The organism is Aquibacillus kalidii (genome assembly GCF_014280935.1).
GTDB lineage: Bacteria > Bacillota > Bacilli > Bacillales > Amphibacillaceae > Aquibacillus_D > Aquibacillus_D kalidii.
This window is the reverse complement of sequence record NZ_JACLZI010000013.1, coordinates 1-57,671: the sequence shown is the minus strand read 5'-3', so window position 1 is coordinate 57,671 and position 57,671 is coordinate 1. Positions and strand designations below refer to the sequence as shown.

Sequence of the window (57,671 nt, the reverse complement as noted above, 5' to 3'; positions counted from 1 at the left end):
TTAGACCCTTTAAGACTAGGATTATTGTTAAGACCGAATTGGCTTCGATATTCTGAATCTAGTTTTACATACACCATATGGTTAGCTTCCGTTTCGTTTGGATCGTCGGCTAAAGCCAATGCATAGTTACTACTAAAATCACTTTGTTCTACATTGCTTACCGAAGTAGGTACTCCAACAACATACCCTTCAACAGTGACATCTGTTCCATCAGCCATACCTAATACTTCCTGAACAGTTACAAATGAAGTAGCTTGACTAATTGGAACAAACACAAAGAAAACTATACTAACTATGAACAGAATATTTCTTTTCAATTGTCAAAACACATCCTCTCTTTATTATCATATGTATTACAAACTAACTGAATTTAACACAGTTAGTTAATGGGACAAGGGACCTGTCCCTTTGTCCCTAAATTTGGTAAACTATAGGAATTATAGTTAGTTATATAGATAAGGGGAGTCTTACATTTATGAATGAGCATATTAAACAGGTTCAAGATGCAATGGACGAGATTAGTAAGGTTGTTATAGGGAAAGAAGATGTTATTGAAAAGTTATTTATTGCGTTATTATCAGATGGTCACGTTCTTCTTGAAAGTGTTCCCGGTTCCGGTAAAACGAAATTAGCGAATAGCTTTGCAAAAGTGATGAATGGTCAGTTTAGTAGAGTACAGTTTACACCAGACGTATTGCCAAGTGATGTAACTGGAATTCAATTTTTTAATCCACAAAAACAACAATTTGAGTTACGTACCGGTCCTGTCGTTACGAACATTCTATTAGCTGATGAAATCAACCGCGCCACACCTAAAACCCAATCAAGTTTACTAGAAGCAATGGGAGAACAACAAGCTACGGTTGACGGGGAAACGATTAAATTACCTAATCCATTTTTTGTTATAGCTACACAAAACCCTTTAGAGAATAACCATGGAACCTTTCCGTTACCAGAGGCACAATTAGATAGGTTTTTATTCAAGCTCGAAATGTCTTATCCTTCTTTTGAAGAAGAAAAGGATATTCTCCTATCCTATCGAACAAAAGAGCCAATTGATTTATTAAAAAGTAAATTGTCTATCGAATCTATTAGCGAATTAAAAAAGTCCGTAAAAGAAATTGAAACAGCGGATACGGTTGTGGACTACTGTTTACATATTGCTAGGGCTACTAGAGAGAACAGTGACATTGAAGTAGGAATTAGTACTCGGGCTGTATTAGGTTGGATACGTGCTTGCCAGGCACGTGCTTTATTGAAAGGAAGAAGTTATATCACACCAGATGATGCCAAAGATTTGATTGTACCTGTTTTTGAACACCGCCTTGTACTAAGTATGGAAGCAACTTTACGAAAATCTCCGGAACAAGTCATGAATGAAATAATAACAGCTATTGATGTTCCTGTTGAAATTGAGGCACCAGAATGATCCGTTGGAAAAAAGATCAAACAGATTCACAAAAACAGAATGGACTTTTAGTCAGCATAGGCATCCTATGTATCGCTATAGGTATCTTACTCAATCGTCCGTTATTATTTGTAGTTGCTGCTTTTATTTTTGCATTCGTTGTACTGAACATGACTTTTGCAAAAGTAGCAGGTCAAAAACTATTTCTTCAAAATAAAAAACAGACGCTCTCCATGTTTCCTGGTGACCAAGTAAAAGTACAATTAGTTATTTATAACCATTCCAAAATCCCAATTCAAAATGGAAAGCTAACCTTTTCCACAACAAGTGAATTGGAAGAAACAAGTTTCAAGATTGAATCAAAATTAGGTAACGAAACACGAAACGCCCTTCCCCTTTCTATTCCTAATACGAGCGAGGTAAAGGTGAATTTTTCTTTTCTAGCTAAACATCGTGGGATGACGAAACTAACGAAATTAAACTATACTTTCCCAAATATGTTTGGTTTTGATTTTATTTCATTGGTTCCTAGTCAAGTTTATGATACAGAGTTACTTGTTTTCCCTGAAGCTAAACAAGTAAGCGGTGTTGAAGAGTTGATCAGCAAAGCCTTTGGTAATAATCGTGCACTTGTTTCCCCATTTGAGGACGTCTTGGAAGCTATAGGAACAAGGGATTATGTATCTTCTGATTCTTTGCAGAGGGTTCACTGGAAGGCTAGTGCTAAAACACAAAAACTTCAAACAAAGGTATTTGAAAGAAAGTGGGATATGTCTTGGACAGTTGTCGTTAACGTGGCATCCTATAGTAGACTGGATAATGCCTACATGTCAAAAAAATTAGAAGACTATATCTCAGTTGCAACCTATCTTTGCTACAAAGCCACCGAAATTGGTTTTCCCATTGAATTACACATTAACATAAAGAGTCCAGGCAGCTATGGATATTTCCGAACAGAGCGTGGTGAAGGAGATAATCATTTAAAGATGCTGCTTAATCTTTTAGCACGCATAAAGAAACAGGAAATGCTTTTTACGATTACACACGTCATGTATCGAATCAATCAGCACTTGGCAGACCATCGCAACATTATTTTTGTCGGGGATAAACACGATTCCACTATTACTTATTTAAATGAATGGAAGAAAAAAGGTGTTCAAGTATTTCATATTCAACAGGAAGATGAAAACTATTGGATAGAAAAAATATAGAAGGGAGCGAACTTCATGGAAGCAAATTTATCCATCACTAGAGTATATCAATGGCTGAGTGAAGCAATTGCTTTTTATTTCCTGCTCCTCCCTTTCTTTTTTCTAGCGAACAGTGGATACCCATTTCTTAACTACTTTTTACTAATGATTGGTTCGATTATTTTACTTCCGATAGTCGGCTTGTTGACTAATAAATATCAATTCATCTTTATTGGAAGTATTTGTGTTATTACCGCTTGTGCATACTATTTGTTTCATTTCCCAATTTTCATCAGCATCCTTACTAGCTTTTTCTTTAGCTGGCGGTATATCTCACATCAAGAGATGGCTGATCAACAAAATCAATTGAAAATATTTGGGTTAACTATAGTAGCTGCCATTATGATTCTGATGTTCTCCAATAACCTAGAGGTTTTATTTATTGTTATCTTGCAATTCCTTGTAGTAGTCGGTGGGGGATTCTTAAGTAATATTTTTATTAAAAGTGAACAGCGTATTTCAAAAGGCAGATTAACTCTATTGCTCCTAGGAGTACCGATTATGATACTCGGCATTTTTTGGGTAATGTTCGATCTTTTTAGATGGTTGTATGTAAAAGTTGTTGATGCTGTTCTTTTCCTTACAGAAAAAATATTGACTATACTAGATAAGTGGATCGACATTAAATTACCTACACCTGATGCCGAAAAATCGGAACTTCAAGAGATGAAGCCTATGCAGGATAATCAAAACAAATTAGATCAGCTTGCTCAACAGAATGGGGAAGTAATTACACAATTGATTTATTGGACAATTAACGGATTAATAATACTTGGTATTGTGCTTGTTTCATTTGGCTTATACAAAAGATATGTCAATAAAGAAAAACAACGAAACCAAGAAGAATACGCTTCAATTAGCAACATAGATTCACCCAAGACGACATCACGTTTCCGAAAAAATTCCTTAGGTAAAAAGCCTGAACATCCAATACGTAGAGAGATTTTTGAATTAGAAAAATATAGTCGTAAATTAGGACTAGAAAGAAAACGAGGAGAAAGTCTAAATGATTGGTTCACGAGGTTAGAATTACCGATGGAACACACCTGCTTATACAAACAAGTCAGATACGGTAACCATATAGATCAACTAGCTAACGTACAAGAATTTAAAGAATCAATCAGAAAGATTAGAAAGCAAATGGAAGAAAAGTGAAAAAGTGGGACAAGAAGTTCATCCTCCTGTCCCACTTTAATTTGTTACACCTAGTTTTCTAGAGCCGTTAATAACACTTCTAAATTCTTATTCATCAATGTGAAATAGTCCTCATCTGCATCAATATCCTCTTCTGTTAGCACAGCTAAATTATGGATTTGAAGCGATTCAACCTTTGTTTCACTTTGAATAACTTTTGCTACTTTTGGTGTTACATTTTGTTCAAATAGTAAGTAATGAATTTCAAGTTCCTCGACTGTTTGAATGACTTCTTCTAACTGCTTTTGAGAAGGCTCATTTGTAGAAGATAATCCTGATATAGATATCTGCTCCAATCCATACGCTTCTTCCCAATAACCATATGCAGCATGAGTCACTAAGATTTCATTACGTTCCTTCGATTCTAGTTGATTATGAAAATCTTCATCTAATTTTTCAAGTTTGGTCTTCAAATCCGCAAAATTGGCTTCAAAATCTTGTTTTGCCTCTGGTTTCATCTCAATTAGGGTATTCTTTATATTTTCCGCTACTGAAATGGCACGGATTGGATCTAACCATACATGTGGATCAGCCTCGCCATGATTATGCTCTTCTTCTGTATGTGCCTCTTCACTGTGGCCCTCTTCTTCCATATGCGCTTCTTCGCTATGTTCTTCTTCCGTATGGGTCTCTTCACTGTGGCCTTCTTCACTATCGTGCTCATGCTCTGCTTCCTCTGTTGTACCATTGTGATCGTGTTCATGTTCACCCTGTAATAGGGATATTCCAGCCGAAGCTTCAACTGCAGTAACATCGTCTTTTAGTGCATCAATTATAGTTTCCGCATAAGCCTCCATGTCTACATTGTTATAAATAAATAAATCAGCTTCAGCAATTTCTAATACCGTTTTTGAAGTTGGTTCAAAAGTATGGGCATCCGTACCAGGTGGGAGAATAGAAGACACTTCTACATAATCTCCGCCAATTTGTTTTGTGAAATATTCCAATGGATACAATGTAGTATAAATATTTAAAGCACCCTTCTCTTCATTCCCTTCACTAGAAGTAGCTTTATTATCAGTTCCGCATGCACTTAATATAAAAATAGACATCAAAATTAAAACTAAGAATCTCGCATTCTTTTTCACATCTCATCCTCCTAAAAATTTAATTATTACATAACCATAACCATTACGATTTGTTTTTTCACATACTTTGATGCTTTGAATGACGCATTTGAGATAAAATCTGCAGTAACTTATAAAAACCTTTGGATGTGTGCTTGAACTCGTTCCGGCAGAATACTCCGCTTTCCGTGGGAAAGGAACAGTCTGAAGATCCCACAGCGAGTGTTCTTTGCGAGCGAGGAAGCTAAAGCGTTCCCCACGGAAAGCGAGCGTTTTTTAAGCAGCGCTGATTAAGCACTCATCTTCTAGAGTAGAGGAATGTTTCAAACTCTTACTAGTGATTCTATAGATATTACGACATAGGAGACAATCGGTCCGAAAAGAGCATTTCGGGTCGTAGTACTAAAGTAATTCTATAACTAACTATGTAACTATCCTAGAACAAAAACAAATCATAATAGTTACGATTTACAAATCAGATTATACCCCATAATCAAAACGATGTAAATAGTAATAATTACGTTTTATCTTGAATAATTGGCCTTTTATTAAGCAATCTGACTAGGTTACTACGTCAAACCTAAGTACTCATCCACCTTTTTCGAAAGATTTAACAATTGTATTATTTTTAACATCGGGACGGGGATCGTTCTTCTTGCACCTTCCCCCATCTTATCCCATCAACTATTTTCCTATATGCTTTTCTCCATTACAACGTAAGATCTCCCCCCTTTTATAAACGTTTCTTTTGTTTCTTCTAGACCAAATTTTTTATAAAAGCTTGTTTTATTTTCTCTTGCATTACACCAAATTTTCTCGACACCCCAGTTTCTTGCCTCATCAATGATGTAATTCAATAGCATTGTTCCATATCCTTTCCCTTGCATAGATTGCAGTGTTGCAAACTTTCTGAACTGACATGTCTTGTTATTAACAAAAACAGAGACAACCGAAACTAATATATCATCCTTAAATAAACCAAAGTGAATCCCTACATGATCATCTTTTAGTTTTATATAGTTAAATTCTTTATTTGGCCACATCACAGTATGTCTCGTTTCCCAGGCCTGTTCCTTTTCGATCTTATAAATCTCAATACCCATAATCGATCATCCTTTACAAAAGTTTATACTTTATCATAACCCTTTTACTCAAGTGCTTTTTAAAATAAACAACAGTTAAAAAAATACCCAATGTCTTAAGACATTGGGTCAATGGTTAGATTAGAATATTCTTGAATAGATTACTTCTTCGTATTTGAATGTTTTTCAGAAACAATACCTTGTTCTTTTGCTAGCTTTTTCGCAATTTGCGGCGCGTTCCATAATGATGGTAATAACAACAGGGAAACTGGAACTGCCGTTACAACAATCGAATTTTGGATAGCCGAGATACTATTTTCTCCAATTGATAACAGGACAACGGATAATATACCAAAGATTAATACCCAAAATACACGCGTCCATTTTTGAGGATTATCAGTACCAGATAATGTCACGGCAACAGTATAAGAAATGGAATCAACAGTTGTTGCCACAAAAACGATTGTGACAATTAAGAAGCCAATTGCTAATAGAAAACCTAGTGGTAGGTTATCCATAATTGCCATCACTACTGCCGGCATTCCACCTTCAGATAGTGGACCGGATATAGAACCTGGTTTATCAAGCTCTACTTTAATTCCAGTACCACCAATAACAGAAAACCAGAAGTTGGTAACGAGTGGTGCCACAATGGACACACCTAGAATTAAGTCTCGAATCGTACGTCCGCGAGAAATTTTTGCAATAAAGATCGCCATCATTGGTCCATACCCTAAAAACCAACCCCAAAAGAAGATGGTCCAAGCACCTAACCATGCTTTATCACCTTGGTATAATGCCATTGTCAACATGTTTTGCAAATGAAACCCCTCTGCAGATATAAACTTATTTAGAATAAACATAGTTGGACCTAAGATCAACATTGATACAGCTAAAATCACCGTTAAACCTATATTCATCCGACTTAAAAACTGAATACCTTTATCTACACCGGACGCCACCGAAATAGCTGCAATTACTACTAATGCACCAATTACTATAATGTTGGTAACGAGTGTATTAGGAATCCCAAATATGGAATGTAACCCATAACCGACTTGCAACCCTAAAAAGCCGATCGGGCCCATTGTCCCTGCAGCAACAGCAATTATAGATATGATGTCTGCTGTACTACCAATTACACTTTTATGGAAAATTTTCTCACCAAAGATCGGGTATAAAAACGATCTAGGTTTCATCGGATAACCTTTGTGATAATGAACGTACATTAATACAATGGTAGCTAATGTACCAAGGATTGCCCAAGCAAGAAAACCCCAATGAAGGAATGCTTGTGCTAATGCAGGTTCTATACCAACAGTCGTCGAGGAATTATCTATAAATAATGGGGGATTAGTGATAAAATGATACATCGGTTCAGAAGCCGCCCAGAAAACTCCACCACTCGCAAGTAGTGTACATAAGATCATTGCTATCCAACGATAATAACCATTCTCTGGCTTTTCCTTCTTACCTAGTCGGACTTTACCATACTTTGATAACGCTAAAATGATACCAATAATAAAATTAGCTAATAATAGTAGCTCCCAATAGGAACCGAAATATTTCGCACAGAAACTAAACGAAACATTAATCATGTTCTCCACCATTTCCAAATCATATATGGCGAATAACACAAATAAAATTAATAAACCTCCACTTACATAAAAAACGGTCTTATCTAATGTATTTTTTCTTTTGTTGTGATGCACTTTTTTCCTCCTAGTTTTTAGGAGCAAGTGCCTACAATAACGTCCCTCTTTTTCTGTCTTATTGTCATTGCAGACTGCTAGATGGGAAATTATTATTTAATAATTTACGAATCCAAAACCATCGGCTTGCTCAAATAATATAAAAGCCTATCTTACATATCTCCCTTTTAGGTCTAATCTAACTTTGTAATGTCTTTAATAACACGATTTTTAATTATATAGACATGTCCTAAACGTGTCAACTTGTGCATTCGATGCGCAGCCTTTTAACGATCATGTAACCGAATACCTATTTTCTCCATATGTATATATTGTATACATTAAGGAAAGGAGCAAGTATACTATGGATAATAGTAGTCTCCAAAATACGCCACAAACTAACAATAAGATTCACTTTGATAAAGAGCGGCTCTATTTTAATAAATGGGAAATGTATAAGCTGTTAGCACCGCATTCATTACCTTTTAAAATCCCATATACGGAATACTTTTCCGGTCCTGCTTTATATCAATTTGTATTCAGTCAGACACCTTTTTTTATAAAACCAGTAGACACTTGGGCCGGTAGGAATATTTCGCTTATAACACCTATGGATCAAGGTTTTCTATTGAAACACCCAAACGGATCTACAGAATTCCATCCTACTGTGGATGCTTTCATGCACAACATGCTTGGCCAATATTCCAAATACCAAACAATCATCCAACAACGAGCTCCTATCTTATCATATGATTCTAGAGCTTTTGATATACGTATCCACTTGCAACGGGATAAACATGGTAATTGGGTAAATGCTGGTGATTTGGTTAGAATAGGAGGAAAAGACGCTATCGTTTCAAATTTCCTGTCAAAAGGTGGAGGGATAGTCGAAACGGACTTTATTTTAGGTAACTTGTTTGATCATTATTATCTGCACACAATAATTGAAAATCTAAGTAATTCTGCATTTGCGATCGCAAACCTTCTAGATCAGTATTATCCTTTTATTGATATAGGTGCAGATTTTGGTATCGATCCATATGCAAACCTTTGGTTATTAGAAGTTAATACAAACGACCGAAATGGAAGGCCTGGTTACGATTTATTTAAGAAGCTACCAAATAAAACTACCTACAAACAAATGATTGCAAGAGACAAAGACAGAACGAAGGCATGGAAAAAACAAAAAAAAATGTTTTAGACCTGAAAGAAAAAGTATTTCAATCGATTAGGGTATTGAAAAAATCACCCTAATCGATTTATAATAGATAGTCATGGGTAAAAATGGTCGAGCTATGACAAAAGGTCACTCACTATTACATAATTTTGCTATTTCTAAGTGAAGCTATTATAGAGATACTAAGAAAGTAAATCAATTAGGGAGAGATGAGTAATGAGTTATCATAAAGAATTATTAAGTGTTATCACCAAAGCAAAGGATGAAAATATGGTAATAGCAGTTGATACGTCAACAAACGATTATCCAGTAGATACGATACGCAATATTTTATCTTTATTTGACGAGGTAAAGAAGAAAACTCCTTTAATTTTTGCGGATTATAAGATTAGAGAAATAACAGATACTGAAAAAGTTACCGAGATTCCATTAATGTCCCATGGTAAAGCTTCCTATACAGATGTATTGGAATGGGCAAAGGAAAATAAAGTAGACAAGCTATTCTACATTACTGATGTGACAGGGTACTTTTGGGAAGGTCAAGAAATTAACTTCGAGGTGTACTGGTTGATACCTGATCATTTCAAACCTAAGGTTCCATTCGGTAAATCGTTAAATCTAACAAAAGAACCATCTGCATAATAAGGGACAGGTCCCTTTTTTAGGGAATCGGGACACTGGACCTGTCCCTATGTCCCACGTTTTTGTATGATAGCATAAATACAGGTATCTCTCAGCTCCCTATCATCTGCCGATTTATCATCATTTTTTAAAATACCTTCTAAGTCATACCCCAATCTTTGTGGTATAGAACGACTCTTAGAGTTTTCTGGATCACATCTTATTTCTATTCTTTTAAAACCTAATTGCTTTAATCCAAATTGTGTCAATTTCTCAATAGCTTCCGTCATATAACCATTTCCACTAAACTTTGTAGCAATCCAATATCCTATTTCACTCTTAGGAATATCCCAATCTACTGTTTCATAACTAGTAATCCCTATAAAATCTTCTGTCTCTTTATGAAAAATTAAGTAACGAAAACTTTCTCTCTTTAAATAGTTAATATATGCTATTCTCGCACTACGTTCCGTTTCTTCAACAGACGGTAATGTTTGAGCAAATGGCAACCATAATTTTAATTCGTTAATTGAGTCTACTATTGCCTCATTAACTATTTTTCCATCCCCAGATGCGCTTGGTGCCCTTAGTATTAGTCTGTTTGTTTCTAATTGAGTCGGAATGTTTAATAATAATGGGTCCATCATCTTCTCTCCTATGTAACGTAGTGGTTTCTATATGTCTCTCCAATCCCACAACGTTAGATTTACTCTTACGTCACCAATTCAACAGCATCGCATGCATTTACACTCATATATTAAAAATTGAGATGTAATTACTAGAAATCCCCCATCAACTGTGACAGTTTTGGAAGGAAAAGTATGCGCAAAAGGCGTTTCTTTATCAAATTATCCCTATCATTTTAACATAAAAACCCAACTAGTTTTCTATGTTTTTATGTTAAACCACTGCTATTTATATCCCCTACCCTTCAAAAAAATATAAAACAATTATAGAACTACAACAACCATCAAATCGGTAAGAGAATTATGGATGCTTATTATGACTTAAAACAAAAGCGCCAATAAAACAGTGTTAATTATGCGAAACACTAGACTCCTAGTTCAGTACCCAATGCCCCTTTTCTTTATGGGCGTTGGGTTTTTTCAAATCGAAAAGATGACTATACTAAAATAGTGTAGATTTTTGTAATCTTATCTTCTATCATTTCACTAAAGATTATTACTCCTTTGTCCTCTTTACCACCACAGAATGGTCTTTAAGCTCATTAGCCATTTAATGCCTCCTCACCAATCCCATGACTTTAGTAATTTCTTATTATATAATTATCAATAGTTAGTCCGTTTCAATCCAATTCCCGTCAATTCTAGTAATAGTGTCATGAAAAAAATACATAGCTGGAAACATACATCCCGTATCCCTAATCCAAAGCTGTACTAGAATTTTTGGGTTGATTCTTTTGATTAACCAAAAATATATAGGGGGAGCGTAAAGTGGATTACACTTATCAAGATTCATTCCAATTGAGAGATTTTATCGTGAATAACAAACAAACATTTGAAAACTGCTTACTAGATGAAGCAGAAACGGTCAGAGACAAAATAGAAGAAATTCTCCAAATAGGAAATATAGACCTAGTTAACAACGCACATAAGTTAATAGTTTTTATAATCGATCAGGAGAAAAGAAAAATTGAGAAGTTTGCTGAACAAGAAGGTATTGCATGGGCGACACATTCCATTGCCTTGACCTTTAAACTAGAATGGATACAAGCAATTCGTAGGACTCTTTGGATTTTTATAAGAGAATACAGTAATCTAACTGACAAAATGAGCATCGACGATTTGTTCCATTTAGAAAATGATATAAATAGTGGTGTAGATGATTTCCTTAACCAATTTTTTATCAATTATTCAACCTTTAAAGACAGATTAATCAAGCAACAACGAAAGCTTGTAGAAAATTTATCGGTTCCTATTATCCCCATTAACCAATCTATTTCTATTTTGCCATTAATTGGTGAAATTGATGAACAAAGAGTTGAGATACTTAAAGAGAAAGCACTAAATGAAGTAGGCGAAAACCATATCCAAAAACTAATGATGGATGTATCAGGAGTAGCTGATATGGAAGATGATGTGATTAGTCAGTTATTAAAACTAATTGATAGTACCTCCATGATGGGATGCGAAACGATTATCACTGGTCTAAGGAAGGAGGTAGTACTTAAAATTACTGATCTCGGTATTAAATTAAATGAACAGACTAGAACATTCGTAACTCTACAACACGCACTAAGCGAATTCTTAATCCATTAGTTATGTGAGACAAAGGTATCGTCCCTTTGTCTCATTTTTAAAAGGTACATTTAAAACCTGAATCTATTCATTACCCACAGTGATCCTCTTCTCTGCCCTTCTATTTCTCCAATATCCCTTTTTTTAAACTAAAGGTTCTTAAAATTCAATTAAGAAATTGATGACCATACATTTTCTAGCTATTAACGTTCCTCGAATACTTAGGTGATTAATTGGAAATATAAAACAGACTAACCTTTTAAAAGGGGGAATTGGATTGGACTTACATTTCGTATGGAAATCAGTCTTAATCGTTCTGGGCGGAATTCTTATCCTTAGATTAGCAGGGAGAAAATCCGTCTCACAGTTGACCGTAGCACAAACCGTTATGATGGTAGCAGTTGGTTCCTTAATTATTCAGCCTGTAAGCGAACGGAACATTTGGATTACGTTGTTAATAACTTTTTTGATGGTTCTGACACTTATTTTCGTTGAAAACCTCGTTCTAAGATTTGATAAAGCAGAGACATTCATTTATGGAAAATCTAAGCTGGTCATTGAAGATGGTAAAATTATGGAAAAAAATCTTAGAAAACTGCGTCTTACTGTTGACATGTTGGAACTACGTCTAAGACAGCAAAACGTCCAGAGCATTGCTGACGTCAAATGGGCTACAGTTGAATCTAATGGACAACTGGGATTCATGTTAAAAACAAACAAGCAATATGCAACAAAGGAGGATATTCAAATGCTGATGGAGTTCATTCAAGGAATGAATGAACATTCAACAAGAGAACAACTTACCGAAAAGTCGAATTCCAAAAATAATATCTTCTCAGAAGTAAAAACTGGCAACCACAACCAAGACCCACCAACTAAATTGAATTGAGGAGGATTAGATGAGCAAAAAACAAAAAAGTAACCAGTTTATTTTCACACTTATGCAGTGGATTATTTTAGGAACCATAATTGGAATAGTTGTTGGATCGGCAACTGCTTTTTTATTAGAAATTAACGATTACTTAGGGGCAGTGCGTGAAAAGAAGGACTGGCTAATATACCTTCTCCCTATATCAGGTATAGTCATAGGCTATATATATATGAACTACGGAAAGGTTTATGTAGCCGATAACTTACATGATGCAGCAAAACTTAACAATTTAGTTATTGAAGCAGTTCATGGGAAGAAAAAAATATTAAAACGTATGGGGCCGATAGCCTATATATCCACCTTTCTTACAGTCTTTTTCGGCGGTTCAACAGGTAGAGAAGGCGCTGCTGTTCAAATGGGGACAAGTATTGCCGAATCCGTAAACAAACTATTAAAGGTAAATTTATTCGACAAACGACTTTATATTATGAGTGGGATTAGTGCAGGATTCGGGGCTGCTTTCGGTACGCCTTTGGCTGGTACATTTTTCGGCATGGAAATGGCCATTTTAGGAATGCTCAAATTTGAAGCAATTATCCCTTGCTTAGTTGCAAGTTATGTTGCACATTTCATTACTACTGGTGCATGGGGAGTTCATCACGAAGAGCTACTCATTCAAGCCGTACCTGATCTGTCTGTTCTTACCTTTATAAAAGTGATCGGTTTATCTATTATTTTTGGACTATTAAGTGTGGGTTACAGTCAACTGAGACATGGAATACAACATTATTCCGAGAAATTATTTAAGAAAAACCACATGAAGAGAGCATTTACTGGTGGGCTTATTATTGTCCTTCTCACCGTTATTGTGGGGTCACAAGACTACAATGGCCGCGGTCTAAATATGTTACAACAATCATTTTCTGGAGACGTAACACCCTTTGCTTTTTTGGCTAAACTTATATTTACAGCTATAACACTCGGATTTGGTTTTGTTGGTGGGGAAGCAATCCCTTTATTTTTCATGGGGGCAACTTTAGGTAATACCCTTCATAATTTTATCGATATGCCGCTAACTTTTCTTGCTGCCTTAGGATTAATCGCAACGTTTAGCGGGGGCACAAATACCCCTATAACCTCTTTCTTTTTAGCCTTAGAAATGTTTAAAGGTGAAGGAATTGAGTATTTCTTTGTTGCTTGTATTGTTAGTTACATTGTTTCAGGTAATCATGGATTGTGGCCTTCTCAACAAATTTATGAACCGAAAAGCAAATTGTTCTCTATCGCAAATGGGGAGACAATTGAAAAAGTTAAAAAAAAAAGAGAATAGAAATTCAAAATATAATTAATTATTTTAGAAACAAAGTAGGCATTACCTCTAACATAGTAGGCAAGTGTAGAAAGGTTATTTCCTAACTTAATGCTCCATTAACTTTTTAATCCATTTCATACCAATTTTTGCTTGGCAAATGTTATGATGGTTATTAGATTAACTAATATCTTTCATGCAAGGAGTTTTAATATGACACAAAAGGCTATAACTCGTAACAATGTTAAAGTGAGGGGTACAGGAAAACAGCCAATGATATTCGCTCCAGGCTTTAATTTTGATCAAAACGTTTGGTCAAAGGTATCTAAAGAATTTGAGAAAGACTACCAAGTTGTTTTATTTGATTATGTTGGATTTGGAGAATCTGATATACATGCTTATGATCCAAGTAAATACAGTACTATAACTGGTTATGTAGAAGACTTATTAGATATCTGTTCAGAATTGAATATGAGTGAAGCCGTCTTTATTGGCCATTCAATCGGAAGTATGATCGGAATGCTTGCATCCATTAAAGCTCCTAATCTCTTTTCAAAACTAATTATGATTGGCCCTTCTCCTTATTTACAAAATGAACCACCCCATTATATTGGAGGATTTGAAAAAGAAGATCTAACTGGACTGATGGACATGTTGGACAAAAATTATATGAGTTGGGCTACAAATGTTGCAGCAACAATTGTAAATGATCCAACCAGCTCTAACATCGCGACCGAAATCGAGGATCTTTTTAGTCAGAATGATCCATACATTACACGCAAATTTGCAGATGTTGTTTTCTTTTCAGATAACCGTAAATACATTCCACAAGTTACAGTTCCATCATTCATTATTCAGTGCTCTGACGACATATTTGTGCCAACTACCGTTGCGGAATACATGCACAAACATTTATCTAATTCAACTATTACGTATGCAAAAGCTATTGGGCACTGTCCGCATCTTAGCCACCCCAATGAAACGATTGATATAATCAATGAATACCTCAACATAGAAAAAGAAATTACTATAAATAATTAGGCGGGCTTAGCAAATGAATGATACACTCGATCAGTTACCTGGTGGTTTTCTAACAATGTCAAAAGAATATAATATATTAACGATCAATCAACCGTTATTAACGATGCTCGGATATACTTCAAACCATCAATTGATAGGACAAAGCATTCGAACCATCCTTTCTAAGTCGACCATCACATTCTTTCAATTTATTCTGTATCCTATCATTGCACAAAAACATCGTGCAGATGAAATACACATAGAACTGAAGTCGAATAGTGGTAATCTAATCCCCGCTTTAATTTATGCATCAGATAAAAAGGATGGGGAAATTTCGTGCGTTATCGTACCTAGTAGTAAACGGGTAGAATATGAAAAACAGCTGATTCAAGCTAACAAAGTTGCTGAACAACGATTAGAGGAAAAGAATTACATAAATGAACAATTAAAAATCGCCTTAAAAAACCTAGAAGAAAAACAAGAAGAACTTGTTAAAGTTAATCAACAAAATCACAAGTACAGAGTGGATACACAAAGGGAATTGGAGTTAGCAAAGAAAATACAAGAAACATCGCTTACAGATGATATCGCTAATGAGCAACTGCAAATTGAATCGTATTATAACGCATCCCATGAATTATCTGGGGATATATACGGCTTCTATCAAATTAATAAAAGTCAATACGGTGTTATTTTATTAGATGTGATGGGGCACGGGATATCTTCTGCACTAATTACTATGTCACTTGAAGCCTTATTCCAAAGGCTAATTTCTAAAGGGATGCCAACTGACTTAGTATTGAAAGAACTAGACGATCATTTGCATGCTCTATTTTATAATAATGAAGACGCCTGGCATTATTGTACCGCCATTTACCTTTTCATTGATACCGAAAGACAAACAATTGAATATATTAATGCAGGCCATCCACCAGCACTGTACCAGGATAGTCATGGTCAACAAAAAGAACTTAACACATCCACTCCCCCCATCGGGACATTCAAGGGAATTGATTTCAGATCAACAAGTTTTTCTTATCAAAAAGGTTCGAAGCTACTTCTCTACACAGACGGTATTTCTGAACCTCTCGGACAAGATAAATTGGCCAGTTTATTAAAGGAAAATACAACAACACCATTAACTCAAGTTAAACAAAATATCTTACACTCTCTCGAAAATGAAAGCAACCATTACTATAAAAACGATGATCAATGCTTCATCCTAATAGATTTAAAATAAATGTAACAAAGGGGCTAGGTCCCTTATCCCTTTTATCAATAATAAAAAACAGGACGTGGGAAACCGTCCCTCGTCCTGTTTTAAGGCAACAAATAAATTAATACGCAGAAAAAGTGGGTTATCGTACCTGCGACTACAAATAGGTGCCAGACCGCATGATGAAATTTAAATGCCCTCCACACATAAAATACTGCACCTAATGTATAACAGACGCCACCAATCACTAACAAGGTAACACCATTAGGATGTAAATTATTTGTAATATCATTCCACCCTAAAACAATTAACCAACCCATCACTACATATAGGACCGTTGAAGTGAAAAGATATTTCTTAACAAAAAAGGCTTTAAAAACAGTACCTGCAATAGCTAGTCCCCATACTATTCCGAATAATGTCCAACCTGTTGCACCGTCCATCACTAGAAATGTAAAGGGCGTATAACTCCCAGCAATAAATAAGTAGATCGATGAATGGTCAAAAATTTCAAAAAGGTCTTTTGCCTTCCCCTTTGGAAGGGCGTGTACCATTGTTGATGACATATATAAAATAAACATGCTTGAACCGAATATTGTAAAACTCACGACATGCCATGCTGTTCCGTGAAGTGCAGCAAAAACGATTAGAACAACTAATCCCGCCACACTCAAAACTGCTCCGATTCCATGTGTTATTGCATTTGCTATTTCCTCACCTTTTGAAAAGGTATGTGTTTCTGCCAATTAGATCATCCCTTAATTTTTTATTATTTACTTACCTTGTTACATTTTTCACATTAACAGTGTAATAACTCTATCTTGTCTAACTGACCAACTCCTAACTAGCTGTATCCCAATGTGCTTCTTTGCGTTTTCTGTGTGGACATGGTTTGCTATCAAATTTCCACTCCTCTTTTTAGAATTATAACAAATAAAACACAAAGAAAATATGAAATACTTCCTCAATTCCTTAAGTCATGACAGATGTCATATACTAATAATTCTACAAATCTTCCAAGGGGTTATTATCATTTTATGGCTCCACGCCTATTCTTACTATTAATCTCACAAAAAAAAGTGTGGTTACCATAATAGTAATCACACCTGGTCAGATTATTCATTTAAAATTTGTTCTTTAAACTTTACTATTTTTCAATAAATCTTCAACGAGCACTCCATTTATTTTTAAACCAGTTATATTACAATCAAGTATATCCAAACCTGATAAGTTACAATTTTTCATGATTCCGTTCGTTAGGTCGCAGTTGTCAAAACTAATAGGTTTGTACTTACCTTTAGGATCAAAGTTCCCCTCCCCCTCCAATGGGAAGACTACACTTCGAAATTCTGTGCCATATAAATGGACATGATCGATAACAGCATGAGTAAAATTAGCATGTTGGATCTTAACACCAGACATGTTAACATCACTTAACAGCATGTTACTCATATTAACATTATTAATAGTTGTCTTTGCCAAACTTACATTATCAATGATAAGCTCCTCTGCATTTACCTCTTCCCACTTTGAACCTGAAATGTCTACCTTTTGCAAATCACATTTTTTCATATCCAGTCCCATTATACCCCACCTCTCATCCACTTTATAATACATACAAATTCGCACGTATTTCTAATAATCCTTCTTTCTAATTGTTATTTTTTTGTAAAAGTGGAAGTTAATGAGTGATATCAATAAAAAGACAATAGAGCCCTTCTTTTTCTAAATATCCAATAGTTAGAATTATAGTAACTGACAAATCATCAGCATATTTCCATCAGGGTCTTTTATGTTAAAAGAGTGACCATGTTCAATGTCAGTAACTATTTCCACTCCTTTTCCCTTCATAAATTGGAATGCTTCGTGGATATCATGAGTGTTAAAATGAAACATTGGAGTCCTTGCATAAGTATCTTCTCTATAAATTTTACTATCCAACACTATATTTAATCCATTATTATCTAAAGGAATACAGCACAGATGACCTGCTAATATATCATATTTTGGTTCTAAATTTAGAATAGAACAATACCAATCACGAGCAGCCTTAATATCACTAACTGCAATAAATATAGCACCAACTTTATTTAAAATAACACCCATATCAAGAGCGCCCCTCTCCTATTTGTAAACGTTAAATCCATCCTTTTTTCGTCTTCTCTTTATCAAAATGGTTACTAATAAAATAAAGCTAATAATTAAACCGGCGTATATAATTCGTGAGTACATTTCCATATAGCCAACTATCACTTCCCAAGATGCTCCAACTGAGGAACCTAAATAAACGAGTACTGTGTTCCAAACCAGGGTACCTAAGGTAGTAAACAATAGAAATAAGCCAATATTCATTCGGGACATCCCGGCAGGTATTGAAATTAAGCTACGAATTAATGGGATAAAACGGCAAAAAAATACCGTCCACGATCCATACTTATCGAACCAGGCATCTGCTCTCCTAACATCACGCCTTGTTATTCTAAGAAAATGTCCCCATTTATCTACCACCCGTTCCACCTTTTGAAAATCAAGTTGTAGACCAATGATATACAGAATAATAGCTCCAACTACCGAACCTGCAGTTGACGCAATAATAACACCAATAACACTCATATTTGATGTTATTGTCATAAACCCTCCAAACGTTAATATTACTTCGGAAGGTATTGGTGGAAATACATTTTCTAGTGCAATTAACATCATAATACCGAAATAGCCATACTCGTTCATAATTTGGGTCAACCAATTCTCCATATACTTCTCCTCTGAAAAATCATATTGCTATCACTTAGTTTTGTTCGATTAAAATTATTTTGAGCTAACAAATCAAATTACTACTACAAAATTTTTATATACTAACTATTCTCTTCACCTACGCTTTATCCCCTGATTGATGATAGATAGGAACTCCTTTTTGTGCGCTTACACATAATTATTAGGGTTAGGTGATGCAGATGGATTTCCTACAATTCACTAACTCCAACATCACTTTTTTCCAAGCTAACTTCTGAATCCCCACAAGCTGATACTAACAAAAGAAGTAAGATAACAAAGATAATCGATCGCTTTTTCATCCAATCTCCTCTTTTCTTTGAGTGGCATAATTAACTAAGTACCTTTTCAAATTCGGATATATATTTATAACACCTTTATATTAACATTTTTTTCCTTTAAGATAGTACAATTATTTTACATTGAACCGTTACCACACATAAATACTTCCTTACAAAATGAAATTTTCACACTAACTTTTATAAAATATAAGTACTTGGGAAACATTAGTTATGAGGTGATTTCTTTGGCTAAAGACAATATTAAACTAACATCGTCTGAAATCGGCACTTTGTGGGGACAATATGTTAACGGAACTGCTGTTGACACTGTGAATAAATATATGCTTTCGATAATAGAAGATGAAAAAATTAAATCAGTATTTGAAGATGCTATAGAAACCTTTGCAAAACAAAAACAACAGCTAACAACTTTCCTCGAAAAGGATGGTTTCCCAATACCAATTGGCTTTTCAGAATCAGATTTAAACAAAGGAACTAAACGGCTTTTCTCGGATATATTTTGTTTACACTATTTACATATTATGACGTTACACGGAGTATTAGGACACACAACATCTCTAACCACTTCCGTCAGAAAAGATTTACGATATTTTTATGACTCCTGTGATAACGATGGAAAAAGAATGTACCATCAGACAACAGAATTACTTTTAGAAAAGGGGCATTTCCAAAGAGATCCCTATTTCTATCCTAATACTAATCCAGAATTTATAGAGGGTAATAAATTCCTTGATGGATTCTTTGGCGAAAAACGCCCATTAGCCGCAACAGAAATTGTTGCACTTTCTCAAAATATGAAAAAGAAGATACTAGGGAAAGCTTTGTCTATCGGGTTCAGTCAAGTAACAAAGTCAGAAGAAATTAGAAAATTTTTAAAAACGGCGCAAAAGGTTTCAGATGAGCAGATTCAATCATTCGGAAAAATACTTCACGGAGACAATTTACCGATCCCCATGTCTTGGGAAACAGAGGTTACTGATTCTCAAGATGCACCTTTCTCAGACAAATTAATGCTGTATCATGTTGGATTTCTATTACAAGCAGCACAATCTTATCATGGCGCTGGACTATCCTCGGCGATGCGAATTGACCTTGTCACAACCTATGAAAAAATTATTTTAAAGAACTTAACAGTTACAAAAGATTGGTTCGACATTATGACAAACAATAAATGGCTAGAGCAACCACCCCTTTCTCCAAATAGAAAGGAAATCGCAAAAGACAAATAACTGTTACTTAAAAATAACCATCCGATTAAGGATGGTTATTTTCCTGTTCTAACCTACACTATCTCTTACCTACTTTAAAATTATTTCAAATTAATTTCATTGGAAAAATTATGAATAAGAAGAAGAAACTATAGTTAAACTACTACAAGAAAGGAGAAATTTTGACATGACACAACAAGAACACTTTCAACACATACAATCGATAAAAGCAGATCTGGATCAAAGCTTTTCTGATTATTGGCGCTCCTACTCTGATTTCCAATCGTGGCAGTTCTGGGTTGTACTTGCCTTATTCATCATTCCCTTGATTGTTTTGTTTTTCAAAATCGACCGGAGTAAAATTTTCCTGTTAGTAGTATATGGATATTCTATTCATGTATTAGCAGCTTATTTAGATGCATTTGGAATGAGAAAATTGTGGTGGGATTATCCTTATGTAGCATTCCCACAACTTCCAGGAAGTATCGGCATCGACGCCTCCTTTATACCTGTTTACTTCATGCTCATGTATCAATGGTGTATAAATAAGAAAAAGAGTTATTGGATATATGCAACCATCTCCTGTATAGGTTTTACTTTCATATTTAAACCATTGTTACTCACCATTAATTTATTTGAAATGAATACTAGTTGGTTTTTATTACTCTCCGCTTATCTATTTGGTGCCTTTGCTGCAAAAATAATTACTGAAATTTTCATTAAAATATCCGGTACTCGTAATAGTTATAAATAACTTATTATGAGTACTTTTTATCTCATTCCATTTAAATAATATTGAAATTTAAAACTAACATGAACCACAATAAACCAAAATGTACTACTTTAGAATCTAGTAAGTGCAACTTCCTGTACTTTACCAATTCCATCTCTAATTATTTGATCCGCTTGATCAGGCATTGCATTATGCCCTTCTATAATTACCTCATCGATAATTTCCATTCCAAAAATACCTCCAAAGACATTACGGACATAATTAATAGACATGTCCATTTGTCCCATTTCTGGAGTAGAATATACGCCACCACGCGCATTTAACAGGATCACTTTCTTTTCCTTCATTAACGGAATCATGCTCCCGTCTTCACTATAATTGAATGTAAACCCTGGTGAATATACATAATCTATAAACGTCTGAAGTTTAGCCGGGATCGTTAAATTCCACATTGGAAATGCTAGCACAATTACATCTGCAGAAGTTATCGAATCCATTGCCTTTTGTTTAGCATTTATAATACGTTGCTCTATTTCAGTTAACGAACTTCCATTTTCCAACTTATTGAAAGCATTAAATAAATCCTGACCAAAGTAAGGCATATCTTCAGAGAAAACGTCATAGCTAGTCACGTTCAAACCTTCAGTTCCATTGATAGCTTCCATAAACGTTTCATACATTTTACTTGTAATCGATTCTGATACAGGACGATCATTCGCTTTTACTATTAATATATTCATTTCTTAAAATCCCCCAATTTAAATTATGTCTTTACCTTTGTGAATAAGTACACTAATCATTATGTGAAAGAAAACACATAAAAACAAGTAAGCACTTATAAGAAACCAGGTTTCTTTTAGGATACTATTGAAGGATATAATCACCCATGTAAGCGACTTAACTTTTGACATCCATTCTTTTAAAACACTTAGACTATGCATACTCCAACTGCTACTGACTCTCAGGTAATTGATTCTACCATCTTGGATTATTACAGTTTTGTGAACACACTTAATACAAGAAAATCCCACATCATTTATCGATAAACGAATAGAGATTAGAAACATATATAACAATGCCCGATAGGATCTATATGCTGCCTTTTTCAAATTTCACTTACTTGATTTTATCGAAACCACTCTGTCAAAAGCACCATAGCTACAAAACCCATTATGAAGGCCAATGTAGATGCTCTCTCATTTCCATCCCCATGACTTTCTGGGATTAATTCCTTATACACGACAAAGAGCATCGATCCTGCTGCAAAAGCTAGGCCATAAGGTACAATATATTCAAAGGCTCCTCCAAAGAACACACCAACTAATCCGGCACACATCTCTATCATTCCCGTTAAGGTAGCAATAAGAATCGCTTTTAGTCGCCCGACATTTTGAGTTACTAAAAATAGTGCAACTAAGAATCCATCTGGAACATTTTGTAAACCAATGGCAAAGGAAACAAGCGATCCTATATCTCCACCGTTATTGACATTACTAATCCCTACAGACAGGCCTTCTGGTAAGTTATGTAAAGACATCGCAATTAAAAATAAAACGATTACCCCTGAACGATCCGTTGAATCACCAGAGTGATCTAGATCAACGTGAGGAACTATACCTTCTAACAAAGTCAAAACCAAAGTACCAATTAATACTCCAATTACCATAATAGGCAAATTAGATAGTTTGATAGCGGATGGAATCAGACCATACGCTGCTGCTGCAACCATAATACCAGCAGTATAGGCTAACAATACATCCTTTCCCTTATGCGAAATATTCTTAATCAATAAGACTGGCAAAGCACCTAAGCTCGTACAAAACGACGACAGTATGATAGGCAATAAAAACATTTGCATCCTCCAATTTTTTCTTTAACCATTAACTTCTGAAAAACAGTTAATATTCTTTCAAGGTTAATTTATTAAAGTTTAATGATTATAATTCCAACTTTAACCAATTAATTTAAATAAGCTTGCTTTTTTGTCGTCTGCAAGTATGTTTAATTTTGAAGCCTTTCATTCCAAACTAAATAATATAGGTATATATACCTAGATACTATTGACTGTTTTTGTATTATTATGGAGTTACTTGTAATATTTTGTCGTATAAGGAGGAATTTTTATTATGTTTAATCGGAAAGAGAAAGATCAAAAACTGACTGTTCGTGAGAAAGACATGGTCAGACGTAATGGTGCAGTTAATATTGCACAATCTGCTGTCACTTTTTTAATCGTTGGAATAATAGCTTTTAATTTTACGATGGATACGGTACCTATATTGGTGTACTATCTTGCTGTTTGGGGTTCCTACTTCTTTCTACACGTGAAGCGCAAGGCAATCTTTCATATTAAATACATTGCGATAGTCGGAACTATATTATCGACAACTCTATCTATCGTAACCACCCCATCACAAATGAACTTTATCACGATTATTTATATTATTATTCTTGCACTAATCTACATGGATACAAAGCTATCGATCGCAACAGGTATTTACGGATTGTTGGTAGTCATCTATATAAGTGTTGCGCAAGGAGAAAAACTAGGTTTAAGTGAAACTGACCAGGCTACTTACTTTATTTACTTTATATTAATTGCCATCGTAACATTCGCACTTATTCGTATATCTAACTTTATGATGAAAGAAATTGATGAATCACGTGCAGCAGCTGAAAAAATGTCTGCTGAACAAGCATTACAGAAACAAGAATTAGTAGATCTAGTCGAAACAGTATCTAAAAAAGCAGAATTCATCGCACATAGCAGTGAGCAAAGCAATACATCCTTTAACGAAATGAGCATCGCCTTCCAGGAGATTGCTTCAGGATCCAGCTCACAAAGTGAATCAACACAAAGCATTAATGAGTCCGTAACTGTAATGAGTGATGAGCTTGAACAAATGTCCGGGATGATGAAGACTCTATCAGAAGAGTCTAGTAGAACAACTGATTTATCACAGACAGGACACAAACAAGTAACATCATTAACACAAACCATTGAAGATTTTAAAACTGAAATTGATAGCATGTCTCAGGAGATTAGTCAGCTTATAGAAAACCTAAACGAAACAAATCAGTTCAGTAATACAATAAAAGAAATTGCTGACCAGACAAACCTATTATCACTGAACGCTAGCATCGAAGCAGCTAGAGCAGGAGAGCATGGTAAAGGCTTCGCCGTTGTAGCCAATGAAATTCGGAAGCTTGCTGAAATGTCGACAGACTCTGCAGAGAAAATTTCTGAGCAGCTACACCAGTTCTCACAGCAATCAGACCAGACACGCAAGAAAATGCTACAGGTGGCTGAGCGTATGGCAGAAAGCTACCAGTTAACAGAAGAAACTAGTGGATCGTTCCAACAAATCAACTCTGCTATCCACCAGCTAAACGAATTATCTACTTCCAGCACAGAGATTATGCAATCTGTTAATAATTCGATCAAAACAATTAGTGGATCAACGGAAGAACTGGCTGCCTTCAGTCAGGAATCCAGTGCATCAATTGAGCAAGTTACAGCAACCTTGGATAATGTATTAGACAGCAACACCAACGTCCTACAGCACTTGAAAGAGTTGGAAGAGACGTTAAAGCAAAATAAAGATGTTTAATATTTTATAGAGAAGCATCCAGTGAAAAAAATAATGCTCAAATTTTATAGTCGATGTAACAATGACAAACACTCGCCCTCTTTGGCGAGTGTTTGTTTTAATTATGAAGTTTTGCTTGTTCAGTCAACCTAGCAGACCAAATAATAAGTTCAACGTAATCAAAAATACTCTACAAAGAGAATTATTAAAAATATCATGAAACTTGGTCTAGATGATGTCCTAATATCACACCAGCCAAGTATTTTTAATTATAATCACTGGTAAACCTGATTATTTACTAAGAGGGCATGGGCATCCATTTATAATGACTGAACACGTTGAAATTCTGTGATAGTGCTTGGATTCGGAAAATAATGTACAAAAAACCTATATTAAAGTCAATTTTCATGGATCTTAATGATACGTTCATCTTAATCTATTTCAGTATTATTGCCATTTCTTTGTTGACTCTCTCATGTATATTAAACTATAATACTCCCGAAAACGTTTTCATCGTGTTGTTCTTTTATAAATTTAGTAATAGTTTTACAACTCAATCCGAGATGAGAAGAATACGTGAAAGTCTTTAAACCAGTATTCATAGTTACATTATGCTTAACATTAGCCCTTTCTAATTTTTCAGTTACATCTGCATCAACAATTTATAACAGTTCTATAGACAACACTTATGTGTTTTAAGACGATCATAATAATAAGGTTGAATCGCAACTGCTGGCTCAGCTTTACTTAATGGTATATTTACTAAAAATATGGATACAAGTGTTCATTATCAAATAAGATGGGAAACTTGGTTAGGAATTGTAAAAGGATGGAACTACACTAAAAATAAAGGTACTAAATATATAAGAGTTCTCGTTGAAAAGAGACAACAAGAAAAGCTACTGGTGAAGGACCTGTTGGATATGTCTTTAATTTTGATCACTTTTTACAAGATTCTATTGTCGGATATACAAATAGGTCATATCTTATTGATAGGAGGACAGATCTATGCCAACTGAGTTTTCCAGATTTGAAAGAATAGCAAGGAAAGGGAAAATGGTTTTTTTTGTTTATTATCCTCTGTCTATATCAATAATAAGTACCTTAGTTGTTCTAGTAGGTGGGTTTATTTGGGGGATGTTTACGTATGGAGTATCTGAAACTTTAATAAGTTATAAAGAAATCTATTTAGTTAATGAAGTTTACTATTTTATGTTCTTAATCGCTATAGTTATATCAGCTACAAATATTTTCTATTTTATTTATTCAAAAAAACGTTCTAATTAAATGGCTCCCCTCACGTAATAGTGAGGGGAGCCATTTAATTAGAACCAGTTAACAACTCTCTCAGGATCATTATGGAAAGAAAAAGAACATGAATTTATTTTTTGAATTAAGATGGATCGCATTTTCATCCAACAACGCCCACTACTTGGTGAAGACGATTTACAAAGCGAGTTGGAAATAGATATATATTCTTGCTGCATGATTTGAGACATACTTCTGCTACCCGTTTAATTAATCAGGGTGTTCATGGAAAATAATTTCTGAGCATTAGGTCATGCATTAGAAATTGCAGATCAAGAAGCAGCGAGCATTTCCGTTAAAAAACAGCAAAAAATAAGTTTCGTCCCCCCAATACTTCCCCATATCTAGGTTTCTAGTCATTCCCCTACAAATTAAAACCCCCTCGAAACCAGTGGTATCAAGGGGGTTAAGAAATTATTCCGATTGGGTTCGAACCAACGACCTCCACCCTGTCAAGGTGGCGCTCTCCCAGCTGAGCTACGGAATACTGTTATATCAATGAATAAGTCCTCTGTGGACTCAACACGGTATTTTGATTTGTTGAACACTGGGTTGTGTTCAATATGGTACATAGTATAATAGTTAATTTTTGAGATTGTCAAGGCTAACTTTCACCATTATCCCAAGAGAATAGACTACAATCGTGTCTAATTTTGTTATAATTGCTATTATAGGGAACTGTGGAAGGAGAGAAGTTAGTTATGACATTATTACTAGAAGAAAGAATAACAAATCATGATACATATACAAAGATAGAAAGAATCATTCAGCTTTCGGAAACTTTTAATAGTGTTCCATCAGAACAAGTTTCCAAGTCTGAACGGTTAAGTGAAACATTTAATATCTTAAAAGAAGCTCTTGATAGAGCAGACCCGTTGCTAATCTCAACAACTACACTTCAAAACATGAACAGTCATGTTACAAACATTCTTAATGAATTAAATAGCTACAATAGTAACAAGAATGTTCAACACTTGAACAATGCTACTACTCACCTTGAGAAATTAATACCATTTTTCTCACAAGTAATGGTAACGAGAACACCAGAAGATATTGAAGGTGTTAGAAATGCTGTAATAGCCTTTAGAAAGTCTATTGGTCAACATTTGGCTAATGTGGAAAGAGAAGCAAATGAAGCCTTTTCAGCTTTAGACCAAAACCAAAACAAGTTAAATGAACTAACAAGTTCTATTGAGGGTCAGAAAACTCGCTTGGACTCAATTATCTCTGATTTTCAAGAAAAATTTCTAAATGGACAAGCTGAAAGAAATGAAAAAACTGAGCAGTTAATAGAAGACACTAAAAGTGAAATAAATAAATATATATCCGATAACAGTAAATCTGTTAGTGAACTAATAAAAAAACAACGAGAAGAACATAACAACCAGATAAATAAAAATGAAATAGAATATGACGAACAAATGGCAAATCAAGAGAAAGAATATCTCAAGCAATTTGAAAAAATGGAAAAAATGAATAAAGAAGCTGAAAAAATTCTTGGTTTAATGAGCATGAAAGGACTAGCACAAGGTTATCAAAAAATTGCCAATAGTGAAGGAAGAAAGTCTCTTACTTGGAATGTAATATCAATTCTTTCATTACTTGGAGTTCTTTGGTTTGGTTATCAATATATTATTTTGCACGAAGGAGAAATGACTTGGACTGCTTTAATTAGTAGAGTAGTTCTGACTGGTGTAGGAGTTACGCTTTTTACTTATTGTGCAAAACAAGCAACTAATCATAGAAATGAAGAACGAAGAAACAGAAAAATCGAATTAGAATTGGCTTCACTTGACCCTTACTTAAAGGATATGGAAGAACCAGAACAGAAAAAAGTTAAACAAAGTCTTGTTGACAAATACTTTGGAGTTGAACTGCAAAACACTACCGATAAACAAACTCAACAAACAAAAAATCAACAACAAAGTTTAGTGGACTCAATTAGTAATAACCCTCAAATATTACAAGCATTAGCTGAAAAACTAAATCAATATATAACGAAATAATTATTCTAATTATATCTGCAATTACAAGGAGGGTAAGTTTGTGGAGTCAATTGTATTAGAACTTCAGAGAGAAGCAATGAGTTCAGAGAGTAATGTGCGAGAATTATTAAGGAAGTCGTTAGTAATTGCTAGAAAGCTAAAAATTCCAGACTTTGAGAAATGGGTAAATCTTGAATTAAGTGGTTATAGGAACCATACAGATAAAGCTCCAGAATATAGAGAAATTCATGGTACACTTCAGTGGTTTAATCAGTTCAGAGGTTGGTGTCCAGTTGTATCTGAAGACCCCGAGCTAATGGACATTATTACTAATGTAAAACTATTTGAGTCAATTTCGGAGTTAGAACAGTTAGTAATTGCTGAAAGTAATAATTTAGTTTATCAACTAACACAACACCAGCAAAATTTAATTTCTAGTCTTGGTGACGGTGGTATTCAAGAGTTCCGTCTTTTGTTTGGAAAGAACCAAGCTCAAAGAGTTATTGACACAGTGAAAGACATTATTTTGGATTGGACAATAAAGCTTGAAGAAGACGGTATATTAGGTGAAGGAATAACATTTTCTGATAAGGAAAAACAAGAAGCAAATAGACAAAACTACACAGTAAACAACTTCTATGGGAATACTTCTGGAGTACAAATTCAACAGCACACACAACACTCAACACAAACTCAAATAAATGAAATGGACTTGGAAAAGGTGGAAAGTTTTATTTCTAACCTTAACAATAATATTAATCAAATTACCGAACTTGAAGCAAACTCTCAAAAAGTAATCGAAAAAGAAGTTAAAAAGATAACCAAACAAATTAAAGCAAAGAAGCCTAAGCATATTGTTTTAAAGGAGTCCATAAATACTATAAGAAATATACTTGAAGGAGTAGCTGGTAATTTTGTTGCACAAGCATTACTTTACCAAATAAGTCAAATAGGATTATAGTCTTTGATAATTTAATGAAAGGGATATGAGTATAAATGAATTTGTTTGCTTGGATAACTGGAGGTTCAATAGTAGGAGCTGCATTGATTACTTTATGTAACTATGCACTAAAAAATTATATTAAAAACTTAACCAAAAATCACTTTGATAAGAATATTGAGAACCACAAACAAGAATTAACCAAAGAGCTTAAAGAAGTCGAATTTAATTATCAAAGGAAAATGGAAGATTTCTCTCTTTATACACAGAAAAGACATGGTGTTTACGCTGATTTATATAAACACTTAAATGAAGCTGTTAATAAAATGTTATATGCAACTTCTTCATATAGACAATATCCAATTCCTCAAGCACCACAACCAGATTTTGAAGACGTAAAAAAAATTCTACTAGACGAAGGCTTTGATAATGAAGATATTAACAAAGTAATTAGGAAGTGGAGAGGTAACTCGCTTGAGGGTTCTAAAGAAGCAAGTAGATTATTTGACAGTAAAAGACTTATTGAAGCAAATAAAGATAGAATAAAAGCTCACACTTTCTTTTTAGAAAGTGAACTCTACTTAAACGATAATATTGCTGAAATTATTTCAGATACATTAAAGGTTTTACACAAAATGTTTTTAGACGAAATGGCTATTATTCGTTATCCAGATACAGACATAGAAAAAGAGAGACGAGAGAATCATGAGAAAAACAACCAAAAAGTCACTACTCAAATAGAGCAAATAAAAATTCAAATGCGTAAAGAATTAAGTATTGGGGATTATGCTTAATTCTAACAACAAGGGTTCTCCAAGGGAGTGTAAAATAAACTGTGTAAGTTAAGAGAGCGTACGACTCTTACTTACCAGTTTATTTTACACTCCCCATTTGGCTATCATTTCTATAAAAAGACAAAAGACGTCGTTTCACTTCAACACTTGTTGAATCATTCAACTCCACAAGTTACTCTCCGTTATATTGGAGTGACTCAAGACAGTATGGACGAACAGCTCCTTGACTTTTCACTATAAAAGTTGGGAGCTTATTCTTCGTCAAAATATGTAAAGTCAATTTTCTTAATAACAAACGTCTCTTTTTCTGCAACACCAATATTGTATCTAATCATGAGTTTTGCTAGAGTCTCTCCGTCAATAAGAACTATCTTTTTACTTTGTAACCTTTCAGCGTATTCAGTAGCGTTTCTTGTAAACTTAGAAGTTGTAATAAATACACCTTTCTTAGCTCCCAAGTCGTCCAATGCACCCGAAAAGCTCTGAACTTGTTCACGTCCGACAGTGTTGTCCCATCTTTTAGCTTGTAAATAAATGTTGTCTAGTCCTAACTTATCTTCTTTGATAACTCCGTCTATTCCACCGTCATTTGTTTTTCCAGTTATTTTACCATCCCCATATCCCATAGCCATTAATAGTTCTACAATTATATATTCAAGTTTTCTCCAATGTGTCTTTTTGATTTTTTGGATTAGAGACTGTGCTAACTCCTTTGTTATTTCTTCGAATTTTTCTTCAATCACTTCAAAAGGGTCTATGACTTCTTCCATTTCCTCTATTTCTTCTTGTATTTCAGATTGATTGTCATTAAGAAGTTCTAATCCCTCTTGTGTAATCTGATATGTAGCATTACTTACTTCTTCTATATAATTTGAATTTTTCAGACTGTACCTTGCATGTCTCATTCTAGAAGTAAAGATTAAATCTCTACCATTATCATAAGTTCGGCTTCTTTGCTCTTCAGTTAGGTTAAAATGTTTCATTAGCTCCTCTGTAATATAACTAGAGCTAAAAGGTTTTCCTTCACATACTATCTGGAGGAATGGTAAAAGTATGTCACGGGGTAAAGGAATGTCGTCGTTAAGAGTAATATTATATTTTTTACTGATTTCTTGTATTTCTCCTCTACTTGGTACTCCTTTTTCACGAAAAATTCTCAACACGTCTTTTTGGGTTAGACCATTTTCACTCAATTCTTTTATAATCTTTAAAACATTAACTGACTTATCATTATAAAAGATTGAAGTTCCCTTTGTTTCATAGGGTATATATTCCTTAAACGCTTTAATCCAACGTCTACCCCCACTTTCAGACCAACCAACTGACTCTGATAATTTTGTTTTTGTTATTAGTCTATTCAATTTAACAAACTCCCTCTTGACTGCTTTCCTATACAGAAATTGATTTTTCGTTCGCAAAATAGGTTTCTAAAAGATACATACAAACTGTACCACTCAAATTGATAGCAAACTTTGCATGTCGTTGGCTTGGTTTATAATAAACTTTTCCTTTTCCATGCGAGTCCCCATATTCATTTCTCAAAGAACCTAGTCCAGTAACAACTCCATTGATTGACCCAAGTATTTGTTTAAAGATTTCCTCTCCATGTTGGTCTGGTGAAAGGTTTAATTGTTTAGCAACTCTACGATATAACTGACTTAAATTTTCTTTCTTGTCGTATTCCTCTCCAATGTCGTCTAGTATCCATTTCAATGTACTTTCAAGCATTGCTCTAGTTGCTGTTATAGCGTCCTCTGGGTCTGCTTTTGCTTGGTCTAATGCCCTTTCCCAGTCTTTCTTTACATGTTCTATATTGAATTCACTTGTTATTTCTTCAATTTCCTTTGGAATATATATTGTATTAACTGATAGAAGTTTTCCATTAGCAAAAGTAAAACCGTCACGTTCCAACAACTTAAAAAGCTGTTTCCACCTACTATCCTCTTGAATAAACTCGTTGTCCTCATTTTCAAGTAAAAACATTTCAATCACGTTCAGTATTTTTCGTAACTCACTAGCATTTGTCAAGTCCAAAGAAGAAACATAATTATCTGCTAAAGAACGTCTATCTCCAGTCAAAGAGGACTCGTAAAATTCATTTTGAAATATACTCTCACACTCAAAGAGGTTCTCTATTTTATTAAGAGTGCTATGTGTAGAGAGTAGGTCATAAAATGTGTGAATTGTTCGTTTATGTAACATAAAAGATACCCCCCTAACTTATTGCTTTTTGTTTTAACTCTCTTACTTTCTCCAACCTTTCCTCAAACTTTTCTAGTTTTGGAGTTCTGTCAGCTCGTTCTTTGTGTACTTTTGTTTTAAATACATGAACAGCTTTCTCTAAAACTTCAATTTCCTTGTCATAGTCTTTTTGTTTACGATAAATAACAGCTAGTCTATCATATGGAAAATTACCGTCAAACCCCTCATTGACGTTCTCCCAGTATAAAGACATTGCTTCCTCAACTTTCCCCTCTTTTTCAAATTCCTTGCCTTTGAGGTTTCTGTCCACTGGACTCAATGTTTTTGGTTTTGCTGGGTCATTATTGAATATCTTTTTCAAACTCTTGAACATAAAAATCCCCCCAGAACGTTTTGATTTATACTGGTAATATTAGACAAAGAGAGTCAATTTCCCTTTTAAAACGTGGGCTTTTCTCTTTATTCAATCACTCCTCGTTCGTTTGTGGATACAAGTTTGAAAAACAGCACTGTTTCAACGTTCATATGGGTTAAAATATATTTCTCCTAATATAGTCATTTATAGACCGTTGAATATATTCGTTAATATAGAAAAAGAGAGAACCGTCTCCAGTTCCCTCTGTCTTTTTAAATTAAATCGTTCAATGGGTTATGTTCGTCTAGACCTTCCTTCAGTTCATGAGCGAAATAACCAACATATAATTGAGTTGTTTGTATTTTACTGTGACGAGCCAATAATTGACTTTGTCTCAAGTTGGAGCCATTCTTCAACAGTTCCTTAATGAAATATGCTCTCAATCCATGTGGACAGAACCTTGACTGGAGACCGAGTCGTTTCTTTAATCGTTTGAATAGGTTCTGTATAGCTGAATAAGTCAGTGTTGTTCCTTTTTCAGTAACAAATACACTTTGAGGGAGCTTGTTGAATTTTCGCTCCAGAAACAGTCTCCATTCTAATAATTCACGAGCTAGTGACTCACTCAAGGGAACGCTCTGACTTTTTCTTGATTTGCTTTGTCTAATTTGAATTAAAGACTCTGAAAAGTCCACGTCAGACCATTCCAAACGAGTAACTTCACTCAACCTCATTCCAGTTCCAATCATAGTCAACATTAGAATATAGTTTCTTCTTGAAGTGAATGAGTCCTCTCGTCGCTTGGAGCGTCTTAAATGTGATAGAACAGCTCTTACGTCATCTGTTGTGACTATCTTTGGAGCTGTGTCTTCTCTCATTGCTTTAATACCGTCCGTCAATAAAATGTCTGTCATTTTCTCAACATATAACCAACGACAGAACACTCTCAACAGTTTCAACTTTGAATTGACTGTGACTGGATTGTTTCCCAGTTCCTCATGACAATACATTAGATAAGTTTTCAAATGACGTTTGTTCAAGTCCTCTAATTGCTCCAGACCTTGTTCAGTCAAATACTTGTTGAACCCTCTGAAAAAATCGCTGTAACTGGTCAAGGTCGTTTCCCTCAACCCTTCAAACTTCTTGTCCAATATGAACTCCTTTGTGATACTTTCAATTAACATGAAAAAACCTCCTATAAGTCCGTGTTGGACTCACAAGAGGTTATTTTGCAATTGATATAAGAGTATGACCCTTACTGGATTTGAACCAGTGACCTCTTGCCTGTCAAGCAAGCGTTCTCCCACTGAACTAAAGGGTCGTATTTGTAGTTCATAACTGTCAAGGTGGCGCTCTCCCAGCTGAGCTACGGAATCAGGATATAAGATAATTATACTAGATAACTAATAATATAATAGTTATCTAGTCCTTTTGTCAATCTATTTTCCCACTTTCTTACGATACAGTCACAACTAAATAGTAGGTGAATATCATGTATGGAAAAGAAAGGAGGAGTAAAAATGAATTATATGAATCAGGGTTCTCCAACACCTAACCTTTATAATCACTGTAATCATCTGATGCATCACCATGTAATGGCTACAAAAAAGGATGGAAGTAAGTTTGATGGGATTATTGTCGATGTGGACGTTACCAATGTAACCATACTAGTTGGAGAAGATTTAATCGAAGAAGACGAGCATCATCGTCAATATGGAGATTATGGCGATGATAATGATTATAATGGCCGTCCAAGAAGAAGAAGATATCGTCGTTATCGTCCATACACATTTCCACTTGCTACTTTAGCAGCACTATCACTTTTACCGTACGTCGGGGGCGGATACCCATACTATCCACCTTACTACCCGCCATACCCGTATTATTAAACTATCTAGGGAGTCATACATAGAATGACTCCCTTTTACGTAACCTATCAGAGCGAGTAACATTCCTGTAACATTTCGTTATATATCCTCCAACGATATCCAATCTACCCATTTCCTAGAAAAATAGCGCGTGAGGATATTATTTCCACACCATCACTCCCCCCTTCTCCCCCAATCTATTTCAGATTAATAATTTAATAGGCATTTATTGGTTAATGAATAACTATGTTACATCCGGTAGCCTTTTAAGTAGACAAACAGTTTACTAGGAGGCGACAACATTGAAAAAACTTAAAAAGTTATTACTTGCAGCTACTATATCAATCGGTGTCCTAGCATTACCAAATGGTGCTGATGCCGCTACCTATACAGTGAAATCTGGGGACTCTATGTGGAAAATTTCTAACAATATGGGAGTATCCCTATTAACCTTACAAAAATTAAACCCAAGCGCAAGAAACTATATCTATCCTGGCCAAAGATTAACTATTCCTGAAAGTATCACAAACTCGGAAAAACAATTAATGGCTAAACTAGTTCACGCTGAAGCTAAGGGCGAATCTTATGCTGGTAAAGTAGCAGTTGCGACTGTTATCTTAAACCGTGTCGATCACAGTGACTTCCCTAATAGTGTTTCTGGCGTTGTTTATCAAAAGTCTAATGGATATTATGCATTTACTCCAGTCCAAAGTGGTACCATCAATCAAACACCAGATACAGAATCAGTTAGAGCGGTTAATGAAGCATTAGCATTTAGAGGCCAAGGAAGTGGGTCCATCTATTTCTATAACCCCAAAACAGCTAAAAGCGATTGGATTTTATCTCGCCAAGTGACGGTAACAATCGGGAACCACCGCTTCGCCAAATAATTAACCAATGAAGTGAGAAGTCCAGTCTGGGTTTGTACTAATGAAACTATAATTAGCAAAAGATAATCCATTATTACTAGTTTACTATTTTCTTTCTAAGGGAATATATGTTTGTGTATCACCATATTTAATATAGTTTTTTTACTGGAGGGTATATTCATGGATATCAATGAGCTTTCAACAAAAACGTTGAAGCAGATGTTGAATTCCCTTTCTCGACATTCCATCACAACTAGCTTCTCGCAAAGCTTAGACTTCGCTTTGCTAAAGAAAGAGATTTTGAAGGAACTTACAATTAGAGAAAATCATCCATATAAAAAAAACCATCATAGTAGACTAATCTCCGTGATGGTTTTCTTTTTTATTTTCCAGATCTATTCTTATTATAAACATCGAATCCAACTGCTAGTAACAGTACCATCCCTTTTATAGCTTGTTGCCAATCGATACCGATCCCAATAAGTGACATACCATTATTCATCACACCCATTACTAGACCACCAACGATTGCACCAATTACAGTTCCAACACCACCAGACATAGATGCACCACCGATAAATACGGCTGCTATCGCATCTAACTCTAACATGTTACCTGCAGCAGGTGTTGCAGAATTCAAACGAGCAGCAAACATCAGACCAGCTAATGCCGCAATGACACCATTGTTTACGAACACCCAGAACGTAACCCGCTTTGTCTTGATTCCAGATAAATCCGCTGCTTTTTGGTTACCACCTGTTGCATAGATATGACGGCCCATTACAGTGTTGTTCATAATAAAGGTGTAAATGACAATAAGTGCAAATACGATGATTAACACAATCGGTAAGCCTTTATAAGAAGCTAATTTATAGGCAAACCAGTTGATAACACCAACAAGTATCGCTAGCTTTGTTACTGTTATCCACAAAGGAAATACTTCAAAGTGATAGTGGATCTGTGTTTTACGTTTGCTAAATTCCATATATACGAGGACAAGCGATAGTATCACCGACAAGATGATCGTTAATATATGAAACTCTCCAGATCCTATATCTGGTAAGAAGCCACTACTTAATTTACCAAAAGAGTCTGGAAATGGCGCAAGTGATTTCCCATCAAGCAAATATAACGTTAAACCTCTAAAGATTAACATCCCACCCAAGGTTACGATGAACGACGGTATTCCTACATATGCTATCCAGAACCCTTGCCATACCCCAATGAGAGCACCAACAAGAATGGATAATATAATAGCTAACCAAACCGGTACATTATTATTTATCATCAATACACCTACGATAGCACCAACAAATGCTACTACTGATCCAACAGACAAGTCAATGTTTCCTGTAATAATAACTAATACCATTCCAACAGCTAACACTAAAATGAAACCATTTTGTAGAATTAAGTTTGTTAGATTTAGAGAATTAAATGTAATCCCATCTGTTAAAATCCAAAACAATCCAGTAATAAATACAAGTGCAATGATCATTCCATATTCACGTATATTGTTACGAAATAAATTAATTAGCGTTTTCACGACTAGCACCTCCAGATCCTGTCATATAACGCATCACCTTTTCTTGATCTGCTTTTGCACGATCAAGCTCCCCAGTTATACGCCCTTCATTCATTACATAAATACGGTCGGATAATCCTAGCACCTCAGGTAGCTCAGATGAAATAACTAAAACACCTAACCCTTCAGCTGCGAGCTCATTGATTTGCGTATATATTTCGAACTTCGCCCCAACATCTATACCACGAGTAGGTTCATCCAAAATTAATATATTTGGTTCAGTGAAAATCCATTTACTCAACACGATTTTTTGTTGATTTCCACCACTTAAGTTTCCTGCTAATTGTGCTAAAGATGGCGTTTTAATGTTTAATTTTTCTCTCAAAAATTGTGCTTCTTGAATCTCTTTATTTTCATTGATAATAGAATTTTTGGAAATACGCTTTAAATTGGACATTGTGATATTACGTTTTATATCCTCTATCAGATTCAAGCCATAAGTTTTTCTATCTTCTGAAACATACGCAATTCCATGTGCAATTGCGTCACTTACCGTATTAGCCTGAATTTCTTTGCCATTCTTAACTAATTCCCCTGTTATTTTCTTACCGTATGTCTTACCAAAAATACTCATCGCAAGCTCTGTTCTCCCAGCACCCATTAGCCCGGCGATCCCAACGATTTCACCACGACGAATATGAATATTCACATTATCAATTACTTTGCGATCACGTTGAATGGGATGATAAACATTCCAATTTTTCACTTCGAATACTTTTTCACCAATTTTAGGTACACGATCAGGATAGCGACTAGTTAACTCACGTCCTACCATTCCCTTTATAATCCGATCTTCCGAAACCTGTTCACCCTTCGTCTCAATAGTTTCAATTGTCTGTCCATCTCTTAATATAGTAATAGAATCAGACACACTAGATACTTCATTTAATTTATGAGAAATCAAAATAGAAGTAATGCCTTGTTTTTTCAATTCTAAAAGTAGCTTTAATAAATTTGCACTATCTGTTTCGTTTAATGCAGCAGTAGGTTCATCCAAAATTAATAGCTTTACATTTTTAGATAATGCTTTCGCGATTTCAACAAGCTGTTGTTTACCTACGCCAATATCCATAACTGGTGTATCAGGTGAATCTTTTAGCCCTACTTGCTCCAATAGCTTCTTTGCTTCCATAAAAGTTTCTTGCCATTTGATAACCCGCTTCGATTGCCTTTCATTACCAAGAAATATATTTTCTGCTATAGAAAGAAATGGACTTAACGCAAGCTCCTGGTGGATGATTACGATTCCTTCATTTTCACTTTGTTTAATGTCTTTAAAATGGCACTCTTTCCCTTCAAATAAAATAGCACCATCATAAGTTCCACTTGGATATACGCCACTTAAAACTTTCATTAGCGTAGATTTACCAGCACCATTTTCCCCGACTAGTGCATGAATTTCCCCATTTCGCACCTTTAAATTGACATCATCTAACGCTTTAACACCAGGGAATGTTTTTGTTATGTTACGCATCTCTAAAATATAAGTTGACATACCCTCACCACCTTCATCAAAAATAGAATAGAAATGATTTAGTGGCGAACGAGTCACCACTAAATCAAGTTATTTATTTTAAATCATCCTCCGTGTAATAGCCGCTATCAATTAATTTTTCTTTGTAGTTATTAATATCTACTGATACTGGCTCTACTAGATAAGAAGGCACTACTTTTTCACCATTGTCATATGTTTCCGTATCATTTACTTCAGCTTCTTCTCCAGCTAATACCGCTTCCACCATATCTACTGTTACAGCTGCAAGGTCACGTGTATCTTTAAAGACAGTTTGCGTTTGTTCCTCAGCAATAATAGATTTTACAGAAGCCACCTCAGCATCTTGACCCGTGATGACTGGAAGTGGTAAATCACCCGACCCATATCCTACACCTTTTAACGCCTGAATAACTCCTCGGCTAATGCCATCATATGGAGACAATACAGCATCTACCGTTTCGCCACCAGAATAGGCTTTGCTTAAAATATTTTCCATACGTGATTTCGCATTATTGCCATCCCAACGCATCGTTGCAGCTTGCTCGAAATCTGTTTGGTTACTTTGAACAACTAATTTTCCGCTATCAATATATGGCTTCAGAATAGACATTGCACCATCCCAGAAGAAATAAGCGTTATTATCATCTGGAGAACCTCCAAATAATTCAATGTTGAATGGACCCTCTGCTTCCTTCAGGTTAAGTGCTTCTTCAATATAAGTAGCTTGTAAAACACCTACTTGAAAATTATCAAACGTCGCATAATAACTGACATTTGGCGTTTCCATAATTAAACGATCATAAGCGATTACCTTAATATCTTGATCTGCTGCTTTTTCTAAAACATTAGTTAATGCAGTACCATCAATAGAGGCAACAACTAAAGCATCTGCACCTTTAACAATCATGTTCTCAATTTGTTCAATCTGTTTATCCACATCATCTTCTGCATATTGCAAATCTGTTTTGTACCCAAGTTCTTCTAATTGCTTCACCATGTTATCCCCATCATCAACCCATCTTTGAGATGACTTCGTTGGCATGGCAACCCCTATCAATGTATCCTTCGATTCCCCAGATCCTCCAGAAGCATTATCATCTCCACAAGCAGATAAAACTAATAAAATACTCATAAATAGTGCAACAAACCAAAATCTCCTCATCCTTGTAACCCCTTTCATTTGTTTGGTTTCTTTCATTTCTTTCTTACATATAAGATACCAACTTTACCAATGTAAGGCTTTACATAAAATTAAACTGTTTTTATAAAAATTTAATATGATTGAAATAATAAATTTTTATAAATATTCCTTATACGGAACCGAATTATTAAGTAACGCAAGGATTTACGCCGAGAATATATTTATACAGGAATATTTATCGTGCACTTATCCTAGTTTCATTTTCAAATTTATTCCATAACAAAAAACGCTTGGAATTCCGTTTGTAATCCCAAGCGCACCTTCTCTCTATATTCATTTTTTAAACTGCTTTGGGGAAATACCCATCGTTTTTTTAAACGCCGTACTAAAATAATGTTGTGAATCATAACCGACTTCTTCGGCAATTTCTCTAATGGTCATATCTGTAGTTTTTAATAGATCAATCGCTTTATTGATGCGCATTTGTGTTAATAGTCCTACATAGGAAATGCCTAATTCCTGTTTTAGTATCCTACTTAAATATTCCATTGAGACATGAAACTCATCAGCAACCTTTCCAAGTGTAAGCGATGAATCGTTGTAGTGGTCCTGTATATAACTCTGAACCTTTTTTACAACTGGTGATAGTTTAGATTGCTTATCAACTTGTAATTTACTTAACTTATAGGCTTTACGAAGCTCGGATAGTTCTCCATTGCCTATCTCTTCTACATGACAAAAAACGTTAATGTTTAAATAATTCTGTACAGCCTCTGTTAATTTTATTAATTGCTCACTAGTCACACGTTCCCAAGCACATACATTGAGTAGATGTGAGTCATCACGAAATACTGCAGTGTTATTTGAACCTAGAATTTCTTCTACAATATTCTCAATTGCAAAAAAGAAAACTTGCCGATCACTTTCTTGCATATGTGTTTGATTTTGATGGTATTCTGGCCACCTGACAACCAAATATTGTATTGGCAAAGTAGTAGGTAGATTCAGAAAGGTCAACTGCTCCACGATTTCTGTGCTAGCTAATTTTCCTTTTATCCAATCCTGAAAAAACCGCTCTTTTAATTGTGCATGGTTCTTCTGTATCTGGTTAGCCGCTTGCTTTAAATAGGATTCCTGATTTCTCTCACTCTCTAATTTCCCCTTTAACTCTAGAACTAAGTCTTGGAGTTTTCCTGGATTGACTGGCTTCAATAAATAATCCTTTACTCGTAGCCGAATAGCTTCTTGTGCATATCTAAAATCGTCGTATCCAGTTATTATAACCATTTGGCAATTAGGTAAATGGTTTGTAATTTCCTTCATGGCATTGATTCCATTAACAATCGGCATATTCAAATCAATTAGTAAAATATCAACCTTATGCTCCAGTGCTAGCTCGATAGCTTCCTCACCATCTTCCGCTTCTCCAACTACTTCCATATCAAACTTATCCCAGTCTACAGATGAACGAATACCATCACGAATAATAAATTCATCATCAGCAATCAGTACCTTCCATTTATCCATAAGCTTCATCCCCTTTTTACCAACCTATGTCACCTTCAAGAATAGGCAAGATTATTTCGACTTGTGTGCCTTCCCCTTCGTAACTATCTATATTTATACCGTAACTTTTTCCAAAGGCTAGCAAAATTCTAGCTTGCACATTTAACATACCATATCCCTTTTTATCCCTATTTTCGCTCGGATTCTCCGTTCGCTCAACCGCTTCACTTAACGCCTTTCGCATTTCTTGAAGCTGCTCATCCGTCATACCTACACCGTCATCACAGATCATAATCGAAAGTTTCGTTTCTTTTTCTCTTGCCATTACCGTGATATGTCCAGCACCTCGACGTTGTTTAATACCGTGATAAATTGCATTTTCCACTATAGGTTGCAAAATAAATTTCAGAACATATAGAGAGCGAGCACCCTCATCAATGTCTATTTGATAGTTTAATTTATCACGATACCTGGTTTTCTGTATTAACAAATAGCTTTCAATATGCTCTATTTCCATATTAAGTGTAATAGCATCTCTTCCTTTACTAAGCCCTATCCGGAATAATTTGGCCAACGACTCGACTACCTCTGCTACATCATTTGCCTTCTTCTTTCTAGCCATCCACTGAATAGTATCCAATGTATTATAGAGGAAATGTGGATTGATATTTGCTTGCAAACTGCGAAACTCAGCCTCCCGCTTTTGTCGTTCATGTCGTTCAGTCAGACGAAGTAGCTCATTAATTTGACTTAGCATCTTATTAAAACTTCTACCTAGCATCCCAATCTCATCATGCCGCTTCTCCTTGTACCGAACATCTAGTTTCCCTTCTTCTGCCTTACGCATGAATAACATTAGCTGTGAAATCGGCTTCGATATTGAATTAGATAGAAAATACGAAACAGGAAGGCCAAAAAACATAAGAATTACGACAAAGATTACTAGATAAAATCGAATTTCTCTTATCTCGTAAATTGTTTCTTCTGTTGGAAATACACCAATAGTTGTCCAATCAGAAAACGGCGATTTTTGATAGATGAATTGAAGCTTTTGAGAATTTACTTTTTTCGAAAACGATCCCGATGTCTTCCCTTTAATCCATTCTTCCGGTATTTTTTCTACTAGCGGTTCATCCGGTTGATAAATCGTTCTTTGTTGATCATCCACAAGCATCAGATATCCTGTTTTCCCTAACCGAATATCTACTAATGTCTCTGCGATAACCCGAAGCTTTAAATCTATTAAAATGACACCTTGTACTTTTTGTGTAAATGGGTCAATAACAGCACGAACTACCGAAACAACCTCATCATTTTTATAATTAACTAAAGAAGAGATACTCCTGTTTTTAGGTTGACCAATTATTTTAAATATTCCTTTGTTATTTACTGCCTCTTGATACCATGATTCCTCTCTTAAATCTTTGGAAGGTGGTACGTAAAGCTCATTACTTACATATTTACCATCACTATTTACGACTAAAACACCGGCCACCTCTGGGGATAACGTAGTGAAATTACGAAGGTAGCGTTGTATGTCGTATTGATTATGTATGGTCCTATTTTGTACTTCAGTAGAGAAAAAGTTTTGAACCTTTTCGTTAGACGCGATATAATACGTGATACTTTGCATATTATTTATATAAAACTCAAACGTTTCGTTGACTTTGCTAATCAGTTGAAGAGTATTGTCATTGACTTGCTGCTCTACTACACGTTCAACAGTCCAATTAATTAATAGTCCAAGACATATGATCGGAATAATACTGATGATTAAAAAGTGAGAGATTAATTTAAAACGAATCGGTAAATTATTGATTTGTATCCAATTCCTCATTTCAATCAATCCATTCTCTCAGAGGTTATTGTGGGTAATAAGAATCTACATTTTCTTTTGTTACGATAGTTACGCCAGTATCGACCGATTTTGGTAATGGGGATCGCTTGTCAACTTGCTCCACGATATCATGGTTAAGGTGGAACAAAAATTGGAGCGACCAGTACCCCATCTCCCAGGTTCCTTGCGCAATAGTGGCAGAAATTGTACCGTCCTCGATCATATCGAGCGTACCTTTATCCGTATCAAAGCTTATAATTTTAATGGATTCTTGAAAATCGTTCGCAACGACAGCTTGGCCGACTCCTACACCTCCATTTGCTTCTGTAGCAAAAATCCCTTCTAAATTTGAGTGCTCAGCCATCATCTCCTCTGCAGCCCGCCTGGATAATACAGGATCACCTCTCCCATCCTTAACCGTAACGACCTCCATGTCGGGGTATTCCATAAAGATTGTATCCTTGAAACCCCTAGTCCGTTCCTGGTGATTCAATTGGTTCGGTTGAGTAATGACACCCACACGTCCTTTTTCGTTCAATAACTCTGCCATTTTATGTGCCGCTTCTACTCCCGCTTTATAGTTATCTGTTCCCAAAAAAGAATAGGCTTTACTATCTGGAGCGTTTGCATCGAATAAAACAACAGGAATTCCTGCATCAACTGCTTTATCTATTACAGGATTCAATTTTTCCGGATCCATCGTAGATACTGCAATACCTGCTGGATTCCGTGCAATGACTTGTTCCAACACGGTTATCTCTTCGTTGACATCATATTGCGTGGCCCCCCGATATTCAACCGATACATTCAACGCTTCAGCTGCATCTTCAAAACCTTTTAATGCACGCTTCCAATAGTCTATCCCCACTTGAAATGTGACCATTACATATGTTTCTTCCATACTTCCTTTAAGATCACTTTCAGACCATTCACGTGTCACAGCATTTTCCGTTTGATGATTGTACACATATACTACAAATAAACTGATTAACAATAAATATACGAAAAGTAACTTTTTCATAATTGTAACCCCTTTCAAAAAGGTGTAGCAACATACGTACATCAACCAGACATAGAGATTATTAGTTTCCAAGTTTTCTTTTGCTTAAATTCTATCCGAAATAGCTAGATAGAGCAACCAAGACTTGAGGAAGCTTCTTAGGAGAGTTACTACCCTAATTTGTAACTGTACTTTAATAACTTATTCCTGAGACACTTCCAACATGATGTATCACAAAAAAACACCTCCATTCATTGAGACTCACCGAATGGAGGTATTTTTTTATCTCATTATAGAGTTCAAATAGAGAAGTCTATGTGACACGAAGTTTTGGCAACGATTCACCACGTTTAATGCTATTTTTCCCACGCGCATCCTATTATTACAATTGATTCGCCAAAATTAGTCCCTTTTTATATCGATTCGATTCATAGATATTACGTCTAAGACTAGCAATAGTAGTTTAAAGTAGAAACTGCTGTAGCCTACTTAACTAGGACACATCTTCTTGTTTCATAACCCCTTTATCCTTTTCCTGCTTTTTCCGGTTTACTATTTTGGATAGATGAATACTAATTTCATACAATGCTATTAAAGGTAAAGAAATTAGTATTGGAAGTAAGAAATCGGGTGGTGTCAACATTGTGCTAATCACTATTAGAGCAAAATAGGCTATCTTCCTCACTTTCTTCAAGTACGCTGGAGTAATTACGCCAAGTGTGGTCAAGAACATTGCTGCTATAGGTAATTCAAATATCAATGCAAATGGTATTGTGATTCGAAATAAAAATTTAAAGTAACTATCAACCGTTATCATAGCTTCGAACATTCCAACTGATAGCGAGAGAACGAACGGAAAAATCAAATGAACAAATATTTCATACCCAAACACTAAGCCGCCTATAAATAAGAAAAAGATAAAAGGTATGTAGGATAAAGATACTTTTCTCTCATAATGGGTTAGTCCTGGTTTGATAAACGCCCAAATTTGATAGGCCAATACCGGTAATGTCCCTGCAATTGCTACCACCCCAGCCATTCGAAAATATATCCATATTATTTCCGTCGGGCTAATAACCATTAGATCAATATTTATGTCATTTATAAAGAAAGTATAAATCTCTTCTACATAAACAAACCCAACGATAAAGAAAAATAGAAATAGAATAATCGTCACGACAATTCTATTTCTTAATTCCGTTAAATGCCCTACTAAATTCAATTTATTATTTACCCCTTTATCCCACTTTATTGGAAAAGCCAATCAAAGTCCTCCTTTATTCAAAATAAAGGAAGATGCAAGGGATCCTTACATCTTCCATAACGACTAAACGTTACAAGCACTAACCTCCCTAACAGAGTTACGAGACTACAACTGGTATCGCCAGAAAGGTTTAGTTTGAGTCCAAATAATCTCTACCCTCAAGTTATTTTATTGTTCACAGTTTCCGATAACGTTTCTGCTTCTTTTTCCACATCTCTAGTCATTTCTGTTGCTGCTTGTTTGAACTCTTTTAACGTTTGTCCGGTTGCTTTACCAATCTCCGGAAGTTTTTTCGGTCCAAAAATAACTAATGAAATTACTAAAATTAATAGTAAACCAGGTATTCCGATGCTTGATAACATACGTGACCTCCTCTCTATTTTTTAAAGCTATTTTAACATGCATTTTTTCAAAAATATGCACGATTGATGATAATTTACCATTTCATTACAATTATTTACAGTTTCTTATTAAGAACAAAACATAGGTAAATACTTTCCACACTAGAATTAAGATACGATGCACCATCTCTAATCCAAATTTACAAAAGATTAATAATTTCATTTAGTACAAGTGTTTTTTGTGATAGTTTTCAAGCTTATGCATAATTTACTTTATTATTACAAATATTTACAATACTTTATAACGAATTTAAAAAATGACTGGTAATCTATTAATCGACAGCAACGATATACTAGATAACTACCAAAAAGGAGGAATTCAGGTTGGACAATCACTCAAACATGGACAGACGTAACTTTTTGAAAATGGGGGGAATGACAACGGCTGCGTTGGCCTTGGGAACTACAGGTCTTCTAACACTCGGAGGAAAGGATAAGGTACTTGCTGCTTCTAGTAGTCGTGCTAGAGGTTCATTTGGGGGTTATGGACCGCTGGTAAAAGATCCTGGAGGTTTAATGAATCTTCCACGAGGTTTCCAGTACCGTATTATTTCAGAAGAAGGAAAGAAACTAACTGACGGTCGACCTATCCCCGCTATGTTTGACGGTATGGCTGCATTCCAGGGAAAGAATAACTCTACTATTCTAGTTCGTAACCATGAACTTTCAAGTCAAACAACGAATCCAGTTATCGGCAGAAATCCGTATGACAAAGAAAATACAGGCGGAACAACAGCTTTAATTGTTGGTCCAGATCGAAAAGTCCAAAAAGAATACGTCACATCTTCTGGCACGATCCGGAATTGTGCAGGTGGTGGAACGCCTTGGGGAACATGGTTAACTTGTGAGGAAACAAGAAATACTGGGCATGGTTACGTCTTTGAAGTAGACCCACTTGATCCAGAAAATAATCTTTCTAAAACACCCATAAGGGATATGGGCGCATTTTCTCACGAAGCCGTTGATGTAGATCCAGCAACCGGTATAGTTTATTTGACCGAAGACGATGGACCTGAAAGCTATCTCTATCGTTATGTCCCTAATGATCCAAGCGGAAAAATTGGTGCCTTGCAAAAGGGTGGAAAATTACAAGCTGCTGCCATGGAAGAAATGAGTTCAAATCAAGTAAGTCCATATTATACTGGCAAGAAATTTGGTGTCGTATGGAAGGATGTTGATCCTGAAAAGCCTAGCTTAGATGCACGAAATAAAGAATGTATAAAGTTTTCCCGATTGGAAGGTTGTCATTTTGTTGGTGGTGTTTTTTGGTTCTCAGACACTGATGCCGGAAATAAGCACCTCGGACGAGTTTATCGTTATATCCCGTCAACTAATACACTAGAACTCTTCTATGAATCTACTTCAGCCAATGATCTAGAAGCTCCAGATAATATCACCATTACTCCTTGGGGAGATTTATGGATTGTAGAAGATGGTGGAGGTTCGGATCGTATTATTGGTATTACTCCAGAAGGAACCAGTTATATTTTTGCAGAAAACGTAATGAACAATTCCGAGTTAGCCGGTCCAACTTTTTCTCCAGACGGTAGAACTTTGTTCGTAAACGTTCAATCCCCTGGTTTAACATTTGCAATTTGGGGACCATTCTCCCACAGAAACGCAGCCAGAAGCAGATTAATGGGACACGCTGCCCCTCCTGAAAGTTATGCTCCAAAAGTTTCAGATAACGTAACTGCTTTCGCAGAAATTCAAGGAGTCTCTCCGCTAGAAGCAGCAGCTTTCCAGCGTCATGGAATGCCAATCATTTAAAATTAGTGGATATGAAACAAATTTTTCCAATAGAGTGATTTATAAAAAAACAAAGGGAGATGGATATTGATGAATCTGACAAAAAAATTAGGTTATGCATTATCTTCAGCAGCACTTGGATTAGTTTTAGTGACTGGAGGAACATTTGCTTATTTCAGTGACACGGTTAAGGCAGAAAATACTTTTGCAGCAGGTACTTTAGATTTAGCTTTAGATCCTGAAGTAATTATCGACATGGAGAACATGGTTCCAGGTGATTCACAGTTCCGTACCTTCTATATTGAAAACAACGGAACAATAGATATCAAAGAAGTCTTGCTAAAAACAAGCTATGAAGTAGAGGATGCAAACAATAACAACACAGATGACTTCGGAAAACATATTCGAATAAATTTCTTAGAAAATGTTGATAAGTCCGAAGACTATGATTATAATGACATCATTTTTTCTACAACACTTTATGACTTACAAAATATGAGTCCTGACGCAGTCGAAAAAAATATCTTTGGCTTTGAAGGTGAACAAAGCGGATTACCGGCAGGGACTAATGACACCATGTATGTCGAATTTGAATTTGTCGACAACGAAGAAGACCAAAACCAATTCCAAGGAGACACATTAAAACTTGATTGGACATTTGAAGCTAGATAGAACTGTATAACTCAAAGGAGAGAGTATCTCTCTCCTTACTTACATATATCTCGCGGGAGGAAATAAACAATAGATGAAAAAAAAGTTAGCGATTGGTATAATGCTAAGCCTCATTGGGTTGAGCCTTATTATCGAGGGTTCCTATGCCTATTTTTCAGATACCAATATCACAGATGGTTCGTTTTCAAGTGGGTATTTAGAGCTGGACATCAGTCAGGGGACAATTATGCAAACAAATCAAATGATGCCTGGGGATATCGTTGAAAGTACGCTACAGCTTTCCAACCGAGGAAGTATTGATATAAAAAAAGTGTTACTACACACAACCTTTAAAGTAATAGACAACGGGAAAGCAAATACAGGAGATGACTTAGGCAAACATATTTATGTAGAACTCCTCCGTTACGATAAACAAGACACGGTAATATTTCAGAAAAATTTGACCGAATTAACTAATAGTCCAGAAAAAATCTTAGACTCCATCCTTAGTGGTAGTAATACCGAATCCTTCACCATTCGATTTACTCTCTTGGGGTCTATAGGAAACGAAAATCACTTCCAAGAAGACAAGTTAGAGATAAACTGGGATTTTGAAGCGAAACAGAGAGATGGGAGAACAGGTCCACCTATTAGCACACATGCCTCTTTCCATGACCTAATTCGTACAAATGGATACATCGCCATAGGCTCGTGGAATCAGGATGACACAAATAAACTGGAAGAAACAAAGATTACCCCTACTGTAAACAACCAAAAGACTGAGAAAACGGAATAAAAACAGACACATTACATATTAGCTTGGGAGGTAAAAAGAAAGTTGAAGAAAACTATTATAACATGGGTTAATCGGCTTACTACTGTCCTTTTCATTCTATTCATAGTAATTATGTCCACGCTCATTATTTCCAATAAGTTAACAAATCAAGAGGCCGGTATTTTTGGATATCAATTAAAAAACGTATTATCAGGCTCCATGGAACCTACTATTCAAACAGGTTCTATCATCGCAATAGAAGTATTGGATCAAAAGGAAAGGAAGAAACTTCAAAAAGGCGATGTAATCACATTTTTAAATAAAGACAATCAGTTGATTACACACCGAATTGAAAAAGTTAAGAACGCAAATAATCATGTAGCGTTTGTCACCAAAGGCGATAATAATGATACAGCTGATCTGGAACCAATCTTATCTAGTAACGTAGTTGGGAAATACGGAGGGTTTACGATTCCATACCTTGGATATCTTATCCATTACGCGCAGACTCCGAATGGTATTCTCTTGTTGACGATCTTTCCAGGTATCAGTTTACTAGCTTATTCTGCATTCTCCATTTGGCGTACATTAAAAAATTTAGATAACCATCCAAAAGATTCAATAGAAGAAAAATAGATGAAAGATATTTTTGTTAAACACTATATAAAGGAGATGAAAGTTATAATGGAGGCAATAGAAGAAACAAGAACGACATTGAAAGAATCAGGAATTCGAATAACTCCACAACGGATATCTATCATGGAATACTTAGCTAACACCTCTAACCATCCAAGTGCAGATCAAATTTACATTTCCTTAGAAAAACAATTTCCAAATATAAGCCTTGCCACGGTATATAACAACTTACATTTCCTTTCAAAAAGAGGGATTATTAAAGAATTACATGTCAATGGAACTAGTAGATTTGATGCTAATACATCTGATCACTACCATTTCATATGCAAGTCATGTGGGAAGGTAGAGGATATTGAATACCCTTTATTCTATGAGATTGAAGATTTCACAGAAAATTTTTATGGGTACACCGTTCACACACACAGCCTTCAATTGTACGGTATATGCCAATCATGCCAACCACAAAAAGAAGGACACGATTGCAAAAACTGCAACCTTTGTAATTATTTAGAACAGCATGTTGTAGGATTAGCACCGTCTTCTAATTCAAATTGATTTAGATCATTTCTTTGAATTAAATAATTCTAGTTTTCTGAAGTACCATTCTTATTAAATATATTCGTCAAAATAGTTTTAACAAAAAAAGGAACGCCTCCATTATTTTGAGGTGTTCCTTTTTCTAATTAACTACCCATTTTTCTTCGTGTATTACTAGCTTTCTTTGTTTGCTGACTTTTCATACGCTGACTGGAACCAAGAGCGTTCTTCTGTTGCCCGTTGTTTTTCTGTGCTTGCTTCTTTCTCTCCAGCTGCTGTTTAATTATTTCTTGTGTCGTTAACTTCTTTTCCTCAGTACTATTATCTAAATTAGACATGGATGGTCTATCTCCTCTACAAATTCATCTTTACTACTAGCACTATTATAATACACATATGCTAAATATAATATCTATTTTTTTCTACCTACTATTGTGCTTAGCACTATTTTCTCCCACCAGCTCCACGGTATAACTTGCTTTACCAAAAGAAGTAATCGTAAATTCCTTCCAATTGGATAACGTAACTTCTTCCATTGTTTCTTAGTAGCGAGATTAACTATCAGTTTTGCAACTTGACGTGGATCACCATGTTTTTCTTTTCCTGATTCAAGGTTAGACATTATTGACTCCAGATAGAACTGATACGGAGTTTCGCCATCTTTCTTTTGCGCCACTTCCATTCCGGTTGACCAAATATTAGTACTATATGATCCTGGTTCTACTAACGCCACCTGAATACCAAATGGTTTCAGTTCAAGACGAAGACTCTCAGAATATCCTTCAAGAGCATGTTTGGAGGACACATAAGGTGATAATCCAGGAAAGGCTACTCGCCCACTAACACTACTTATATTAATAATCTTACCCTGTTGCTGCGCGCGCATAATTGGTAACAACGCTTGTGTTACTGCCATTAAACCGAACACGTTTGTCTCAAATTGCTTACGATAGTCAGCTATTTCAATTTCCTCCGCAAAGCCACCTATAGCAAATCCTGCATTGTTGACGAGTACATCCAATCTTCCGATACTTTCTATCTTTTTCTTCAATTCCATTATTGTGTTCTGATTCGTCACATCTACTCTAAAAGGATGAATACGATTTAACCATTCACTCTTTTCTATGAATGTACTGTAAATCGATGCCTTTTCTACAGAACGCATCGTTGCCAACACATCAAAACCTTGTTTAGCTAACTCAATTGTTGTCAAAAGTCCAAATCCACTGGACGCACCTGTAACAACTGCCCACCGCCTCAAACCTATTCCCCCTACTAGACTAATTCCTACCCAAGCATGCATGATCAATGTTGAAATAACAAGAAAAAAATAACATAGAAACAAAGGATGGCATCCTTACAATGTGTCGACAACTCCCAAAACGTACTGGTTCTAAATATGATAAAATAGGATGGAAAGAGAAGGTTGAGGTGTTAAATGTGAAGAGAAAGGGAAAAATGTTAGACACAGAAATACATAGTAGCTACTTGAACGAAGTGATTACAATAAAGTGGTATCAGCCAGAAGCTTTTACCCCTATGATGAAATACCAAATATGTCTTATGCAAGATGGAAATGATTACTTCCAACTAGGCAGAATTGCGACTTTAAGCGATCAACTTCACGATGAAGCCGAGATTGAACCGACTATCTTTGTCGGTATTCACTATAACGACAAGAATGATCGTCAAAACAAGTATCATCCCAATGGATCGAAACAATCTGCTTACATTCAATTCTTATTAAAAGAAGTGATTCCATTTTTGGACAGTGAACTACCCACCCACCAAATGGCTAGTTCACGAACTATTATGGGAGATTCATTGGCTGGTACATTAGCATTTATGACGGCCTTGCAATTCCCTCATACTTTTGGAAAAGTGATTATGCAATCCCCTTACGTTGATCAAAAAGTAATGAACCTACTTGCCGATTCTCATAACTTGGAATCACTTTCCATCTATCATACAATTGGAAATGAAGAGACAGATGTAAGAACGACTTCAGGGGTTGTTCAAGATTTCTTAACACCAAATCGACTACTTGCCGATCAATTGCACGACAGAAATTGCGAATACACCTATCATGAATTTGATGGGCATCACTCCTGGAAATATTGGCAACCAGATTTACCTCGCGCCTTACGATTAATGTTGAGTTAAGTAACAGAAGTAAATTTCTAGATAATTTTTGTTATAATACAATAAATAAGTAGTTGATAAATTTCTATATTAAAAAGGAGGATTACCATGAAATATGGTGTTGCGATATTTCCATCCAAAGAAATACAGGACGTAGCTAATTCTTATCGGATGCGTTACGACCCTCACTATGCGTTAATTCCGCCTCATATTACTTTAAAAGAATCATTTGAGATTAAGGACAATGAGGAGTTAGATGCTGTTCTTGCAGAATTAAAAAGAGTAGCTGAGAATACAAAACCATTCCCTATAGAAGTGAACAAAGTAAGTTCCTTTTCGCCTGTCACCAAAACCATTTATTTAAAAGTGGAGCCTGTCACTGAGTTAATTAACTTAAACGAGCGCCTACATCAAGGAAAGCTTGAGAGCGAACAATCTTTTGCCTTCGTCCCTCACATTACAATTGGGCAAAAAATGTCTGATGATGAATTTTCTGATGTTTTTGGAAGTTTGAAGATACAGGAATTTAATATGGAAGAAACGGCTGATCGGTTCCAACTTATGTATCAATTAGAAAACGGCGCATGGACTGTATATGAAACATTTAGATTTAGCAACTAAGGAGCAAAGTTTAACCTATGAAAATTATGATTGTAGATACAGATAAAATACAGCAAGATGCCTATTACGTGAGAAAAACAGTATTTGTGGAAGAACAAAAGGTTCCTCCTGAATTAGAGATTGATGAACTGGAAAACGAGGCGATTCATTTTGTCGGATATGAGGACAACCGACCTGTAGCCGCTAGCCGATTACGCCTTGTTGATGGCTACGGGAAATTAGAACGAGTCTGTGTACTAAAAGAATTTAGAGGAAAGTCATTAGGTAAACAACTGATGAAAGAAATGGAAGTAGAAATTTCACGCAGAGGACTTGCAAAGGCTAAGCTAAATGCTCAAACACACGCAGAGGCATTCTATAAATCAATTGGTTACGAAACGATCTCAGATGAATTTATGGATGCAGGTATTCCTCACGTAACCATGCAAAAAATAATCACCCCGGTTGCCAAGTAGCCCTTGGCAATCGTTTTTTATATAAATCAAATTGTTTTGTATGAATAGGCATTGTGTTGTCAATCATGGAGAGAGAGTTATGAAAAAAGGAAGGTTATTTTCATGGAAAATGCAATGCCTATTTTAGTAGAAACATTGTTCGGTTTTTTTATTTTATTTGTGATTACGAAAGTCTTAGGTAAGACACAAATTAGACAGTTAACCGCTTTTGATTTTATTTCAGCCTTAATTCTTGGTGAGCTAGTTGGAAATGCTTTATTTGATGATAAGGTAGGAGTTTTTGAGATTGGTTATGCGGTATTTTTATGGGGAACATTATTATTTATTACAGAAATGCTTACACAAAAATTTAAACGGACTAGAACCTTGTTAGAAGGAAAACCGTCGATTATTATTCACAAAGGAAAGTTACAACGCGAAGCAATGGCCAAATCAAGGTTGGATATTAATCAACTTCTACACCTTCTGCGAGCTAAGGGAGCATTTTCAGTTCAAGAAGTAGACTATGCCGTTTTAGAAACAGATGGGACCATTTCTGTATTGAAAAAGTCATTAGACCAGTCCCCTACCAGACAAGATCTAAAGTTGAAGGAAGAGAAAGTTGTCATGCCATTAGCATTAATTAATGACGGAGAAATAATTAATGATAATTTACAAGAGATAAATAGAGATTGGCAATGGTTAGATAATGAACTAAAAAAACAAAAGGTGAGCAGCCATAAAGATGTGTTTTATGCAGAATATAAAGAAGGAGAAGCTTTGTATGTACAATCATTCTAAGCTTCTCCTTCTTTTTGAAAAGAAAGTCCATTTGTTTTCTAAAATAGCATGGTCCAATACATTTTGCTTAACAAGCGCTAACAGATAACCCGTTACAGTTGTTCGGAACAGAAGCCATTGTGACAGTTTACTGGTGTTCACTTCATACGCCGAACACATGTCAGCCACAATCATTTCATGTGTTACACCACCATGGTGGCTATCCATGTATTTTTTTACCCAAGTGAGTAATTGATGGTGGTACGCTATATTTCCATCTACAGTTTTCCAAAAGTTCTCTTCAAACTCTCCATGCCCTGGTACTGCACCATCACATTTGATTAGCTTAATACTTTCTAAACTCTCCAATGTTAATTGCGCATCCGTTAAAAACGGTATCTTATGCTTCGCTAGCTGCTCCAAGCCAAAGTACACATCCGCAGCATAAAGAATCCCATCTACTTTAATAGCTAGCTGGTGATAGCTATGCCCCGGTAAATAATATGTTTCCATACCAAAGCTACCTATTTCATAGACCCCTTCAGAAATGACCTGGTCAATTTTGATCGGATTTCCTTCTAAAAATTTGTTATGCAACGACGGTAAAGGAACATTTCCTCCAAACAGATATAACGGTTCTAATTGAGGATAACGCATAATTGCTTCTTCTAACTCTGGAGCAATTGTATGTATATCATACTGTTCTTGTAAGTAATGCGCTCCACCAAAATGGTCAGAATGTGCATGTGTTATAAATAAATGCGTTATTGGCAATGCTTGTTGTTTTAGTCGTTTTATAACCTTTTTCATAGTTGATTTGTCTATACCTGCATCAATTAGCATTCCTTGTCGTTCATGGTGAATGTAACCGATATTAACAGCACCCTTGAAATAAAAACAAGTTGTGTTAAGCTCTATAAAATCCAACATTAATCAACTCCTAGTCAAGATTTTATATAAACATAACACAACTTTATATGTTTTCGCTAAATAATTTCCCTTTCCCAGTTAAATCTGCTTGTATTTTTTCGACAAGCTTGTCATCAATAGATTGGGTAGTCTTTTGTTTAGTAAATTGACGAGGATTCCCTTGATATTCCTGCTTTTGATTTTTTTCTTCATTGTATGTCAGATGAAAGTAGGTTGGATATAACTTCTCAATCGGAAAAGGATCATGTTGCTCTTTCGTAACTCGTTTTTGATACTCCATATATTGGTAATTTTCAACTGGAAGAATGTATCCCATAAACTACACCCCTATTTAGTAAAATAATCAACCGTTTATTATAGTTACTATATACCCGTTTTCACCTCATCTTAATCCTTTCCTTCTATATTATTTTCCACTTCTCCCATAAATTTCTCTAAATCCTTGAATTTTTTATCCAACTTCATTTTATCCTTATCTAATTTTTCCATCTTTTTCTCAGGACGTTCAAAAAAGTTCTCAAATTTACTTTCGTGTTTACCTATGTCCTCTAGATGCTTCCTTATCCGACTGTGAAAAATGTTCATTCGTCTTTCCCCCTTCCATATAATGAAAAAAGGTAGCCCTGGGAAGCTACCTTTTTTTGTTTCCTATATACTAAGAATAACCGAACTCTTATAGAAACAATTAGTCATGACCGTGATCATGCTTATCATCTTCTACGTCTTCTACGTCTTCCACTTCTTCCACTTTGTCTTCCAACTCTTCCCTTCTTCTTCTTCTTGGAGGCCCGAAGAAAGGATCAACCGGACGTGGAGGACGTGGTGGTTCGATACGTACATTTTCTGCTTTAATGACTAGATCTTTTACGTAGATAACTTTTCTTTTCTTATCTGACATAGCAAACTCACTCCCTTGTTCTAAAACTTGATCGTTATATTGTATGTGACACTCCCCTATGTGACATGGACATACGCCCGATTCTGGTAGACTCCCTAGACATTTTGCTCAATTTTGCAAGTCTTGGTATTTGCCCACACAAATAGTGCATCTGAACATACTCTAGTTAGTGACAAATAAGTCATTAAATATTCGAAAGGGGTTAGATACAATGGCATGTGGAAGTAACTATGATTCTGGAAACTGTGTAGCGGATATTCTAAGAGATATTGCAGATGCTCAAACCGATTTAGTAGGTGCTGACTGTACAACTAGCTGTGAACAATCTATCTCAGATTTACTAGGTGACAACACTCTACCAATAGCAAACACTTTAGACACTGTACCAGTAATTCTTTATTGTAAAGGGGACTGCAAACCATTTAAAGGTTACGGTGCTCCACTTGAAAGAGGTCGCGACGGCCGTGGAGAAATTGAAAATGTATTTGGAAGCTTCTTCTTCCGCGTTAAATCAGTAGATGAAGATAACTGTGCCGTACTAGAGCTTCTTCGCTCTGAAGAAGACGCAAGAGATCCTCATGATTGTGATCCGAAATCACCAGCAGATCAAGATGTTGAGGACCTTGAAGTAACTGGAGTATGCATCACTGTTGATTTAGACTGCTTCTGCCACGTTACTTGCTTACCGGCAATTAGTGCACTTGATTTGTAAGCCATTCACCTAGAAAGGGTCTGCTAAATAGCAGACCCTTTTTTTCATCTATTAAAAACCTAATAATCTTATTCTCTTAATCTCATTTATATTTATTTCTCGATTGTTCGGCCTTTTAACACTGGCCATATGGACAAGCCCATCCTTATAATCAGTAATGACCCCTATTAGCCTTTCTTCTTCTGTTCTAACCTCACACTTCATTTTCGGTACATGCGTTGGAAGACCAACAAAATAGTTGACCTTTTCCTCAATACTCATATCTCCAAACCGCTTCTTCCTTGCAAATGCTTCACCGCTTGGTTCCTTTTCATCTGAACTTTCTTCTACTTCTTCCAACTGATTCTCTGCAAGCTCTTCCGCTACAACCTCCTCATCTCCTAATACAACATCCTTTTCCTTTTTCTCAACCGGTCGCGATTTCGGTAATACCCTTTTTAATTTAGAATGTTTAGGTACATCCTTATTTTCTTGTTTTTCTACCTTTTTCTTTTTTGGTGTACGATAATCAGCTTGCATGGAGGCAGATGGCTGCTCTAGACTAGGCTGCTGGATATAGAGCATTGGCTTATGTTCATACTTCTTCCGTCTTCTCATAAAAAGGCTTCCTCCCCGTAATCAAAACTCTTCACCACAGTATATGTAGAATAGTAGGATTTGTGCCCAATAATTTTTGGGACTTGCGGGGTGGTTTTATTGACGACTAATTCACTAACTTTATAGTTTCTTCCTGTACATCGTTAATTCCTTTGCCAGTATCGATTGTCTGAATCCTTTTTGCTTCATTAATTCTCTAAGCTCCTCTATACTCATGTAGGAAAGTCGAATATGAAAATAGTTAATGTATTCCACCACAGCAAACCCATATAGAAAAGCATAAAAACCCCTATATATATCAGAACGGTAAAGTGCAACTAACAAAATAATCAGACCTATTGTTATTAAAAACAAATTAATTCTTTTAAATACACTAAATATTCGTAGCTTATCAGTAGATAGCTTATAGTTCTGATTTTTTCTTACGTGATTCCATTTTAAATACCAATAGAGACCACCTTGTAACAGGATAAACTCGAGTAAGGAAAAGGCATAAATAGTAGGAAGAGGGGTTAAGTAATCAGCCGCCCAATCAAACATTGGTACATATAGCACCCATAGTACAACAAACATAACAGCAGCCACACATTCACCAGTCCATAAGTGGAATAACTTTTTCTGTATTTTTTCTTTCAATAAGATCCCCCTCAATATCATTTTTAAGATAGATAACTTTTTATAAATACTCCTTCATAACTATTGTTGCTTATGTCACAATTTCTATAGAATCACCAGTAAGTAATTTTCTTATATTTACTTAATTGATGGTTGCGATCACTCGCTTCGGCATAATATTCCGCTTTTCGTGGGCACGGCCTCAGCCTCCTCATCAGCAAAGAACGCTTCTTCCGGGGTCTTCGGACGCGTGCTGTTCCCACAGAAGTCTCCGT

60 protein-coding genes, 2 tRNA genes and 1 pseudogene (1 of these 63 running past the window's edge) are annotated in these 57,671 nt (G+C 35.5%); 30 read left to right on the top strand and 33 right to left on the bottom strand.

From position 1 onward, the window contains the following. Positions 1–317, bottom strand: partial view of an endonuclease gene (locus H7K77_RS02135; protein ID WP_222599166.1) — the 5' end (the start) only. It extends 796 nt beyond the left edge of the window; only the first 317 of its 1,113 coding nucleotides appear in the window; it begins with the start codon at positions 315–317; the stop codon falls past the left edge of the window. Positions 318–475: 158 nt separating this feature from the next. Between H7K77_RS02135 and H7K77_RS02130 the strand changes: the two genes are divergently transcribed. The 3 genes from H7K77_RS02130 to H7K77_RS02120 are packed head-to-tail and all read left to right on the top strand — an operon-like array spanning position 476 to position 3,813. After that, entirely contained in the window at positions 476–1,429 is a 954-nt protein-coding gene (locus tag H7K77_RS02130) for an AAA family ATPase (RefSeq protein ID WP_186576065.1), read from the top strand. Next, positions 1,426–2,619 (top strand): DUF58 domain-containing protein, encoded by a 1,194-nt coding sequence (locus H7K77_RS02125; protein WP_186576064.1) that lies wholly within the window; start codon positions 1,426–1,428, stop codon positions 2,617–2,619. Before H7K77_RS02130 ends, H7K77_RS02125 begins: the two co-directional genes overlap by 4 nt. Positions 2,620–2,634: 15 nt before the next feature. Then, entirely contained in the window at positions 2,635–3,813 is a 1,179-nt protein-coding gene (locus H7K77_RS02120) for an MFS transporter (RefSeq protein WP_186576063.1), read from the top strand. A gap of 50 nt (positions 3,814–3,863) precedes the next feature. On the opposite strand, the gene H7K77_RS02115 is transcribed toward H7K77_RS02120, so the two are convergent. The 3 genes from H7K77_RS02115 to H7K77_RS02105 all read right to left on the bottom strand — a co-directional run bounded on the left by H7K77_RS02115 (position 3,864) and on the right by H7K77_RS02105 (position 7,713). After that, complete coding sequence (locus tag H7K77_RS02115; RefSeq protein ID WP_328700999.1) at positions 3,864–4,940, bottom strand: metal ABC transporter solute-binding protein, Zn/Mn family; 1,077 nt, start codon at positions 4,938–4,940, stop codon at positions 3,864–3,866. Positions 4,941–5,611: 671 nt separating this feature from the next. Then, positions 5,612–6,016: a GNAT family N-acetyltransferase gene (locus H7K77_RS02110; protein ID WP_186576121.1), complete on the bottom strand. Its 405-nt coding sequence runs from the start codon at positions 6,014–6,016 to the stop codon at positions 5,612–5,614. Between the two features lie 146 nt (positions 6,017–6,162). Then, positions 6,163–7,713, bottom strand: coding sequence for a BCCT family transporter (locus H7K77_RS02105; protein WP_186576062.1), 1,551 nt, complete (start codon positions 7,711–7,713; stop codon positions 6,163–6,165). Positions 7,714–8,056: 343 nt separating this feature from the next. Between H7K77_RS02105 and H7K77_RS02100 the strand changes: the two genes are divergently transcribed. Beyond that, positions 8,057–8,893: a YheC/YheD family protein gene (locus H7K77_RS02100; RefSeq protein WP_186576061.1), complete on the top strand. Its 837-nt coding sequence runs from the start codon at positions 8,057–8,059 to the stop codon at positions 8,891–8,893. Between the two features lie 192 nt (positions 8,894–9,085). Further along, complete coding sequence (locus H7K77_RS02095) at positions 9,086–9,511, top strand: VWA-like domain-containing protein (RefSeq protein ID WP_186576060.1); 426 nt, start codon at positions 9,086–9,088, stop codon at positions 9,509–9,511. 47 nt (positions 9,512–9,558) lie between these two features. On the opposite strand, the gene H7K77_RS02090 is transcribed toward H7K77_RS02095, so the two are convergent. Then, positions 9,559–10,134 carry a GNAT family N-acetyltransferase gene (locus H7K77_RS02090; RefSeq protein WP_186576059.1) on the bottom strand — a complete coding sequence of 192 codons (576 nt, stop codon included), beginning with the start codon at positions 10,132–10,134 and terminating at the stop codon, positions 9,559–9,561. A gap of 810 nt (positions 10,135–10,944) precedes the next feature. Between H7K77_RS02090 and H7K77_RS02085 the strand changes: the two genes are divergently transcribed. The 5 genes from H7K77_RS02085 (at position 10,945) to H7K77_RS02065 (ending at position 16,188) form a co-directional block, all read left to right on the top strand. Then, positions 10,945–11,769 carry an STAS domain-containing protein gene (locus H7K77_RS02085; protein WP_186576058.1) on the top strand — a complete coding sequence of 275 codons (825 nt, stop codon included), beginning with the start codon at positions 10,945–10,947 and terminating at the stop codon, positions 11,767–11,769. A 256-nt stretch (positions 11,770–12,025) separates the two neighbouring features. Further along, entirely contained in the window at positions 12,026–12,637 is a 612-nt protein-coding gene (locus H7K77_RS02080; RefSeq protein ID WP_186576057.1) for a DUF421 domain-containing protein, read from the top strand. A gap of 10 nt (positions 12,638–12,647) precedes the next feature. Then, a complete protein-coding gene (locus tag H7K77_RS02075) occupies positions 12,648–13,949 on the top strand; it encodes a voltage-gated chloride channel family protein (protein WP_186576056.1) in 1,302 nt (433 codons plus the stop codon). 192 nt (positions 13,950–14,141) lie between these two features. Next, positions 14,142–14,969, top strand: a complete 828-nt coding sequence (locus H7K77_RS02070) for an alpha/beta fold hydrolase (RefSeq protein ID WP_186576055.1) — start codon at positions 14,142–14,144, stop codon at positions 14,967–14,969. 13 nt (positions 14,970–14,982) lie between these two features. Then, positions 14,983–16,188, top strand: a complete 1,206-nt coding sequence (locus tag H7K77_RS02065) for a SpoIIE family protein phosphatase (protein WP_186576054.1) — start codon at positions 14,983–14,985, stop codon at positions 16,186–16,188. Positions 16,189–16,268: 80 nt separating this feature from the next. Here the strand turns inward: H7K77_RS02065 and trhA are convergent, their stop codons facing one another. The 4 genes from trhA to H7K77_RS02045 form a co-directional block, all read right to left on the bottom strand. Beyond that, positions 16,269–16,910, bottom strand: coding sequence for a PAQR family membrane homeostasis protein TrhA (gene trhA, locus H7K77_RS02060; RefSeq protein WP_186576053.1), 642 nt, complete (start codon positions 16,908–16,910; stop codon positions 16,269–16,271). 391 nt (positions 16,911–17,301) lie between these two features. Continuing rightward, positions 17,302–17,748 (bottom strand): pentapeptide repeat-containing protein, encoded by a 447-nt coding sequence (locus H7K77_RS02055; protein ID WP_186576052.1) that lies wholly within the window; start codon positions 17,746–17,748, stop codon positions 17,302–17,304. A 162-nt stretch (positions 17,749–17,910) separates the two neighbouring features. Then, positions 17,911–18,270, bottom strand: a complete 360-nt coding sequence (locus tag H7K77_RS02050; protein WP_186576051.1) for a VOC family protein — start codon at positions 18,268–18,270, stop codon at positions 17,911–17,913. Positions 18,271–18,288: 18 nt separating this feature from the next. Beyond that, positions 18,289–18,918, bottom strand: a complete 630-nt coding sequence (locus H7K77_RS02045) for a DedA family protein (protein WP_186576050.1) — start codon at positions 18,916–18,918, stop codon at positions 18,289–18,291. A gap of 544 nt (positions 18,919–19,462) precedes the next feature. On the opposite strand from H7K77_RS02045, the gene H7K77_RS02040 reads away from it, so the two are divergent. Together H7K77_RS02040 and H7K77_RS02035 are read left to right on the top strand one after the other, a co-directional pair. Continuing rightward, positions 19,463–20,467, top strand: coding sequence for a DUF3231 family protein (locus H7K77_RS02040; RefSeq protein ID WP_186576049.1), 1,005 nt, complete (start codon positions 19,463–19,465; stop codon positions 20,465–20,467). 166 nt (positions 20,468–20,633) lie between these two features. Next, positions 20,634–21,200 (top strand): CBO0543 family protein, encoded by a 567-nt coding sequence (locus H7K77_RS02035; protein ID WP_186576048.1) that lies wholly within the window; start codon positions 20,634–20,636, stop codon positions 21,198–21,200. 89 nt (positions 21,201–21,289) lie between these two features. Here H7K77_RS02035 and H7K77_RS02030 read toward each other — a convergent pair whose 3' ends face one another. Beyond that, positions 21,290–21,919, bottom strand: coding sequence for an FMN-dependent NADH-azoreductase (locus H7K77_RS02030; protein ID WP_186576047.1), 630 nt, complete (start codon positions 21,917–21,919; stop codon positions 21,290–21,292). Between the two features lie 386 nt (positions 21,920–22,305). Further along, positions 22,306–23,037 (bottom strand): ZIP family metal transporter, encoded by a 732-nt coding sequence (locus H7K77_RS02025; protein WP_186576046.1) that lies wholly within the window; start codon positions 23,035–23,037, stop codon positions 22,306–22,308. A gap of 268 nt (positions 23,038–23,305) precedes the next feature. Between H7K77_RS02025 and H7K77_RS02020 the strand changes: the two genes are divergently transcribed. The 3 genes and pseudogenes from H7K77_RS02020 to H7K77_RS21870 all read left to right on the top strand — a co-directional run. Further along, entirely contained in the window at positions 23,306–24,790 is a 1,485-nt protein-coding gene (locus H7K77_RS02020) for a methyl-accepting chemotaxis protein (RefSeq protein WP_186576045.1), read from the top strand. Positions 24,791–25,777: 987 nt separating this feature from the next. After that, complete coding sequence (locus H7K77_RS02015; RefSeq protein WP_186576044.1) at positions 25,778–26,056, top strand: hypothetical protein; 279 nt, start codon at positions 25,778–25,780, stop codon at positions 26,054–26,056. Between the two features lie 110 nt (positions 26,057–26,166). Continuing rightward, positions 26,167–26,310: pseudogene (locus H7K77_RS21870) on the top strand (site-specific integrase); the annotation flags it as partial. A gap of 181 nt (positions 26,311–26,491) precedes the next feature. Here the strand turns inward: H7K77_RS21870 and H7K77_RS02010 are convergent. Continuing rightward, positions 26,492–26,564: transfer RNA gene (locus H7K77_RS02010), tRNA-Val, on the bottom strand. 214 nt (positions 26,565–26,778) lie between these two features. Here H7K77_RS02010 and H7K77_RS02005 point away from each other — a divergent pair. Genes H7K77_RS02005 through H7K77_RS01995 form a run of 3 tightly spaced genes read left to right on the top strand, consistent with a single transcriptional unit; the run spans position 26,779 to position 29,796 of the window. Next, the gene (locus tag H7K77_RS02005; protein ID WP_186576043.1) at positions 26,779–28,083 is read left to right on the top strand and encodes a hypothetical protein; all 1,305 of its coding nucleotides are present in this window, start codon (positions 26,779–26,781) and stop codon (positions 28,081–28,083) included. A 40-nt stretch (positions 28,084–28,123) separates the two neighbouring features. Then, positions 28,124–29,023, top strand: a complete 900-nt coding sequence (locus H7K77_RS02000) for an AbiTii domain-containing protein (RefSeq protein ID WP_186576042.1) — start codon at positions 28,124–28,126, stop codon at positions 29,021–29,023. 35 nt (positions 29,024–29,058) lie between these two features. Further along, the gene (locus tag H7K77_RS01995) at positions 29,059–29,796 is read left to right on the top strand and encodes a hypothetical protein (protein ID WP_186576041.1); all 738 of its coding nucleotides are present in this window, start codon (positions 29,059–29,061) and stop codon (positions 29,794–29,796) included. A 251-nt stretch (positions 29,797–30,047) separates the two neighbouring features. On the opposite strand, the gene H7K77_RS01990 is transcribed toward H7K77_RS01995, so the two are convergent. The 5 genes from H7K77_RS01990 to H7K77_RS01970 form a co-directional block, all read right to left on the bottom strand. Continuing rightward, positions 30,048–31,157, bottom strand: coding sequence for a restriction endonuclease (locus tag H7K77_RS01990; protein WP_186576040.1), 1,110 nt, complete (start codon positions 31,155–31,157; stop codon positions 30,048–30,050). A gap of 28 nt (positions 31,158–31,185) precedes the next feature. Continuing rightward, positions 31,186–31,998, bottom strand: coding sequence for an abortive infection family protein (locus tag H7K77_RS21155; RefSeq protein WP_186576039.1), 813 nt, complete (start codon positions 31,996–31,998; stop codon positions 31,186–31,188). A gap of 13 nt (positions 31,999–32,011) precedes the next feature. Beyond that, complete coding sequence (locus H7K77_RS01980; RefSeq protein WP_222599164.1) at positions 32,012–32,371, bottom strand: tetratricopeptide repeat protein; 360 nt, start codon at positions 32,369–32,371, stop codon at positions 32,012–32,014. Positions 32,372–32,625: 254 nt separating this feature from the next. Then, positions 32,626–33,537, bottom strand: coding sequence for a tyrosine-type recombinase/integrase (locus H7K77_RS01975; protein WP_186576038.1), 912 nt, complete (start codon positions 33,535–33,537; stop codon positions 32,626–32,628). Positions 33,538–33,602: 65 nt separating this feature from the next. Next, positions 33,603–33,674: transfer RNA gene (locus H7K77_RS01970), tRNA-Val, on the bottom strand. 199 nt (positions 33,675–33,873) lie between these two features. Here H7K77_RS01970 and H7K77_RS01965 point away from each other — a divergent pair. Together H7K77_RS01965 and H7K77_RS01960 are read left to right on the top strand one after the other, a co-directional pair. Then, entirely contained in the window at positions 33,874–34,242 is a 369-nt protein-coding gene (locus H7K77_RS01965) for a hypothetical protein (protein ID WP_186576037.1), read from the top strand. 281 nt (positions 34,243–34,523) lie between these two features. Further along, positions 34,524–35,111 (top strand): cell wall hydrolase, encoded by a 588-nt coding sequence (locus H7K77_RS01960; RefSeq protein ID WP_186576036.1) that lies wholly within the window; start codon positions 34,524–34,526, stop codon positions 35,109–35,111. Positions 35,112–35,472: 361 nt separating this feature from the next. On the opposite strand, the gene mmsB is transcribed toward H7K77_RS01960, so the two are convergent. The 8 genes from mmsB to tatA all read right to left on the bottom strand — a co-directional run bounded on the left by mmsB (position 35,473) and on the right by tatA (position 45,280). Further along, entirely contained in the window at positions 35,473–36,636 is a 1,164-nt protein-coding gene (gene mmsB, locus H7K77_RS01955) for a multiple monosaccharide ABC transporter permease (RefSeq protein ID WP_186576035.1), read from the bottom strand. Beyond that, complete coding sequence (mmsA, locus tag H7K77_RS01950) at positions 36,620–38,170, bottom strand: multiple monosaccharide ABC transporter ATP-binding protein (protein WP_186576034.1); 1,551 nt, start codon at positions 38,168–38,170, stop codon at positions 36,620–36,622. Before mmsA ends, mmsB begins: the two co-directional genes overlap by 17 nt. A gap of 73 nt (positions 38,171–38,243) precedes the next feature. Beyond that, positions 38,244–39,332 (bottom strand): multiple monosaccharide ABC transporter substrate-binding protein, encoded by a 1,089-nt coding sequence (gene chvE, locus H7K77_RS01945; RefSeq protein WP_186576033.1) that lies wholly within the window; start codon positions 39,330–39,332, stop codon positions 38,244–38,246. A gap of 312 nt (positions 39,333–39,644) precedes the next feature. Then, positions 39,645–40,838 (bottom strand): response regulator transcription factor, encoded by a 1,194-nt coding sequence (locus tag H7K77_RS01940; protein ID WP_186576032.1) that lies wholly within the window; start codon positions 40,836–40,838, stop codon positions 39,645–39,647. 16 nt (positions 40,839–40,854) lie between these two features. Next, on the bottom strand, positions 40,855–42,654 hold the full coding sequence (locus H7K77_RS01935; RefSeq protein WP_186576031.1) for a cache domain-containing sensor histidine kinase: 1,800 nt from the start codon (positions 42,652–42,654) through the stop codon (positions 40,855–40,857). 25 nt (positions 42,655–42,679) lie between these two features. After that, complete coding sequence (locus tag H7K77_RS01930; protein ID WP_186576030.1) at positions 42,680–43,675, bottom strand: substrate-binding domain-containing protein; 996 nt, start codon at positions 43,673–43,675, stop codon at positions 42,680–42,682. 472 nt (positions 43,676–44,147) lie between these two features. Next, positions 44,148–44,918, bottom strand: a complete 771-nt coding sequence (tatC, locus tag H7K77_RS01925) for a twin-arginine translocase subunit TatC (RefSeq protein WP_222599163.1) — start codon at positions 44,916–44,918, stop codon at positions 44,148–44,150. 158 nt (positions 44,919–45,076) lie between these two features. Continuing rightward, complete coding sequence (gene tatA / locus H7K77_RS01920; RefSeq protein ID WP_186576029.1) at positions 45,077–45,280, bottom strand: twin-arginine translocase TatA/TatE family subunit; 204 nt, start codon at positions 45,278–45,280, stop codon at positions 45,077–45,079. Between the two features lie 363 nt (positions 45,281–45,643). On the opposite strand from tatA, the gene H7K77_RS01915 reads away from it, so the two are divergent. The 5 genes from H7K77_RS01915 to H7K77_RS01895 all read left to right on the top strand — a co-directional run bounded on the left by H7K77_RS01915 (position 45,644) and on the right by H7K77_RS01895 (position 49,685). After that, positions 45,644–47,089 (top strand): alkaline phosphatase PhoX, encoded by a 1,446-nt coding sequence (locus H7K77_RS01915; protein ID WP_235988804.1) that lies wholly within the window; start codon positions 45,644–45,646, stop codon positions 47,087–47,089. Between the two features lie 69 nt (positions 47,090–47,158). Beyond that, positions 47,159–47,740, top strand: a complete 582-nt coding sequence (locus H7K77_RS01910; RefSeq protein ID WP_186576028.1) for a TasA family protein — start codon at positions 47,159–47,161, stop codon at positions 47,738–47,740. A gap of 73 nt (positions 47,741–47,813) precedes the next feature. Further along, on the top strand, positions 47,814–48,515 hold the full coding sequence (locus H7K77_RS01905) for a TasA family protein (protein WP_186576027.1): 702 nt from the start codon (positions 47,814–47,816) through the stop codon (positions 48,513–48,515). A gap of 42 nt (positions 48,516–48,557) precedes the next feature. After that, entirely contained in the window at positions 48,558–49,130 is a 573-nt protein-coding gene (sipW, locus tag H7K77_RS01900) for a signal peptidase I SipW (RefSeq protein WP_186576026.1), read from the top strand. Next, the gene (locus H7K77_RS01895) at positions 49,131–49,685 is read left to right on the top strand and encodes a Fur family transcriptional regulator (RefSeq protein ID WP_235988803.1); all 555 of its coding nucleotides are present in this window, start codon (positions 49,131–49,133) and stop codon (positions 49,683–49,685) included. A 128-nt stretch (positions 49,686–49,813) separates the two neighbouring features. Here the strand turns inward: H7K77_RS01895 and H7K77_RS01890 are convergent, their stop codons facing one another. Then, the gene (locus tag H7K77_RS01890; RefSeq protein ID WP_186576025.1) at positions 49,814–50,005 is read right to left on the bottom strand and encodes a hypothetical protein; all 192 of its coding nucleotides are present in this window, start codon (positions 50,003–50,005) and stop codon (positions 49,814–49,816) included. Between the two features lie 74 nt (positions 50,006–50,079). Beyond that, complete coding sequence (locus H7K77_RS01885; protein ID WP_235988802.1) at positions 50,080–50,928, bottom strand: SDR family oxidoreductase; 849 nt, start codon at positions 50,926–50,928, stop codon at positions 50,080–50,082. 101 nt (positions 50,929–51,029) lie between these two features. On the opposite strand from H7K77_RS01885, the gene H7K77_RS01880 reads away from it, so the two are divergent. From H7K77_RS01880 to H7K77_RS01865, 4 genes are all read left to right on the top strand, one after another. Then, a complete protein-coding gene (locus H7K77_RS01880; protein WP_328700998.1) occupies positions 51,030–51,830 on the top strand; it encodes an alpha/beta hydrolase in 801 nt (266 codons plus the stop codon). Positions 51,831–51,917: 87 nt separating this feature from the next. After that, on the top strand, positions 51,918–52,430 hold the full coding sequence (locus H7K77_RS01875; RefSeq protein ID WP_186576024.1) for a YjcG family protein: 513 nt from the start codon (positions 51,918–51,920) through the stop codon (positions 52,428–52,430). 17 nt (positions 52,431–52,447) lie between these two features. Continuing rightward, on the top strand, positions 52,448–52,885 hold the full coding sequence (locus H7K77_RS01870) for a GNAT family N-acetyltransferase (RefSeq protein WP_186576023.1): 438 nt from the start codon (positions 52,448–52,450) through the stop codon (positions 52,883–52,885). Between the two features lie 102 nt (positions 52,886–52,987). Next, the gene (locus H7K77_RS01865) at positions 52,988–53,665 is read left to right on the top strand and encodes a DUF421 domain-containing protein (protein ID WP_235988801.1); all 678 of its coding nucleotides are present in this window, start codon (positions 52,988–52,990) and stop codon (positions 53,663–53,665) included. On the opposite strand, the gene H7K77_RS01860 is transcribed toward H7K77_RS01865, so the two are convergent. From H7K77_RS01860 to H7K77_RS01845, 4 genes are all read right to left on the bottom strand, one after another. After that, positions 53,657–54,574, bottom strand: coding sequence for an MBL fold metallo-hydrolase (locus tag H7K77_RS01860; RefSeq protein WP_235988800.1), 918 nt, complete (start codon positions 54,572–54,574; stop codon positions 53,657–53,659). The two genes, H7K77_RS01865 and H7K77_RS01860, sit on opposite strands and share 9 nt — an antisense overlap. Before the next feature lie 43 nt (positions 54,575–54,617). After that, entirely contained in the window at positions 54,618–54,890 is a 273-nt protein-coding gene (locus tag H7K77_RS01855; RefSeq protein ID WP_186576022.1) for a hypothetical protein, read from the bottom strand. A gap of 71 nt (positions 54,891–54,961) precedes the next feature. Further along, complete coding sequence (locus H7K77_RS01850; protein ID WP_186576021.1) at positions 54,962–55,159, bottom strand: hypothetical protein; 198 nt, start codon at positions 55,157–55,159, stop codon at positions 54,962–54,964. Between the two features lie 100 nt (positions 55,160–55,259). Then, positions 55,260–55,472, bottom strand: a complete 213-nt coding sequence (locus H7K77_RS01845) for a hypothetical protein (protein WP_186576020.1) — start codon at positions 55,470–55,472, stop codon at positions 55,260–55,262. 211 nt (positions 55,473–55,683) lie between these two features. On the opposite strand from H7K77_RS01845, the gene H7K77_RS01840 reads away from it, so the two are divergent. Continuing rightward, on the top strand, positions 55,684–56,184 hold the full coding sequence (locus tag H7K77_RS01840) for a CotY/CotZ family spore coat protein (RefSeq protein ID WP_186576019.1): 501 nt from the start codon (positions 55,684–55,686) through the stop codon (positions 56,182–56,184). Between the two features lie 51 nt (positions 56,185–56,235). Here the strand turns inward: H7K77_RS01840 and H7K77_RS01835 are convergent, their stop codons facing one another. Further along, positions 56,236–56,781 carry a CotO family spore coat protein gene (locus H7K77_RS01835; RefSeq protein WP_186576018.1) on the bottom strand — a complete coding sequence of 182 codons (546 nt, stop codon included), beginning with the start codon at positions 56,779–56,781 and terminating at the stop codon, positions 56,236–56,238. Positions 56,782–56,901: 120 nt separating this feature from the next. After that, a complete protein-coding gene (locus tag H7K77_RS01830) occupies positions 56,902–57,417 on the bottom strand; it encodes a hypothetical protein (protein ID WP_186576017.1) in 516 nt (171 codons plus the stop codon). Positions 57,418–57,671: the final 254 nt, after the last annotated feature.

Bases quoted from the DNA above. Each gene is read 5' to 3' on its own strand.
- H7K77_RS02130 (WP_186576065.1), top strand. From the start codon at position 476: ATGAATGAGCATATTAAACAGGTTCAAGATGCAATGGACGAGATTAGT.
- H7K77_RS02125 (WP_186576064.1), top strand. From the start codon at position 1,426: ATGATCCGTTGGAAAAAAGATCAAACAGATTCACAAAAACAGAATGGA.
- H7K77_RS02120 (WP_186576063.1), top strand. From the start codon at position 2,635: ATGGAAGCAAATTTATCCATCACTAGAGTATATCAATGGCTGAGTGAA.
- H7K77_RS02100 (WP_186576061.1), top strand. From the start codon at position 8,057: ATGGATAATAGTAGTCTCCAAAATACGCCACAAACTAACAATAAGATT.
- H7K77_RS02095 (WP_186576060.1), top strand. From the start codon at position 9,086: ATGAGTTATCATAAAGAATTATTAAGTGTTATCACCAAAGCAAAGGAT.
- H7K77_RS02090 (WP_186576059.1), bottom strand. From the start codon at position 10,134: ATGGACCCATTATTATTAAACATTCCGACTCAATTAGAAACAAACAGA.
- H7K77_RS02075 (WP_186576056.1), top strand. From the start codon at position 12,648: ATGAGCAAAAAACAAAAAAGTAACCAGTTTATTTTCACACTTATGCAG.
- H7K77_RS02070 (WP_186576055.1), top strand. From the start codon at position 14,142: ATGACACAAAAGGCTATAACTCGTAACAATGTTAAAGTGAGGGGTACA.
- H7K77_RS02065 (WP_186576054.1), top strand. From the start codon at position 14,983: ATGAATGATACACTCGATCAGTTACCTGGTGGTTTTCTAACAATGTCA.
- H7K77_RS02055 (WP_186576052.1), bottom strand. From the start codon at position 17,748: ATGGGACTGGATATGAAAAAATGTGATTTGCAAAAGGTAGACATTTCA.
- H7K77_RS02050 (WP_186576051.1), bottom strand. From the start codon at position 18,270: ATGGGTGTTATTTTAAATAAAGTTGGTGCTATATTTATTGCAGTTAGT.
- H7K77_RS02045 (WP_186576050.1), bottom strand. From the start codon at position 18,918: ATGGAGAATTGGTTGACCCAAATTATGAACGAGTATGGCTATTTCGGT.
- H7K77_RS02035 (WP_186576048.1), top strand. From the start codon at position 20,634: ATGACACAACAAGAACACTTTCAACACATACAATCGATAAAAGCAGAT.
- H7K77_RS02030 (WP_186576047.1), bottom strand. From the start codon at position 21,919: ATGAATATATTAATAGTAAAAGCGAATGATCGTCCTGTATCAGAATCG.
- H7K77_RS02025 (WP_186576046.1), bottom strand. From the start codon at position 23,037: ATGCAAATGTTTTTATTGCCTATCATACTGTCGTCGTTTTGTACGAGC.
- H7K77_RS02020 (WP_186576045.1), top strand. From the start codon at position 23,306: ATGTTTAATCGGAAAGAGAAAGATCAAAAACTGACTGTTCGTGAGAAA.
- H7K77_RS02015 (WP_186576044.1), top strand. From the start codon at position 25,778: ATGCCAACTGAGTTTTCCAGATTTGAAAGAATAGCAAGGAAAGGGAAA.
- H7K77_RS02005 (WP_186576043.1), top strand. From the start codon at position 26,779: ATGACATTATTACTAGAAGAAAGAATAACAAATCATGATACATATACA.
- H7K77_RS01995 (WP_186576041.1), top strand. From the start codon at position 29,059: ATGAATTTGTTTGCTTGGATAACTGGAGGTTCAATAGTAGGAGCTGCA.
- H7K77_RS21155 (WP_186576039.1), bottom strand. From the start codon at position 31,998: ATGTTACATAAACGAACAATTCACACATTTTATGACCTACTCTCTACA.
- H7K77_RS01980 (WP_222599164.1), bottom strand. From the start codon at position 32,371: ATGTTCAAGAGTTTGAAAAAGATATTCAATAATGACCCAGCAAAACCA.
- H7K77_RS01975 (WP_186576038.1), bottom strand. From the start codon at position 33,537: ATGTTAATTGAAAGTATCACAAAGGAGTTCATATTGGACAAGAAGTTT.
- H7K77_RS01965 (WP_186576037.1), top strand. From the start codon at position 33,874: ATGAATTATATGAATCAGGGTTCTCCAACACCTAACCTTTATAATCAC.
- mmsA (WP_186576034.1), bottom strand. From the start codon at position 38,170: ATGTCAACTTATATTTTAGAGATGCGTAACATAACAAAAACATTCCCT.
- chvE (WP_186576033.1), bottom strand. From the start codon at position 39,332: ATGAGGAGATTTTGGTTTGTTGCACTATTTATGAGTATTTTATTAGTT.
- H7K77_RS01940 (WP_186576032.1), bottom strand. From the start codon at position 40,838: ATGGATAAATGGAAGGTACTGATTGCTGATGATGAATTTATTATTCGT.
- H7K77_RS01935 (WP_186576031.1), bottom strand. From the start codon at position 42,654: ATGAGGAATTGGATACAAATCAATAATTTACCGATTCGTTTTAAATTA.
- H7K77_RS01930 (WP_186576030.1), bottom strand. From the start codon at position 43,675: ATGAAAAAGTTACTTTTCGTATATTTATTGTTAATCAGTTTATTTGTA.
- tatA (WP_186576029.1), bottom strand. From the start codon at position 45,280: ATGTTATCAAGCATCGGAATACCTGGTTTACTATTAATTTTAGTAATT.
- H7K77_RS01910 (WP_186576028.1), top strand. From the start codon at position 47,159: ATGAATCTGACAAAAAAATTAGGTTATGCATTATCTTCAGCAGCACTT.
- H7K77_RS01905 (WP_186576027.1), top strand. From the start codon at position 47,814: ATGAAAAAAAAGTTAGCGATTGGTATAATGCTAAGCCTCATTGGGTTG.
- H7K77_RS01895 (WP_235988803.1), top strand. From the start codon at position 49,131: ATGAAAGATATTTTTGTTAAACACTATATAAAGGAGATGAAAGTTATA.
- H7K77_RS01890 (WP_186576025.1), bottom strand. From the start codon at position 50,005: ATGTCTAATTTAGATAATAGTACTGAGGAAAAGAAGTTAACGACACAA.
- H7K77_RS01880 (WP_328700998.1), top strand. From the start codon at position 51,030: ATGTGTCGACAACTCCCAAAACGTACTGGTTCTAAATATGATAAAATA.
- H7K77_RS01875 (WP_186576024.1), top strand. From the start codon at position 51,918: ATGAAATATGGTGTTGCGATATTTCCATCCAAAGAAATACAGGACGTA.
- H7K77_RS01870 (WP_186576023.1), top strand. From the start codon at position 52,448: ATGAAAATTATGATTGTAGATACAGATAAAATACAGCAAGATGCCTAT.
- H7K77_RS01865 (WP_235988801.1), top strand. From the start codon at position 52,988: ATGGAAAATGCAATGCCTATTTTAGTAGAAACATTGTTCGGTTTTTTT.
- H7K77_RS01860 (WP_235988800.1), bottom strand. From the start codon at position 54,574: ATGTTGGATTTTATAGAGCTTAACACAACTTGTTTTTATTTCAAGGGT.
- H7K77_RS01855 (WP_186576022.1), bottom strand. From the start codon at position 54,890: ATGGGATACATTCTTCCAGTTGAAAATTACCAATATATGGAGTATCAA.
- H7K77_RS01850 (WP_186576021.1), bottom strand. From the start codon at position 55,159: ATGAACATTTTTCACAGTCGGATAAGGAAGCATCTAGAGGACATAGGT.
- H7K77_RS01845 (WP_186576020.1), bottom strand. From the start codon at position 55,472: ATGTCAGATAAGAAAAGAAAAGTTATCTACGTAAAAGATCTAGTCATT.
- H7K77_RS01840 (WP_186576019.1), top strand. From the start codon at position 55,684: ATGGCATGTGGAAGTAACTATGATTCTGGAAACTGTGTAGCGGATATT.
- H7K77_RS01835 (WP_186576018.1), bottom strand. From the start codon at position 56,781: ATGAGAAGACGGAAGAAGTATGAACATAAGCCAATGCTCTATATCCAG.